The sequence below is a fragment of the Pseudomonas sp. A125 genome (assembly GCF_055409485.1).
Map to the genome: position 1 here is coordinate 1 of NZ_JBUZVP010000009.1, position 55108 is coordinate 55108.

59 protein-coding genes, 1 tRNA gene and 1 pseudogene (1 of these 61 cut by a window edge) are annotated in these 55108 nt (G+C 59.7%); 20 read left to right on the top strand and 41 right to left on the bottom strand.

Annotation, left to right across the window (positions count from 1 at the left end):
- Positions 1–72: 72 nt before the first annotated feature.
- Positions 73–768 (top strand): Bpu10I family restriction endonuclease, encoded by a 696-nt coding sequence (locus tag ACZRN6_RS13865; RefSeq protein ID WP_464008209.1) that lies wholly within the window; start codon positions 73–75, stop codon positions 766–768.
- A 341-nt stretch (positions 769–1109) separates the two neighbouring features.
- Here ACZRN6_RS13865 and guaA read toward each other — a convergent pair whose 3' ends face one another.
- The 4 genes from guaA to ACZRN6_RS13885 form a co-directional block, all read right to left on the bottom strand.
- Positions 1110–2687: a glutamine-hydrolyzing GMP synthase gene (gene guaA, locus ACZRN6_RS13870; RefSeq protein ID WP_322143396.1), complete on the bottom strand. Its 1578-nt coding sequence runs from the start codon at positions 2685–2687 to the stop codon at positions 1110–1112.
- Positions 2688–2782: 95 nt separating this feature from the next.
- Positions 2783–4252, bottom strand: coding sequence for an IMP dehydrogenase (guaB, locus tag ACZRN6_RS13875; RefSeq protein ID WP_322143395.1), 1470 nt, complete (start codon positions 4250–4252; stop codon positions 2783–2785).
- A 104-nt stretch (positions 4253–4356) separates the two neighbouring features.
- Positions 4357–4905, bottom strand: coding sequence for a hypothetical protein (locus ACZRN6_RS13880; protein ID WP_003209647.1), 549 nt, complete (start codon positions 4903–4905; stop codon positions 4357–4359).
- Positions 4906–5067: 162 nt separating this feature from the next.
- Positions 5068–5835 (bottom strand): sulfite exporter TauE/SafE family protein, encoded by a 768-nt coding sequence (locus tag ACZRN6_RS13885; RefSeq protein WP_464008210.1) that lies wholly within the window; start codon positions 5833–5835, stop codon positions 5068–5070.
- Positions 5836–5934: 99 nt separating this feature from the next.
- Between ACZRN6_RS13885 and ACZRN6_RS13890 the strand changes: the two genes are divergently transcribed.
- The 4 genes from ACZRN6_RS13890 to leuA all read left to right on the top strand — a co-directional run bounded on the left by ACZRN6_RS13890 (position 5935) and on the right by leuA (position 11040).
- A complete protein-coding gene (locus tag ACZRN6_RS13890; protein ID WP_464008211.1) occupies positions 5935–6825 on the top strand; it encodes a LysR family transcriptional regulator in 891 nt (296 codons plus the stop codon).
- 10 nt (positions 6826–6835) lie between these two features.
- Positions 6836–8215, top strand: coding sequence for an exodeoxyribonuclease VII large subunit (xseA, locus tag ACZRN6_RS13895; RefSeq protein ID WP_464008212.1), 1380 nt, complete (start codon positions 6836–6838; stop codon positions 8213–8215).
- A 3-nt stretch (positions 8216–8218) separates the two neighbouring features.
- Positions 8219–9040, top strand: coding sequence for a peptidoglycan DD-metalloendopeptidase family protein (locus tag ACZRN6_RS13900; RefSeq protein ID WP_322143391.1), 822 nt, complete (start codon positions 8219–8221; stop codon positions 9038–9040).
- Positions 9041–9360: 320 nt separating this feature from the next.
- On the top strand, positions 9361–11040 hold the full coding sequence (gene leuA / locus ACZRN6_RS13905) for a 2-isopropylmalate synthase (protein WP_322143390.1): 1680 nt from the start codon (positions 9361–9363) through the stop codon (positions 11038–11040).
- Positions 11041–11242: 202 nt separating this feature from the next.
- On the opposite strand, the gene ACZRN6_RS13910 is transcribed toward leuA, so the two are convergent.
- From ACZRN6_RS13910 to trmJ, 22 genes and pseudogenes are all read right to left on the bottom strand, one after another.
- Entirely contained in the window at positions 11243–12034 is a 792-nt protein-coding gene (locus ACZRN6_RS13910; RefSeq protein ID WP_322143389.1) for an amidohydrolase, read from the bottom strand.
- Positions 12022–13170: a pyridoxal phosphate-dependent aminotransferase gene (locus ACZRN6_RS13915; RefSeq protein WP_464008213.1), complete on the bottom strand. Its 1149-nt coding sequence runs from the start codon at positions 13168–13170 to the stop codon at positions 12022–12024. Before ACZRN6_RS13915 ends, ACZRN6_RS13910 begins: the two co-directional genes overlap by 13 nt.
- Positions 13171–13279: 109 nt before the next feature.
- The gene (der, locus tag ACZRN6_RS13920; RefSeq protein ID WP_088423691.1) at positions 13280–14749 is read right to left on the bottom strand and encodes a ribosome biogenesis GTPase Der; all 1470 of its coding nucleotides are present in this window, start codon (positions 14747–14749) and stop codon (positions 13280–13282) included.
- 63 nt (positions 14750–14812) lie between these two features.
- Positions 14813–14902: pseudogene (locus tag ACZRN6_RS13925) on the bottom strand (outer membrane lipoprotein carrier protein LolA); the annotation flags it as partial.
- A gap of 52 nt (positions 14903–14954) precedes the next feature.
- On the bottom strand, positions 14955–16106 hold the full coding sequence (gene bamB, locus ACZRN6_RS13930) for an outer membrane protein assembly factor BamB (RefSeq protein WP_322143387.1): 1152 nt from the start codon (positions 16104–16106) through the stop codon (positions 14955–14957).
- Positions 16099–16740: a YfgM family protein gene (locus tag ACZRN6_RS13935; RefSeq protein ID WP_322143386.1), complete on the bottom strand. Its 642-nt coding sequence runs from the start codon at positions 16738–16740 to the stop codon at positions 16099–16101. The genes bamB and ACZRN6_RS13935 overlap by 8 nt, the downstream gene beginning before the upstream one ends.
- A gap of 40 nt (positions 16741–16780) precedes the next feature.
- Positions 16781–18070: a histidine--tRNA ligase gene (hisS, locus tag ACZRN6_RS13940; RefSeq protein WP_322143385.1), complete on the bottom strand. Its 1290-nt coding sequence runs from the start codon at positions 18068–18070 to the stop codon at positions 16781–16783.
- A gap of 21 nt (positions 18071–18091) precedes the next feature.
- A complete protein-coding gene (ispG, locus tag ACZRN6_RS13945) occupies positions 18092–19201 on the bottom strand; it encodes a flavodoxin-dependent (E)-4-hydroxy-3-methylbut-2-enyl-diphosphate synthase (protein WP_322143384.1) in 1110 nt (369 codons plus the stop codon).
- Between the two features lie 4 nt (positions 19202–19205).
- A complete protein-coding gene (locus ACZRN6_RS13950) occupies positions 19206–20189 on the bottom strand; it encodes a RodZ domain-containing protein (protein ID WP_464008214.1) in 984 nt (327 codons plus the stop codon).
- Positions 20189–20947, bottom strand: a complete 759-nt coding sequence (gene pilW, locus ACZRN6_RS13955; protein ID WP_464008215.1) for a type IV pilus biogenesis/stability protein PilW — start codon at positions 20945–20947, stop codon at positions 20189–20191. Before pilW ends, ACZRN6_RS13950 begins: the two co-directional genes overlap by 1 nt.
- A 12-nt stretch (positions 20948–20959) precedes the next feature.
- Complete coding sequence (gene rlmN / locus ACZRN6_RS13960; RefSeq protein ID WP_464008216.1) at positions 20960–22108, bottom strand: dual-specificity RNA methyltransferase RlmN; 1149 nt, start codon at positions 22106–22108, stop codon at positions 20960–20962.
- A gap of 30 nt (positions 22109–22138) precedes the next feature.
- Positions 22139–22564, bottom strand: coding sequence for a nucleoside-diphosphate kinase (ndk, locus tag ACZRN6_RS13965; RefSeq protein ID WP_003175956.1), 426 nt, complete (start codon positions 22562–22564; stop codon positions 22139–22141).
- Between the two features lie 91 nt (positions 22565–22655).
- On the bottom strand, positions 22656–22856 hold the full coding sequence (gene iscX, locus ACZRN6_RS13970) for a Fe-S cluster assembly protein IscX (RefSeq protein WP_177047060.1): 201 nt from the start codon (positions 22854–22856) through the stop codon (positions 22656–22658).
- Positions 22857–22870: 14 nt separating this feature from the next.
- Positions 22871–23212, bottom strand: coding sequence for an ISC system 2Fe-2S type ferredoxin (gene fdx / locus ACZRN6_RS13975; RefSeq protein ID WP_322143381.1), 342 nt, complete (start codon positions 23210–23212; stop codon positions 22871–22873).
- A 3-nt stretch (positions 23213–23215) separates the two neighbouring features.
- Positions 23216–25078 carry a Fe-S protein assembly chaperone HscA gene (gene hscA, locus ACZRN6_RS13980; RefSeq protein WP_322143380.1) on the bottom strand — a complete coding sequence of 621 codons (1863 nt, stop codon included), beginning with the start codon at positions 25076–25078 and terminating at the stop codon, positions 23216–23218.
- Positions 25079–25129: 51 nt separating this feature from the next.
- Positions 25130–25651 (bottom strand): co-chaperone HscB, encoded by a 522-nt coding sequence (hscB, locus tag ACZRN6_RS13985; RefSeq protein WP_464008316.1) that lies wholly within the window; start codon positions 25649–25651, stop codon positions 25130–25132.
- An 8-nt stretch (positions 25652–25659) separates the two neighbouring features.
- Positions 25660–25983 (bottom strand): iron-sulfur cluster assembly protein IscA, encoded by a 324-nt coding sequence (gene iscA / locus ACZRN6_RS13990; protein WP_003209680.1) that lies wholly within the window; start codon positions 25981–25983, stop codon positions 25660–25662.
- Between the two features lie 28 nt (positions 25984–26011).
- Positions 26012–26398 carry a Fe-S cluster assembly scaffold IscU gene (gene iscU / locus ACZRN6_RS13995; protein WP_003209682.1) on the bottom strand — a complete coding sequence of 129 codons (387 nt, stop codon included), beginning with the start codon at positions 26396–26398 and terminating at the stop codon, positions 26012–26014.
- Between the two features lie 102 nt (positions 26399–26500).
- Positions 26501–27715, bottom strand: a complete 1215-nt coding sequence (locus tag ACZRN6_RS14000) for an IscS subfamily cysteine desulfurase (RefSeq protein WP_322143379.1) — start codon at positions 27713–27715, stop codon at positions 26501–26503.
- Between the two features lie 50 nt (positions 27716–27765).
- Positions 27766–28257: a Fe-S cluster assembly transcriptional regulator IscR gene (gene iscR / locus ACZRN6_RS14005; protein WP_003210305.1), complete on the bottom strand. Its 492-nt coding sequence runs from the start codon at positions 28255–28257 to the stop codon at positions 27766–27768.
- 299 nt (positions 28258–28556) lie between these two features.
- Positions 28557–29339, bottom strand: coding sequence for a serine O-acetyltransferase (cysE, locus tag ACZRN6_RS14010; protein ID WP_464008217.1), 783 nt, complete (start codon positions 29337–29339; stop codon positions 28557–28559).
- A 2-nt stretch (positions 29340–29341) separates the two neighbouring features.
- A complete protein-coding gene (trmJ, locus tag ACZRN6_RS14015) occupies positions 29342–30112 on the bottom strand; it encodes a tRNA (cytosine(32)/uridine(32)-2'-O)-methyltransferase TrmJ (protein ID WP_464008218.1) in 771 nt (256 codons plus the stop codon).
- A gap of 145 nt (positions 30113–30257) precedes the next feature.
- On the opposite strand from trmJ, the gene suhB reads away from it, so the two are divergent.
- Positions 30258–31073: a type III secretion system regulator SuhB gene (gene suhB, locus ACZRN6_RS14020; RefSeq protein ID WP_003175971.1), complete on the top strand. Its 816-nt coding sequence runs from the start codon at positions 30258–30260 to the stop codon at positions 31071–31073.
- Positions 31074–31124: 51 nt separating this feature from the next.
- Here the strand turns inward: suhB and ACZRN6_RS14025 are convergent, their stop codons facing one another.
- The 6 genes from ACZRN6_RS14025 to queA form a co-directional block, all read right to left on the bottom strand.
- On the bottom strand, positions 31125–31673 hold the full coding sequence (locus ACZRN6_RS14025) for a glycine zipper 2TM domain-containing protein (protein WP_003210309.1): 549 nt from the start codon (positions 31671–31673) through the stop codon (positions 31125–31127).
- 123 nt (positions 31674–31796) lie between these two features.
- Positions 31797–32711: a protein translocase subunit SecF gene (gene secF / locus ACZRN6_RS14030; RefSeq protein WP_322143376.1), complete on the bottom strand. Its 915-nt coding sequence runs from the start codon at positions 32709–32711 to the stop codon at positions 31797–31799.
- Between the two features lie 9 nt (positions 32712–32720).
- Positions 32721–34592 (bottom strand): protein translocase subunit SecD, encoded by a 1872-nt coding sequence (secD, locus tag ACZRN6_RS14035; RefSeq protein WP_322143375.1) that lies wholly within the window; start codon positions 34590–34592, stop codon positions 32721–32723.
- Between the two features lie 62 nt (positions 34593–34654).
- On the bottom strand, positions 34655–34993 hold the full coding sequence (gene yajC / locus ACZRN6_RS14040) for a preprotein translocase subunit YajC (protein WP_322143374.1): 339 nt from the start codon (positions 34991–34993) through the stop codon (positions 34655–34657).
- Positions 34994–35036: 43 nt separating this feature from the next.
- On the bottom strand, positions 35037–36152 hold the full coding sequence (gene tgt / locus ACZRN6_RS14045; protein ID WP_322148621.1) for a tRNA guanosine(34) transglycosylase Tgt: 1116 nt from the start codon (positions 36150–36152) through the stop codon (positions 35037–35039).
- A gap of 5 nt (positions 36153–36157) precedes the next feature.
- Positions 36158–37207 (bottom strand): tRNA preQ1(34) S-adenosylmethionine ribosyltransferase-isomerase QueA, encoded by a 1050-nt coding sequence (gene queA, locus ACZRN6_RS14050; RefSeq protein ID WP_322143373.1) that lies wholly within the window; start codon positions 37205–37207, stop codon positions 36158–36160.
- Positions 37208–37315: 108 nt separating this feature from the next.
- Here queA and ACZRN6_RS14055 point away from each other — a divergent pair.
- Both ACZRN6_RS14055 and ACZRN6_RS14060 read left to right on the top strand, forming a co-directional pair.
- A tRNA-Leu gene (locus ACZRN6_RS14055) sits at positions 37316–37400 on the top strand.
- Between the two features lie 94 nt (positions 37401–37494).
- A complete protein-coding gene (locus tag ACZRN6_RS14060) occupies positions 37495–37824 on the top strand; it encodes a hypothetical protein (RefSeq protein ID WP_322143372.1) in 330 nt (109 codons plus the stop codon).
- Positions 37825–37832: 8 nt separating this feature from the next.
- Here ACZRN6_RS14060 and ACZRN6_RS14065 read toward each other — a convergent pair whose 3' ends face one another.
- Positions 37833–38468, bottom strand: a complete 636-nt coding sequence (locus ACZRN6_RS14065; protein WP_464008219.1) for a LysE family translocator — start codon at positions 38466–38468, stop codon at positions 37833–37835.
- A gap of 157 nt (positions 38469–38625) precedes the next feature.
- Between ACZRN6_RS14065 and ACZRN6_RS14070 the strand changes: the two genes are divergently transcribed.
- Positions 38626–38994, top strand: coding sequence for a PH domain-containing protein (locus tag ACZRN6_RS14070; protein ID WP_088427021.1), 369 nt, complete (start codon positions 38626–38628; stop codon positions 38992–38994).
- A gap of 150 nt (positions 38995–39144) precedes the next feature.
- On the opposite strand, the gene ACZRN6_RS14075 is transcribed toward ACZRN6_RS14070, so the two are convergent.
- Together ACZRN6_RS14075 and ACZRN6_RS14080 are read right to left on the bottom strand one after the other, a co-directional pair.
- Positions 39145–39432, bottom strand: a complete 288-nt coding sequence (locus ACZRN6_RS14075) for a DUF3077 domain-containing protein (protein WP_464008220.1) — start codon at positions 39430–39432, stop codon at positions 39145–39147.
- 273 nt (positions 39433–39705) lie between these two features.
- Positions 39706–39852, bottom strand: coding sequence for a hypothetical protein (locus tag ACZRN6_RS14080; RefSeq protein ID WP_464008317.1), 147 nt, complete (start codon positions 39850–39852; stop codon positions 39706–39708).
- A gap of 191 nt (positions 39853–40043) precedes the next feature.
- Here ACZRN6_RS14080 and ACZRN6_RS14085 point away from each other — a divergent pair, with 191 nt between their 5' ends.
- Genes ACZRN6_RS14085 through ACZRN6_RS14095 form a run of 3 tightly spaced genes read left to right on the top strand, consistent with a single transcriptional unit; the run spans position 40044 to position 41980 of the window.
- The gene (locus ACZRN6_RS14085) at positions 40044–41207 is read left to right on the top strand and encodes an S-type pyocin domain-containing protein (RefSeq protein ID WP_464008221.1); all 1164 of its coding nucleotides are present in this window, start codon (positions 40044–40046) and stop codon (positions 41205–41207) included.
- 15 nt (positions 41208–41222) lie between these two features.
- On the top strand, positions 41223–41513 hold the full coding sequence (locus ACZRN6_RS14090; protein WP_464008222.1) for a colicin E3-like toxin immunity protein: 291 nt from the start codon (positions 41223–41225) through the stop codon (positions 41511–41513).
- Positions 41510–41980 (top strand): hypothetical protein, encoded by a 471-nt coding sequence (locus tag ACZRN6_RS14095; RefSeq protein ID WP_464008223.1) that lies wholly within the window; start codon positions 41510–41512, stop codon positions 41978–41980. Before ACZRN6_RS14090 ends, ACZRN6_RS14095 begins: the two co-directional genes overlap by 4 nt.
- Here ACZRN6_RS14095 and ACZRN6_RS14100 read toward each other — a convergent pair.
- Positions 41937–43334, bottom strand: coding sequence for an ATP-binding protein (locus tag ACZRN6_RS14100; RefSeq protein ID WP_464008224.1), 1398 nt, complete (start codon positions 43332–43334; stop codon positions 41937–41939). The genes ACZRN6_RS14095 and ACZRN6_RS14100 overlap by 44 nt on opposite strands.
- The gene (locus ACZRN6_RS14105; RefSeq protein ID WP_464008225.1) at positions 43331–43993 is read right to left on the bottom strand and encodes a response regulator; all 663 of its coding nucleotides are present in this window, start codon (positions 43991–43993) and stop codon (positions 43331–43333) included. The genes ACZRN6_RS14100 and ACZRN6_RS14105 overlap by 4 nt, the downstream gene beginning before the upstream one ends.
- A 180-nt stretch (positions 43994–44173) precedes the next feature.
- On the opposite strand from ACZRN6_RS14105, the gene ACZRN6_RS14110 reads away from it, so the two are divergent.
- Genes ACZRN6_RS14110 through ACZRN6_RS14120 form a run of 3 tightly spaced genes read left to right on the top strand, consistent with a single transcriptional unit; the run spans position 44174 to position 48059 of the window.
- Complete coding sequence (locus tag ACZRN6_RS14110; protein WP_322148620.1) at positions 44174–45442, top strand: sialidase family protein; 1269 nt, start codon at positions 44174–44176, stop codon at positions 45440–45442.
- Positions 45442–46041 (top strand): hypothetical protein, encoded by a 600-nt coding sequence (locus tag ACZRN6_RS14115; RefSeq protein ID WP_322143365.1) that lies wholly within the window; start codon positions 45442–45444, stop codon positions 46039–46041. Before ACZRN6_RS14110 ends, ACZRN6_RS14115 begins: the two co-directional genes overlap by 1 nt.
- Positions 46041–48059, top strand: coding sequence for an LTA synthase family protein (locus ACZRN6_RS14120; protein WP_464008226.1), 2019 nt, complete (start codon positions 46041–46043; stop codon positions 48057–48059). Before ACZRN6_RS14115 ends, ACZRN6_RS14120 begins: the two co-directional genes overlap by 1 nt.
- A gap of 98 nt (positions 48060–48157) precedes the next feature.
- On the opposite strand, the gene ACZRN6_RS14125 is transcribed toward ACZRN6_RS14120, so the two are convergent.
- Complete coding sequence (locus ACZRN6_RS14125; RefSeq protein WP_464008227.1) at positions 48158–49123, bottom strand: oxidoreductase; 966 nt, start codon at positions 49121–49123, stop codon at positions 48158–48160.
- 98 nt (positions 49124–49221) lie between these two features.
- On the opposite strand from ACZRN6_RS14125, the gene ACZRN6_RS14130 reads away from it, so the two are divergent.
- Positions 49222–50142: an AraC family transcriptional regulator gene (locus ACZRN6_RS14130; protein WP_464008228.1), complete on the top strand. Its 921-nt coding sequence runs from the start codon at positions 49222–49224 to the stop codon at positions 50140–50142.
- 1 nt (position 50143) lies between these two features.
- On the opposite strand, the gene ACZRN6_RS14135 is transcribed toward ACZRN6_RS14130, so the two are convergent.
- Entirely contained in the window at positions 50144–50527 is a 384-nt protein-coding gene (locus ACZRN6_RS14135) for a c-type cytochrome (protein ID WP_322143361.1), read from the bottom strand.
- Positions 50524–50682, bottom strand: coding sequence for a hypothetical protein (locus ACZRN6_RS14140; RefSeq protein WP_464008229.1), 159 nt, complete (start codon positions 50680–50682; stop codon positions 50524–50526). Before ACZRN6_RS14140 ends, ACZRN6_RS14135 begins: the two co-directional genes overlap by 4 nt.
- 170 nt (positions 50683–50852) lie before the next feature.
- Here ACZRN6_RS14140 and ACZRN6_RS14145 point away from each other — a divergent pair, with 170 nt between their 5' ends.
- The 4 genes from ACZRN6_RS14145 to ACZRN6_RS14160 all read left to right on the top strand — a co-directional run bounded on the left by ACZRN6_RS14145 (position 50853) and on the right by ACZRN6_RS14160 (position 54488).
- On the top strand, positions 50853–51230 hold the full coding sequence (locus ACZRN6_RS14145; RefSeq protein WP_322143359.1) for a response regulator: 378 nt from the start codon (positions 50853–50855) through the stop codon (positions 51228–51230).
- Between the two features lie 101 nt (positions 51231–51331).
- Positions 51332–51946, top strand: coding sequence for a biliverdin-producing heme oxygenase (locus tag ACZRN6_RS14150; protein ID WP_322143358.1), 615 nt, complete (start codon positions 51332–51334; stop codon positions 51944–51946).
- Entirely contained in the window at positions 51943–54171 is a 2229-nt protein-coding gene (locus tag ACZRN6_RS14155) for an ATP-binding protein (RefSeq protein ID WP_464008230.1), read from the top strand. The genes ACZRN6_RS14150 and ACZRN6_RS14155 overlap by 4 nt, the downstream gene beginning before the upstream one ends.
- A gap of 140 nt (positions 54172–54311) precedes the next feature.
- Entirely contained in the window at positions 54312–54488 is a 177-nt protein-coding gene (locus ACZRN6_RS14160; protein ID WP_322143356.1) for a hypothetical protein, read from the top strand.
- A gap of 14 nt (positions 54489–54502) precedes the next feature.
- Here the strand turns inward: ACZRN6_RS14160 and ACZRN6_RS14165 are convergent, their stop codons facing one another.
- Positions 54503–55108: the end of an ATP-binding protein gene (locus tag ACZRN6_RS14165; protein WP_322143355.1), read on the bottom strand. Its footprint extends 714 nt past the window's final position; only the last 606 of its 1320 coding nucleotides appear in the window; the start codon falls outside the window, past its right edge; the stop codon is at positions 54503–54505.

The window sequence follows — 55108 nt, forward strand, 5'->3', positions numbered from 1 at the left end:
TGAATGGTGGCGCGCTCTTCAACGCTGAGTTCGGTATAAGACATAGGGGCAGCACCGTACCGGAAAGGTCAGGTGTTGCACTCAGTTTTTGCCGCCGCCGATTATAAAGAGTTTTTGGATGACCGCAGATTTGCGGAAAAATTCGACTCTAGATCTAATTTGCATTCCTCAGTTTTGGAGGAATTTATGTACTACCTTTTCAAGGACATGGTTGAAGCGATTTCAGACTCTGCTTTAATTGGGAAATCTCACTCTTTTAAAGATCTTTTTTTTAGAGCGCCTTCTTACCTAGACATGGTTAAAAGACCCCATGCGTTAATTGAAATAAAAGACCATGACTTTGCGATCGGCGCCCGCGTAAGTGCGAATTTACAATGCGCCGGATCGAATTTGATTGAAGAACATAAATGGGATATTCCGGCAGTAGCTATTGAATGTAAAACGTACTTAGATAAAACCATGCTTCAAGATGTTTCTACTGCGGCAGAGCAGCTAAAACAAAAAAATCCAAACGCTATGTATATAGTGGTAGCCGAATGGCTGAAGCTAACAGAAAATGTGAATTTGAAAAAATATAAAATTGACCAGATTTATATTCTGCGCAAGCAGAAAAATACTGATCGCGAATTTAGATACAATGACGGGTACCAGAAGAACCCAATATACCCTGATGTCATAGAACACTTATTTAATTCAGTAAGAACATTTCTAACGTCTGATTGGGAAGGAGGTATTGCTCATGGAATGGACCGTGGCTATCTAATGTAATACAAACTCTGCGCAGGTAAGCGCGCGACCCGCTGCACATGTCGGTGTTCCGCGTGCCAGTAATAGCAGAGCGCGATCACGTCGAACAGCGTCGCTATCCGCTTATCAGCGCGACCGGAGGTATGCATTAGAGTATGAGGTTTTAATGGAAAATAACTGGTATCGAGGACCGAACATGGCATTTGGCTAAGTCAACGCCCCGTACCATGCCATACAAACACGGTGCTTGGCGATGCACAAAGCTGCCAGAATATGCCAGACCTAAAAAGCCAAAAGCCCGCAATTACGCGGGCTCCAGAGCATTTCTTGCTAGTGGGTGCCGGACAATGCCGGACGTCCCATCATTCCCACTCAATGGTCGCCGGCGGCTTGCTCGAGACGTCATACGTCACGCGCGAGATGCCTTCGATTTCATTGATGATACGCCCGCTGACAGTTTCCAGCAGTTCGTACGGCAGGTGTGCCCAGCGGGCGGTCATGAAGTCGATGGTTTCCACCGCACGCAGGGCCACGACCCACGCGTAACGACGGCCATCGCCGACCACGCCAACCGATTTCACCGGCTGGAACACCACGAAGGCCTGGCTGACCTTGTGGTACCAGTCGGCCTTGCGCAGCTCTTCGATGAAGATGTGGTCGGCGCGACGCAGCAGGTCGGCGTATTCCTTCTTCACTTCACCAAGGATCCGCACGCCCAGGCCCGGGCCCGGGAATGGGTGACGGTAGACCATGTCGTACGGCAGGCCGAGTTCCAGGCCCAGACGGCGGACTTCGTCCTTGAACAGTTCGCGCAGCGGTTCTACCAGCTTGAGGTTCATTTCCTCAGGCAGGCCACCTACGTTGTGGTGGGACTTGATCACGTGGGCCTTGCCGCTCTTGGCGCCAGCCGACTCGATCACGTCCGGGTAGATGGTGCCCTGGGCGAGGTACTTGATGTTGTCCAGGCTGTTGGACTGGGCATCGAATACGTCGATGAAGGTGCGACCGATGATTTTGCGCTTCTTCTCCGGGTCGGACTCGCCAGCCAGGTTGTTGAGGAACTGTTCCTCAGCGTTGGCGCGAATCACCTTGACGCCCATGTTCTCGGCGAACATGGCCATCACTTGCTCACCTTCGTGCAGGCGCAGCAGGCCGTTGTCGACGAAGACGCAGGTCAGTTGGTCGCCGATGGCCTTGTGCAGCAGTGCTGCGACCACGGAGGAGTCAACGCCGCCGGACAGGCCCAGCAGGACGTTATCGGTGCCGACCTGGGCACGGATGTTGGCGATGGCGTCTTCAGCGATCTTCGACGGGGTCCACAGTGCTTCACAGCCGCAGATCTCGAGGATGAAGCGCGACAGGATGCGGCCGCCTTGCTTGGTGTGGGTCACTTCCGGGTGGAACTGCACGCCGTAGTAGCCGCGCTCGTCGTTGAACATACCGGCGATCGGGCAGCTCGGGGTGCTGGCCAGGATGTGGAAGTCTTGCGGCATCTTGGTGACCTTGTCACCGTGGCTCATCCACACGTCGAGGCCGAACAGGCCGTCGGCGTCGATGTGGTCTTCGATGCCGTCCAGCAGGCGGCTCTTGCCGACTACGTCGACACGGGCGTAACCGAACTCACGCAGCTCGGAACCTTCAACCTTGCCGCCCAGTTGCTCGGCCATGGTCTGCATGCCGTAGCAGATACCGAAGACCGGCACGCCCAGGTCAAATACTGCCTGTGGGCAACGCGGGCTGTTGGCTTCGTGCACGGACTCGGGGCCGCCGGCGAGAATGACGCCTTTTGGAGCGAATTCGCGAATCGCTTCGTCGTCCATGTCGAACGGATGCAGTTCGCAGTACACGCCGATTTCACGCACGCGGCGGGCGATCAGCTGAGTGTACTGGGAACCGAAGTCGAGGATCAGGATGCGGTGGGCGTGAATGTCGAGGGCCATGGAGTCAGTCTCGTCTATGCAATTCGAATAAAGAGAATCAGAAACAACTCGGGGCTGAAGAACAGCCCCGGTTACTTAACGTTTTGCTGGAAGCATCAACCTACACGGTAGTTTGGCGCTTCCTTGGTGATCTGTACGTCGTGGACGTGGGACTCGGCCATGCCGGCACCGGTGATCCGCACGAACTCAGGCTTGGTGCGCATTTCTTCGATGTCGGCGCTGCCGGTGTAGCCCATCGAGGAACGCAGGCCGCCCATCAATTGATGAATGATGGCGCTCAGGGTGCCCTTGTACGGAACACGCCCTTCAATGCCTTCCGGTACCAGCTTCTCGGCGCCCGCGGAGGAGTCCTGGAAGTAACGGTCGGAAGAACCTTGAGCCTGGGACATGGCGCCCAGGGAACCCATGCCACGGTAAGCCTTGTACGAACGACCCTGGAACAGTTCGATCTCGCCTGGCGCTTCTTCGGTACCTGCGAACATCGAGCCCATCATCACGCAGGAAGCACCGGCAACGATGGCCTTGGACAGGTCACCGGAGAAACGGATGCCGCCGTCGGCGATCAACGGTACGCCCGTGCCTTCAAGGGCCGCGGCGACGTTGGCGATGGCGCTGATTTGCGGCACGCCTACACCGGCAACGATACGGGTGGTGCAGATCGAGCCAGGGCCGATACCGACCTTGACCGCGTCTGCGCCCGCAGCAACCAGTGCCTTGGCGGCAGCGCCGGTGGCGATGTTGCCGCCGATCACTTGCACGTCAGGGAAATTCTCTTTGACCCAACGCACGCGGTCGATCACGCCTTTGGAGTGACCGTGGGCGGTGTCGACCACCACTACGTCAACGCCGGCCGCTACCAGGGCCGAGACGCGCTCGCCGGTATCCTTGCCGGTGCCGACCGCAGCGCCAACGCGCAGGCGACCTTGGTCGTCCTTACTGGCCAGCGGGTAAGCCTTGGCTTTTTCGATGTCGTTGACGGTCATCATGCCTTTGAGGGCGAATTTGTCGTCGACGATCAGTACGCGTTCGATGCGGTGCTTGTGCAACAGCTCGCGAGCGTCGTCCTTGTCGGCGCCTTCCATGACAGTGACCAGGCGCTCTTTAGGCGTCATCACTTCGCGGACGGTGACTTCAAGACGGTTCTCGAAACGCACGTCACGGGAAGTGACGATGCCGACCAGGTCGCCATCGTGCAGTACCGGGACGCCGGAGATGTTGTGCAGGCGGGTCAGGTCGAACAGGTCACGAACGGTGGCATCGGCCTCGATGGTGATCGGGTCCTTGACCACACCGGCTTCGTAACGCTTGACCTTGCGCACTTCGGCAGCTTGCTGCTCGATGGTCATGTTCTTGTGGATGATGCCGATGCCGCCTTCCTGAGCCATGGCAATTGCCAAACGGGCTTCGGTGACGGTGTCCATGGCAGCGGAAACCAGAGGAATATTCAGCTCGATGCCACGGGTTAGGCGGGTCTTGAGACTGACTTCGTTAGGAAGCACCTCGGAATAACCGGGCACTAGGAGAATGTCGTCGAATGTCAGAGCTTCTTGGCTGATACGCAGCATCGCGGGGGCTCCCGAGCGGGAAAATGGAAGCGCGCCATTATAGTCAGACACCCCCTCGGGTTCAATGTAAAACTCTGACAAACTTGGTAATACTGATAGATGGATTAAAGTTCGACTTTGACCCAACTCATCTTCTGGTCCAGCCAGTCGGCAAATTCGTCGATAAAGCTCTGCTTGAACCCCGCCTCCGCCCAGTTGTTGAAGATGAATCCGAGGTTGGAGAAGCCGCATTCCTGCAGGAACAGGAAGCCGTTGATGTCATCTTCATGCCCACACAACGGGCAGGTGAAGTTGTCGGTGTGGCCGGGCATCCAGTCTTCCAGGCTTTCGAACAGTGCTTCGCCGACTTCCTTGAGGCATTCCGGGCAGCCGGCTTCTTCGAGAAAGCCCTTGGCCGGGGTGTAGATGCAGCGCTTGTAGATGATCTCCAGGCCGTTGATCGGCTCGTTGAACGGCAGCGCGTCGGGGTGCAGCACCACGGCGCGGGCACCGTCGGCCAGGGCGTAGCCCATGCGGTTGCCGGTGCGCCCGCAGGTGGTGAGCTCTTCCTTGACGATGTTCTTGCGCACCAGCCAGCGCACGATCGCCCGGGCGCGGGGTTCGTGGACGGGCAAGGTGGAGATTTTAGGGACAAGGATGCTTTGGGAATTCATGGTGCCTGGGTGTCCTGCGGTGTGGCTTCTGGCCTCATCGCGGGCAAGCCCGGCTCCCACAAGGGACTGCATTCATCCAAGCAATGCAGATCAACTGTGGGAGCCGGGCTTGCCCGCGATAAGGCCCTAGAGCCCGGCAGCTTAATCCCTGACACCCACAGGTCAAGTACTCAAGTACCGCGCAATCAGTGCAATGCCGCTGGCCAGCACCAGCCAGGTCACCAACCGCACGAACGCCTCGCGGGACATGCGCAGGGTCAGCCGCCGCCCCGCCCACAGCCCGAGCGCCATGGCCGGCAACAGGCACACCGCCAACATCAATAAGGGTAGCTCGGCGTACACGCCCGCGATCAAAAACAGGCTCAGGCGCACCACCGTGCTGCAACTGATCAACGCGCTCTGGGTCGCCCGCGCGCCGTCCTTGGGCAAGCGGCTGTTGAGGTAGATCGCATATAAAAAGCCGCCACTGCCGAACAACGCCCCAAACAGCCCGCCGATAACCCCCATGGGAATTGCCCAACCGGTCGCCATCTGCGTGGGTTTGACCTTTACCGCCAGGCTGTATAGCGCGTAGGCGCTGATAAACAGGCCCATCAGTAGCAGCAATAAATTGGAGTGCAGGTTGAGCAGGAAGATCACCCCAAGGGTGCAACCAATCGCCATGCACGGCAGCAACCTCAGCAATTCCGGTTTCACTACGTCCCGGCGTGATTGTAGGAGGTTGCCGAAAGCGGCGACAAAATCCAGCAGCACCAGCAACGGGATGAGCTTGGACAGCGGCATGAACAGAATCAGGATCGGTCCCGCCACCAGCGCGGTGCCAAAACCGGCGATGCCAAACACGATATAGGCCAGCGCAATCGCCACGCCAATCACCAGCCAGTCAACACCGCTGAACGACCAATGACTTAACAGTTCGACCGGGCTCATGAGGTATTCCTTATTGGAGATAGCCATCACTTTAGCCATTGACGAGCGTTGCGACTAATATCTTCCAAGCCCACCACTCATCTCAAAAAGGCATGACTTGTGATTTCTACCCGGCAGTTGCGTTACTTCGTCGAAATCGCCGAGAGCAGCAGCTTCAGCGCGGCGGCCGAGCGGCTGTTTGTCGCGCAATCGGCCCTAAGCCGGCAGATCAAGGCGCTGGAGAACCTGCTGCAAACTCCGCTGTTTGAGCGCACCGCACGCCAGCCACGGCTGACGGCTGCGGGCGAGGCGTTTTACCCACGGGCACGCAACCTGCTGGGCGAGTTGCTCAAGGCCAGTGAGATGGCGACGCAAGTAGGCAATGGCCAACTCGGCACGTTACGGATGAGCCATTCGAGCACGGTGCCAATGGGCGGCCGTTTGCTGCGTGGCATCGGGGCCTGGCTGGAAGGGTGCCCGGGCGTGTCGATGGACATCGCCAAACTGTCCTCCGAAGCACAGCTGGAAGAAATCGCCGACGGGCGCCTGGAGGTCGGGCTGTTGCGCTTGCCGGTATTGCGCCAACGCGAAGGCGTGCGCATCGTGCCTTTATATAGCGAACGATTGTTGCTGGCCGTGCCACCGAATCACCCATTGGCCGGGCACACATCCGGTATCGATTTGGCGCAACTGAAGAACGAAGCATTTATCTCGATCCCTCACCCGCAACGCGGAGGGCTGAGTTACCTGTCAGCCGAGTTATGCATGCGTGCCGGATTTTTCCCCAAGGCCGCCCGGGTCATGTCACGCAAGACCACACAATTGCAGCTGATCCAGGCCGGATTCGGGATTGCCCTGCTGCCGGAGTCGATGCAGGACATTGCACCAGCCAACATTCATTTTTTGCCCCTGGCCGATCCCAATTGCCAAAGCACCGTCGCCCTCGCCTGCCAGCAAACGCCGAGCGCGCTGGTGGAGCAGTTCTGTCAAACCCTGCACGAATGCCTATAAACTGCCGCCCATGATTAAAGATCCCTTTGCCCGTCTGGGCCTGGACCGCGAAGTCCTGACTGTCAGCCAACTCAACGGCCGCGCGCGGGTGTTGCTGGAAGACGTGTTCACCAATATCTGGGTCGAAGGCGAGATCTCCAACCTCGCCCGCCCGGCCTCCGGCCACGTGTATTTCACCCTGAAAGACAGCGGCGCCCAGGTGCGTTGCGCGCTGTTCCGGCAGAACGCCGCACGGGTGCGCCAGGCGTTGAAAGACGGCCTGGCGGTGAAGGTGCGGGGCAAGGTCTCGCTGTTTGAAGGCCGTGGCGACTATCAACTGATACTCGACACGGTGGAACCGGCCGGTGACGGCGCGTTGCGCCTGGCCTTCGATGCGCTGAAGGAAAAACTCAGCGCCGAAGGCCTGTTCAGCGCCGAGCGCAAGGTGCCGCTGCCCGCCCACCCGCGGCGTATCGGAATTATCAGCTCGCCCACCGGCGCGGTAATCCGCGACATCATCAGCGTATTCCGCCGCCGCGCGCCCAACGTAGAGCTGACGTTGATCCCGACGGCCGTACAAGGCCGTGAAGCCGTAGCGCAAATCGTCCGCGCGCTGAAGCTGGCCGACGCACGCGGCTTTGACGCGCTGATCCTGGCCCGTGGCGGCGGCTCGCTGGAAGACCTCTGGTGTTTCAACGAAGAAGCCGTAGCGCGAGCGGTGGACGCCTGCGTGACGCCAATCGTCAGCGCCGTCGGCCACGAAACCGATGTATCCATCAGTGACTTTGTCGCCGACGTGCGCGCTCCAACGCCTTCTGCCGCTGCCGAACTGTTAGCGCCGGATTCCAGCCACCTGACTCGCCAGGTAGAAAATCTGCACCGCCGCCTGTTGATGCTGATGCGCAACCGCCTGACCCACGACCGCCTGCGCCTGGAAGGCATGGCCCGTCGCCTGCGTCACCCCGGCGAACGCCTGCGCCAACAGGCCCAGCGCCTCGATGACCTGGACATGCGCCTGCGCCGGGCCTTCGAGCGAAGCCTGAATACTCGACGCGAACGCTTGATCCGCCTCGAAACCCGTCTCGCCGGCCAACACCCCGGCCGCCAATTGGCCCTGCTGCGCCAGCGCCTGGACAGCCTCGCCGAACGCCTGCCTCGTGCCATGCGTGAAGGCCTCAAGGCACGCCGCCTGCAACTGCAAAGCCAGGTGCAGACGCTGCAAGTGGTCAGCCCACTCGCCACGCTCGGCCGTGGCTACAGCATCTTGCTCGACGAACGCGGCCAGGCAATTCGCAATGCCGCGCAAACCCACACCGGCCAGCGCCTGACCGCGCGCCTCGGTGAAGGCCAATTGCAGGTGCGGGTGGAAGACAACCACCTGACGCCCGTCACCCTCTCGTTACTGGATTGATTGATGCCTCGTTTTTTAAGTGTGTTGATGCTGCTGTGCCTGACCTTCAATGCCCACGCTGACAGCTACATCACCCGGCTGCTGAACAAGCCGGTGCCGGGTGGCGTCGCGGTGGTCGACCTCGGCACTTCGGCGACAGCGCCCAAAGCCACTTACCTGAACCGGCCAGTGCTGGTGGTGAAGGAGCAGAACAACTGGCTGGCGATTGTGGGCATTCCATTGACGGTCAAACCCGGCACCCAGCGAATCACCAGCGGCAGCCAGAACCTGCCGTTTATCGTGGGATTCAAGAAATACCCCGAGCAGCACATCACTCTGAAGAACAAAAGCCAGGTGAATCCAGACCCGGCGCAACTCAAGCGCATCGAAGGCGAGCTGGCGGTCCAGCTCAAGGCGTACCGCAGTTTCAGCCCGAACACGCCGAGCAACCTGCTGCTGGACAAACCGGTCAACGGGCCACTGTCGAGCAAGTTCGGCGTGCGACGTTTCTTCAATGGCGAGGAGCGTAATCCGCATTCGGGCCTGGACTTTGCCGTGGGCGCCGGTACGCCAATCAAGACCCCGGCGGCAGGCAAGGTGATTCTCACCGGCAACTACTTCTTCAACGGCAACACCGTGTTTGTCGACCATGGCCAGGGCTTCATCAGCATGTTCTGCCATATGTCGAAGATTGACGTGAGCGTGGGCCAGCAACTGGCACGCGGCGCGGTGGTGGGCAAGGTCGGTTCTACCGGCCGGGCGACCGGGCCGCATATGCATTGGAACATCAGCCTGAACGACGCACGGGTTGATCCGGCGATCTTTATCGGGGCGTTTCAGCCTTGACGCTCAATTGCGCACCCGGCAGCGGGTGCGCAAATAAAACAACCCTGCGTTCATTTATTAACTATAAAATCTCGTTTCATACGCCAATAGCAGAACTTCTCTCAATTTTTTCCGACTGCTTGCCATCTTTCACCCCGGCGGTTAGGGTTGGACCTATGAAAACCTCTCACACCCTCATTCAGCTTCGCCAGCACCGCAGCCTGTGCCTAGTCAGCGCACGACTGCCAGGCTGAATCGATCTGCCTCGTCCCAAGCTTTATCCCCAATAACAGTTTTACGGCAGGCCGCCTCTTCTCGGCCCCTAAACAAAGGATTTCCCGATGAGCATGCTCAAAGACCCGTCTTCGAAGTACCGCGCGTTCCCGACCATTGATATCCCAGACCGCACCTGGCCGTCGAAGACCATCACCGCCGCGCCGATCTGGTGCAGTTCCGACTTGCGCGATGGCAACCAGTCGCTGATCGAGCCGATGGACGCGGTGAAAAAGCTGCGTTTCTGGAAGACCCTGGTCGCCGTCGGCGTGAAGGAAATCGAGGCCTCGTTCCCGGCCGCGTCGCAAACCGACTTCGACTTCGTGCGCACCCTGATCGAAGACAACCACATCCCCGAGGACACCACCATCCAGGTGCTGACCCAGGGCCGTGAAGACTTGATCGCACGCACCTTCGAATCCCTGCGCGGCGCGAAGAAAGCCATCGTCCACTTGTACAACGCCACCTCGCCGTCGTTCCGCCGCATCGTGTTCAACCAGGACAAGGACGGGATCAAGGCCATCGCGGTCAACGCGGCCAAGCTGTTCGTCAAATACGCCGCCCAGCAGCCGCAAACCCAGTGGACCTTCGAGTACTCGCCAGAGACCTTCAGCGCCACTGAGCTGGAGTTCGCCAAGGAAGTCTGTGACGCGGTGATCGAGGTGTGGAACCCGACGCCTGAGCACAAGGTGATCCTCAACCTGCCAGCCACCGTCGAGTGCGCCACCCCGAACATCTATGCCGACCAGATCGAGTGGTTCGGTCGCCATATCAACCGTCGTGACAGCGTGATCATCAGCCTGCACACCCACAACGACCGTGGCACTGGCGTGGCCGCTACCGAGCTGGGCCTGATGGCCGGCGCCGACCGTGTCGAAGGCTGCCTGTTCGGCAACGGCGAGCGTACCGGCAACGTCGACCTGGTGACCGTGGCGTTGAACATGTACACCCAGGGCCTCGACCCTCAGCTGGACTTCTCCGACATCGACGGCGTGCGCAAAGTGGTTGAAGAGTGCAACCAGATCCCGGTGCACCCGCGTCACCCGTACGTCGGCGACCTGGTTCACACCGCCTTCTCCGGCTCCCACCAGGACGCGATCCGCAAAGGCTTCACCCAACAGAAACCGGACGCATTGTGGGAAGTGCCGTACTTGCCGATCGACCCGGCCGACATTGGCCGCAGCTACGAGGCGGTAATCCGCGTCAACAGCCAGTCGGGCAAAGGCGGCATCGCCTACCTGCTGGAGCAGGAGTACGGCATCAGCTTGCCGCGCCGCATGCAGATCGAGTTCAGCCAGGTGGTACAGGCCGAAACCGACCGTGTGGGCCTGGAGATGACAGCCTCGCAGATCTACAGCTTGTTGCAGCGTGAATACCTGCAAGCCAACATTCCATACGCGCTGGTCAGCCATCGCTTGCAGGAAGAGAACGGCAACAGCTCGGTAGAAGTTGAGGTCTCGGGCAAGGGCCAGGGCGAAACCAACCTGCGCTGGCACGGTAAAGGCAACGGCGCCCTGGAAGCGCTGGTGGCCGGGCTGCCGATTGGTGTAGAGATCATGGATTACAACGAACATGCGATTGGCGCGGGCACCAATGCCAAGGCAGCGGCCTACATTGAGCTGAGGGTAAATGGCGAGCGTCCGGTGCATGGCGTGGGCATTGATGAAAACATCACCACGGCGAGCTTCAAGGCGGTGTTCAGCGCGCTGAACCGCTCATTGAGCCAGCAGGAAGCGAAAGCGGCGTAAGTACTGACCGCTGAAATACAGAAGGCCCCTGGATGCTCATCCCGGGGCCTTTTTTGTGCAGTTCGAAATTTGTGGTGACTGCCAGGGCCTCATCGCGGGCAAGCCCGGCTCCCACAGGGGAATGCATTCCTCCAGACAACTCAGGCCAAATGTGGGAGCCGGGCTTGCCCGCGATAGCGATCTCCCAGGCGATGGAAACCCTTCAGACAAACTCGAAGCTGTCAGCATCCAGGTTCGCCGGGAAGCGTGTGCGGTACGCCGCCAACTCCGATGCATCCAGGCACACCTGGAACACCCCATCCGCCTCCCCTGCACTCAGCAGGCTTTCTCCCTGGAAGTCCAGGACTTGGCTGTCGCCGGTGTAGGCAAAGCCCTTGCCGTCCGTACCCACCCGGTTCACCGCCGCCACGTAGCACAGGTTTTCGATGGCCCGCGCCGGTAGCAGGCGGTTCCAGTGCTGGCGCCGGGCGCCCGGCCAGTTCGCGGTATACAACAACAGGTCGGTGTCCTGGGCGTCACGGCTCCACGCCGGGAAGCGCAGGTCGTAGCAAATCAACGGGCGGATCCGCCAGCCCTTGAGTTCGAACTGCACCTGGCGCTCGCCCGGGGTGTAGTGGTCGTGCTCACCGGCCATGCGGAACAGGTGGCGTTTGTCGTAGTGCAACACCTCGCCATCCGGGCGCGCCCAGAGCAGGCGGTTGCGGTGGCTGCGGTCCGCGGCCTGGATGATCACGCTGCCGGTGATCACCGCGTTGTACTTCTTCGCCTGGGCCTGCAGCCAGTGATGCGTGGGGCCGCTTTCAGGCTCGGCAAGGGTTTCCGATTCCATCGAGAAACCGGTGGTAAACATCTCCGGCAGCACGATCAGGTCGGCGCCCCTGGCTTGTTCCAGCAGCAGTTCGAAATGCTCAAGGTTGGCCTGGCGGTCGTGCCAGGCCAGGGTCGTTTGCACCAGGGCAATGTTCAGGTTGGGCAGTGCACTCAGATCACGCATAGTTTCTCGGCTGCTTGGCGCAGCGTCTCCTCGCGTTTGGCAAAGCACAGGCGCACCAGGCGCTGGCCTTGCGGTGGGTTCTGGTAGAACACCGAGACCGGGATGGTGGCCACGCCATGTTCGCGGGTCATCCACAATGACATGGCGACGTCATCCAGGTCCGGGCGAATCTGTGAGTAATCCACCAGTTGGAAGTAGGTACCGGCCACCCGGCTAAAGCTGAAACGCGACGGTTCCAGCAGGTCGCAGAACAGGTCGCGCTTGGCTTGATAGAACGCCGGCAATTGCTCGACATGTTCCGGGTGTTCGGCCATGAAGTCCGCCAAAGCGTACTGCAACGGGGTCACGCCGCAAAAGTTGACATATTGATGCACCTTGCGCAGTTCGGCGCTGAGGGCCGGAGGTGCGATCACGTAGCCGGTTTTCCAGCCGGTGACGTGGTAGGTCTTGCCAAACGAGCTGACCACAAAGGCGCGCCGGTACAGCTCTTCATGGGCCAGCACGCTGACGTGGGGCACGCCGTCGAATACCAGGTGCTCGTAGACCTCATCGCTGACCAGGTAGATGTCACGGTCGCGGATCAACTCGGCCAACTGGTCCAGCTCGGCACGGCTGATCAGGGCGCCGGTAGGGTTGTGTGGGCTGTTGAGGATGATCATGCGGGTACGCGGTGACAGCGCCGCCTTGATCTGTTCGAAGTCCAGGGAGAAGTCATCCAGCCGCAGTTGTACATGCACGCAGCGACCGCCCGCCAGCTCTACCGACGGCTCGTAGCTGTCATATGCCGGATCGAACACGATCACTTCATCACCGCTGCGGATCACCGCCTGGATCGCACAGAAAATCGCCTCGGTGGCGCCCGGGGTAATCGTTACTTCGCTGTCGGCATCCACCGTGGCGCCATAGCTGCGGGCGATCTTGGCCGCCACTTGCTGGCGCAGTACCGGCAGGCCAGTCATGGGAGCGTATTGGTTATGGCCGAGGGCAATGTGCTTGCCCACCCCATCCAGCAAACCCTGAGGCCCATTGAAGTCGGGAAACCCCTGGGACAGGTTGAGCGCACCGGTTTCGGCAGCGAGTTGCGACATGGTGGTGAAGATGGTGGTGCCGACATTCGGCAGCTTGCTGGTGATCATCGGTGCGCCCCTTGCGGTGAGCCCCAAGTTTTAAGCTGCATGCCGCGAAGGGTCAACCGCCAGGCACAAAAAAAGGGCCCTGAAAGAGCCCTTTTTCAACCGATCAGCATCAGCGCTTGTCGCGGCGCTTTTTGTCGGCTTTCTTGTGGTGCGTCATCATCCGGCGCTTTTTGTTTACCTGGCGGTCGGTGAGGCTGTTCTTATTGCCTTCGTACGGGTTCTCGCCACCCTTGAACTCGATACGGATCGGCGTACCGACCAGTTTCAAGACACGGCGATAGGTGTTTTCAAGGTAACGCACGTAGGACTTCGGCACCTTCTCCAGCTGGTTACCGTGAATCACGATAATCGGCGGGTTGGCACCCCCCAAGTGAGCGTAGCGCAGCTTGATCCGACGGTTGTTGACCATCGGTGGCGCGTGCTCGCTGACCGCATCTTCCAGGATCTGGGTGAGGCGGTTGGTCGGCCAGCGGGTGACCGCAGACTTGAACGAGTTCTGCACCGACGCGTAGAGGTTGCCCACGCCGGTACCGTGCAGTGCCGAGATAAAGTGGATATCGGCGAACTCGACGAAGAACAGCCGACGCTGCAGTTCGATCTTGACGAAATCGCGCTCGCTCGGCGTCATGCCGTCCCACTTGTTGATCGCGATCACCAGGGCGCGACCGGCTTCCAGGGCAAAGCCCAGCAAGTTCAGGTCGTGGTCTACCACGCCTTCGCGGGCGTCCATGACGAAGATCACCACGTTGGCGTCTTTGATCGCCTGCAGGGTTTTCACCACGGAGAACTTTTCAACTTCCTCGTGGATCTTGCCGCGCTTGCGCACACCGGCGGTGTCGATCAGCGTGTACTTCTCGTCGTTACGCTCGAACGGGATGTAGATACTGTCGCGGGTGGTGCCGGGTTCGTCGTAGACGATTACCCGGTCTTCACCGAGCATACGGTTGACCAGCGTCGACTTGCCGACGTTCGGGCGACCGATGATCGCGATCTTGATACCGTCTTTTTCGCTTGGGCCAGGAATGCGCTTGGCTTCCTCGCCTTCGGCAACGATCTCTTCTTCGCCTTCGACTTCATCCACGTCATCACGCGGGAAGTCGCGCAGGGCGATTTCCAGCATCTGGGTGATGCCGCGACCGTGGGCACCGGCGATCGGGATCGCGTCGCCCAGGCCCATCGGGCTGAACTCGGCGCGGGCCATTTCAGGATCGATGTTGTCGATCTTGTTGGCCACCACGTAGGAACGCTTGTTGCGCTTGCGCAGGTGCTCGCCAATCATCTGGTCAGCAGCGGTGTAGCCCGCGCGGGCGTCCACCAGGAACAACACGACATCAGCTTCTTCAATGGCCAGCAGCGACTGCTCGGCCATCTTTTCGTCCATGCCATGCTCGTCACCGGAGATACCACCGGTGTCGACAATAATGTAGGAGCGCCCTTGCCACTTTGCCTCACCGTATTGGCGATCACGGGTCAGACCGGACAAGTCGCCGACGATGGCGTCGCGAGTCCTGGTCAGGCGGTTGAACAAGGTGGACTTGCCGACGTTCGGTCGGCCCACCAGGGCGATTACGGGAACCATGCGGCTCTCCACTTCGTTATTTCAGAAAATACAAAAGCCGCTGCAAGGCAGCGGCTGGTGCTCGACTGTAGGAGCGAGCTTGCTCGCGAAAAACGCAAAGGCACCGCGTTTATCCAGGCTGCACGCGTTATCGTTGACGATTTTCGCGAGCAAGCTTGCTCCTACAGGTGAAGCTGCGTGAGGGTTAGCCCCCCAAGCATAGTTCTTACTTGATGGTCAGCGCTTCCAGTTTGCCGCTGTTGCCATACACGTAAAGCATGTTACCGACCACCAGCGGACGGGCACGCAGGCCGTCGCTGTCGATGCGTTCGCGACCGACAAAGCGACCGTCCACCTGGCTCAGCAGGTGCAGGTAACCTTCAAAGTCGCCTACCGCTACGTAGCTGGAGAATACTTCCGGTGCCGACAACTGACGGCGAGCCAGGGAGTCGTTGCTCCACAATGCAGTGGTGGAACGCTCGTCGACACTTTCAACCGTGCCGGACGCCAGGCTTACGTAGACGCTGCCAAATCCTTGGGCGACACCTGCGTAGCTGGAAGCATCACGCTGCCAGTTGATCCGGCCGCTCTGTACGTCCAGCGCCGCAACGCGGCCCTGATAAGTCGCGACGTAAAGGGTATCACCCGACAGCAGCAAGCCACCGTCGATGTCCACTACGCGGTCCAGTTCCGAACGACCTTGTGGAATAGCGACCCGGGTTTCCCAGGCCGGCACGCCGTTCTGGGTGTCCAGGGCGACCACTTTACCGGTCGACAGGCCTGCCAGTGCGAGGTTGCTGGTCACAACCGGACCGCTGGTACCGCGCAAGGTCAGGACCGCCGGCGTGCTGTCGTACAACCAGCGCTGGTTACCGGTGGCGGCGTCGAGGCCGATCACACGGTCATCCTGGGTCTGCACCACAACGATGTCACCGTTGGTAGCCGGTGGCGAGAGCACTTCACTGGTCACGCGAGCGCGCCATTTCTCTTCACCTGTGCTCGAATCCAGCGCCACGACATCGCCTTTCAGCGTGCCGAGCAGCACCATGCCGGAACCCACGCCAACGGCGCCGGACACAGGCAATTCAAGGTCTTTCTTCCATTTGACGTCGCCGTTCATGCGATCCATGGAGACCACAACGCCGGTGGAATCAGCGGCGAAGATGGTGTCACCGTCGATCGCCGGGACCATCAGGTTGTACAGATCGCCCTGACCGTCACCAATGGAGCGGCTCCACTGCTTTTGCAGGACCACTTCTTCCTTGAAGCTGGTCAGCTCGGCCGGAGGCAGTTCTTTTTTGCTGTTGCTGCTGCAACCCGCGGCCAAAACGGCCAGAGCCAGCAATGCTGCATGTTTCCAACGGATCACGTCACGCATCCCCTTTGGCCAAGTCGTCGAGCTTGATTTGTAAGCCACCGACCGCTGCTTCATCAGACAGCGCCGCCTTGGCTTTTTGGTACGCAGCATTGGCTTCGTCGGTACGACCCAATTGGACCAGGAGGTCGCCCTTGAGCTCTTCACGAGTAGCCAGGAATGCCTTGTCAGCATCGCCGTCGAGCAGTTTCAGTGCATCGTCAGCCTTGTTCTGTGCCGCGAGTACCTGAGCCAGACGCTGACGTGCGATTTCACCCAGGGTCGGGTTGGCCGGCTTGTCGGTGATGGCTTTCAGCTCGGAGGCTGCGTCATCCAGCTTGCCGTTGTCGACCGCCACTTTTGCGACGAACAGGCTGCCGTATTGCGCGTAGGTGCTACCGCCGAATTCGCTTTTCAGCTTGCCGGCCAGGTCTGCAACCTGGGCGAGGTCTGGCTTGCCGTTTGGCGTCAGCGAGGTTTCCAGCAATTGCTGATAGATAATCGAGGCGCCTTGCGACTGGTTAGCCTGATACTTGTGCCAGGCTTGCCAGCCGAACACCACTACTAAAGCCAGCAAACCGCCAGTGACCAGGGGCTTGCCGTTGCGCTGCCACCAGTCTTTGAACTCGGCCAGCTGGTCATCATCAGTACTCGACACCCCAATACTCCTTAATCGCTAAATCGGCTGTTTGACAGCTTCAACCCTGCACGATGCAGGTGGCCAGGTGCGCTGCAAGCGCATCAAAGGCAATGCTTTGTTGTTCACCCTGACCACGCAGGGGTTTGAAACTTACCACTTGCTGGGCCAACTCATCATCACCCAGGATCAGTGCATACAGCGCACCGCTCTTGTCGGCTTTCTTGAACTGGCTTTTGAAGCTGCCGGCGCCGGCATTGACTTGCAGGCGCAGGTTCGGCAGTGGGTCGCGCAACTTCTCGCTCAGGGCCAGGGCAGCCAGTTCGGCCGCCTCGCCAAAGGCGCAGAAGTACACATCCACCTGACGGGAGATTTCTTCGGGGACCTGCTCCAGGGTTTCGAGCAGCAGGATCAGCCGCTCGATACCCATGGCAAAACCTACGCCGGTGGTCGGCTTGCCGCCCATCTGCTCGACCAGGCCGTCGTAACGGCCACCGGCACACACGGTGCCCTGGGCGCCGAGCTTGTCGGTGACCCACTCGAACACGGTCTTGCTGTAGTAATCGAGGCCACGCACCAACTTTGGGTTGATGACGTAAGGAATGCCGGCCGCGTCCAGGCGAGCCTTGAGGCCCTCGAAGTGGATACGCGACTCGTCGTCCAGGTAGTCGGCCATTTTTGGCGCGTCCACGAGTACGGCCTGGGTCTCGGCGTTCTTGGTGTCCAGTACCCGCAGCGGGTTGGTTTTCAGACGGCGCTGGCTGTCTTCGTCCAGCTTGTCCAGGTGGCCCGACAGGAATTCCACCAGGGCTTCGCGGTAGCGGCCCCGGGACTCACTGGTGCCCAGGCTGTTGAGCTCAAGCTTGACCGCATCACGGATGCCCAGCATGCCCCACAGGCGCCAGGTCAGCACGATCAGCTCGGCGTCGATGTCCGGACCGTCGAGGTTGAACACTTCCAGGCCGATCTGGTGAAACTGGCGATAACGGCCTTTTTGCGGGCGCTCGTGACGAAACATCGGGCCGATGTACCAGAGTTTCTGCGGCTGGCCACCGCCGGTAAGGCCATGCTCAAGCACCGCACGCACGCACGCGGCAGTACCTTCCGGACGCAGGGTCAGGGAGTCGCCGTTGCGGTCTTCGAAGGTATACATCTCTTTTTCGACGATGTCGGTCACTTCACCGATGGAGCGCTTGAACAGCTCCGTGAACTCGACGATCGGCATGCGGATCTGCTTGTAACCGTAGTTATCCAGCAGGCGCGCGACAGTGCCCTCGAAGTAGCGCCACAGGGGCGTCTGCTCAGGCAGGATGTCGTTCATGCCACGAATGGCTTGCAGAGACTTGCTCACATCAAATCCTTAAATTCGTTCTTAGCCGCGCGCGATCAGCGCTGCGTCAGCCGCGACCTTTTCGGCCGCTTTCTGGCGGATCAGCCGTTCCAGCTCATCCACCAGATTGTCATTCGTCAATTTCTGCGACGGCTTGCCGTCGATGTAAATCAGGTTTGGCGTACCACCGGTGAGGCCCACATGGGCCTCTTTGGCCTCACCCGGCCCGTTGACCACGCAGCCGATCACCGCAACATCCAGCGGCACCAGCAGGTCTTCGAGGCGTACTTCCAGTTCGTTCATGGTTTTCACCACGTCGAAGTTCTGCCGCGAGCAGCTCGGGCAGGCAATGAAGTTGATGCCACGGGAACGCAAATGCAGGGATTTGAGAATGTCGTAGCCGACTTTCACTTCCTCTACCGGGTCTGCCGCGAGCGAGATGCGAATAGTATCGCCAATCCCGTCGGCCAGCAGCATACCGAGACCCACCGCAGATTTCACTGTGCCTGAGCGTAAACCGCCGGCTTCAGTGATACCCAAGTGCAGTGGCTGGACGATTTCCTTGGCCAGCAGGCGATACGCTTCTACCGCCATGAACACGTCGGAAGCCTTTACGCTGACCTTGAAGTCCTGGAAATTCAGGCGTTCAAGGTGTTCAACGTGACGCAAAGCAGACTCTACCAGCGCTGCCGGAGTCGGCTCGCCGTATTTCTTTTGCAGGTCTTTTTCCAGGGAACCGGCGTTGACGCCGATGCGGATCGGAATCCCGCGATCACGGGCGGCATCGACCACGGCGCGAACCCGGTCTTCACGACCGATGTTGCCCGGGTTGATGCGCAGGCAATCGACGCCAAGTTCGGCCACGCGCAGAGCGATCTTGTAGTCGAAGTGAATATCGGCGACCAGCGGCACCTTGACCAGTTGCTTGATGCGGCCAAAGGCTTCGGCAGCGTCCATATCCGGAACAGATATACGCACGATGTCGACGCCCGCCGCTTCCAGGCGGTTGATCTGGGCGACCGTGGCGGCCACATCATTGGTGTCGCTGTTGGTCATGCTCTGTACTGCGATGGGGGCATCGCCGCCCACCGGCACCGAGCCGACCCAGATCTTGCGCGATACGCGACGTTTGATTGGAGATTCGCCGTGCATGACTTTATTGTCCCAACTTCAGGCGAGCAGTCTCGCCACTGGTGAACGGCGCCACGTCCACAGGCTGGCCGTTATAGGCCACTTGCGCGCCACGGGCAAAGCCCAGACGCAGCGTCAGAGGAGGCTTGCCGCCCTGGTCAAGTGTATCTCCCTTACGCTTCAGACCGCTGAACAGCACTTTGCCGTTGCCATCGGAGACTTGCGTCCAGCAGTCAGCGACGTAGGTAATTTGTACACGGCCATCACCGGCGATAAGCACTGGAGTGGTTGGCGCGGAAATCGCCGGGGCTGCCGGGGCCGTTGGCGCTGGCGCTGGCGCCTGAACCGCCGGGGTGTGAAGCGGGGCAGCAGGCGTCGCAGCAACGGCTGGAGCGGGCGCAACGGGGGCCACTGCAGGCGCAGTACCCACTTGCGGTGCAGGCTGCTCGGCGCCCGGCTCTACCTCAGGCGCCGCCTGGCCTTGGGCCACGGCCTGGTCTTCCGGCTCGTCCAATGGATGAATCTGGGTGGTTCCGTCGGCGCTTTCGACTTCGACGTGCTCCATGGCGTTGGTGGACAAGTCCTTGCCACGCTGGGCGGTCTGGTCCTGCCACCATACAAAGCCACCGCCGATTACGGCGATCAACAGCAACAGGCTGACAATGCGCAAGATAGTGTGGGAAACCCGCACAGGCTCTTCAATACGGCCCAAGCCATGGACATTGCTGCCCTGGGAATCGGTACCGGTGATCTGGTCGAATTCCTGGACCAGTGCGGCCTGGTCGATACCCAGCAACTTGGCGTAGGCGCGGATATAGCCGCGGGCAAAGGTATGCCCTGGCAGCTTGTCGAACGCGCCAGCTTCAAGGTTGCCCAATGAAGTCGTGGTCAAATTGAGCTTGAGGGCCACTTCTGCCAGCGACCAACCATTGCTTTCGCGGGCCTGACGCAAGGTCTCGCCTGGGTTTCCACGATTAGCTGCTACAACTTCCGGGTGCGCCGCTTTCATCATTGCTCCGACAGGTATTGCTGATATTCCGGCGTACCGGGATAGAGTCGTTCGAGTTGCTGGCCAAAACGTGCGGCCTTATCGCGTTCTTCATGAACCGTCGCCAGGCGCACACCGAGCAATAGACTACGTGCATTTTGCCCGCTCAGCAGGCTAAAACGCTCGTAATAGTCACGTGCCGGCACATAATGCCTGTCTTCGAAGGACAACTCAGCCATTTCGAGCAACGCCCGTGGCTGACGCTGGTTCAGGTGCAGGGCTTTTTCCAGTTGCTGGCGGGCGGTGTCGCGCTGGCCGAGAAGCATCGAGGTCACCCCAAGGTTCTCGAAAACCCGCGAGCGCTCAGGATAGAGGGTATCGGCCGCAGCCTGCTGGAAATATTCGGACGCCTGGCCATAACGTTTCTGCGCAAACAAAAAACTGCCGTAGTTATTCAGCAGTCTTGGGTCGCCAGGACGTGTGGCCAGGGCCTTGTGAAAATATCGATCGGCTAATTCAGGCTCGGCCTGGGCCTGGAACACCAGAGCCAGCGCAGCATTCGCGTCGGCGTCGCTGGCATCCAGCTCAAGGGCCTTCTTCAGCGGCACCTTGGCTTGCTCGGCCATCCCTTGCTGCAAGTACCCCAAGCCCAACTGCACATAGGCAGCACGCGCTTCGTCACGGCCCTTGCCGGTTTGCAGCGGGCTCTCATGGCCCGATGAAACACAGCCAGCTGCGAGGCTGGCAACAAGCAAAAGCAGCGCAAGGCGCAAGGGCATAGAGATCCTCTCTCAGGTTCGAGTCGCGGCGCTTTGCGGTATATCGTCGGCGGCACTCAATTCACGCACGGCGATATAACGTTCGCTGCGACGGGTGCGATCCAGCACCTGTCCTACCAATTGGCCACATGCCGCATCGATGTCTTCGCCGCGAGTAGTGCGCACGGTGACGTTGAAGCCTGCATGGTGCAGTTGATCCTGGAAACGGCGAATGGCGTTGTTGCTCGGCCGCTCGTAGCCAGAATGGGGAAACGGGTTAAACGGAATCAGGTTGATCTTGCACGGTACGTTCTTGAGCAGCTCGATCATCTCGACCGCGTGCTCGACCTTGTCGTTGATGTCCTTGAGCATGGTGTACTCAATGGTCAGCACACGTTTTTCGCCCAGGGTCGCCATGTAGCGCTGGCAAGATTCGAGCAGCATCTTAAGCGGATACTTCTTGTTGATCGGCACCAATTGGTTACGCAATGCGTCATTCGGTGCGTGCAGCGACAACGCCAGGGAGACATCGATGTGCTTGGCCAGCTCATCGATCATCGGAACCACGCCGGAGGTCGACAGGGTCACTCGGCGCTTGGAGATGCCGTAGCCCAGGTCGTCCATCATCAGGTGCATGGCCGCAACAACGTTGTCGAAGTTCAGCAGCGGCTCGCCCATGCCCATCATCACCACGTTGGTGATGGCACGGTCGGCGGTCGCCGGGATGCTGCCGAACGATTTATTGGCAATCCACACCTGGCCGATTACTTCGGCGGCGGTGAGGTTGCTGTTGAAACCTTGCTTGCCGGTGGAGCAGAAACTGCAGTCCAGGGCACAGCCTGCCTGGGACGAAACGCACAGAGTGCCGCGTTTGCCCTGGGGAATGTACACGGTCTCGACGCAGCTGCCGGACGCCACGCGCACCACCCACTTACGGGTGCCGTCGGTGGAAATGTCCTCGCTGACAACCTCGGGGCCGCGAACTTCGGCAATGACCTTGAGCTTGTCGCGCAGGGCCTTGCTGACGTTCGTCATGGCGTCGAAATCATCGACGCCAAGATGGTGAATCCACTTCATTACCTGAGCGGCACGAAAACGCTTCTCCCCGATTGAGTCGAAGAATTTTTCCATTTCCTGTTGAGTCAGACCCAGCAGGTTGGTTTTTGCAGTCAATGTAGTCATGGATTCACCTTCGCTCTTTTAAGCCAATGCTTAGCGAGCGGTTACTTCAGTAGCAGCGAAAAAGTACGAGATTTCGCGGGCAGCAGCGGCTTCGGAGTCCGAACCGTGAACGGCGTTGGCGTCGATCGACTCAGCGAAGTCAGCACGGATGGTGCCGGCAGCAGCTTCTTTAGGGTTGGTAGCGCCCATCAGCTCACGGTTCAGAGCGATAGCGTTTTCGCCTTCCAGAACCTGAACAACAACAGGACCGGAGATCATGAAGGCAACCAGGTCGCCGAAGAAGCCACGAGCGCTGTGTTCAGCGTAGAAGCCTTCAGCTTCAGCTTTGGACAGTTGCTTGAGTTTCGAAGCTACAACCTTCAGGCCGGCTTTTTCGAAACGAGTGGTGATCTCGCCGATGACGTTTTTTGCAACAGCGTCAGGCTTGATGATGGAGAAAGTACGTTGAACAGCCATGGTGTAACTCCAGAAACGGTAATTTGCGAAAAATTAAACCCGCGAATTATACGCGGGTTCTTGGGTATTGCCTAACTGCGTAAGGGAGGCTTCAGTCCTGCTCTTCTTTCCAGGCAGTCTGAATCGCTTCAAGAACCTTTTCACCGCCGCGTTCCCGATCATCTTCGAACCCTGGCAAGGCCATGACCATGTCACGCAAAGCTACAAAGTTCAGCGAATAAGGGTTCACATCCGGGTGACCATCGGCCAGCAGGATAGCGATATCTTGTACATCAACCCATTTAAGACTCATGACACTTCCTTGAATCAGTGCGGCGCTTCAGCGGCATGGTTAAGCGAATACTTCGGAATTTCGACGGTAAGGTCTTCTGTTCCCACCTTTGCCTGACAGCTCAAGCGCGACGTCGGCTCCAGCCCCCACGCCCTATCAAGATAGTCCTCTTCCAGGTCGTCAGCCTCTTCAAGACTATCGAAACCTTCACGGATCACACAGTGACAGGTGGTACAGGCGTTGACGCCGCCGCAGGCGCTTTCGATCTCGATGTGGTTGTCATGCGCGACTTCGAGAATGGACTTGCCGGTCTCAGCCTCCACAACCATACCGTCCGGGCAATGCTCGGCGTGTGGCAGAAAAATGATCTGCGGCATCAGTTAATCCTCAAGTTCATTCAAGTTGCGGCCCGCCAGGGCGGCTTTCACCGACTGGTCCATACGACGGGCGGCAAAGGCATCGGTCACTTGCGACAGGCGCTTGGTCTGTTGCTCGATGGCGTAACCATCGGTGCCTTTCATCAATTCGGCCAGTTCCTGCATCTGCAGGTCGATGACCATGCGCTCTTCGGCATCCAGCAAGCGCTCGCCGTCAGCCTCAAGGGCGCCCTGCACCGCTTCGAGCAGGCGCTGGGCGTCAACTTGCTGCTCGCGCAACACGCGGGCGACCTTGTCGTCACCGGCGTATTGGAACGAGTCCTTGAGCATCTTGGCGATTTCGCCGTCGGTCAGGCCGTAGGACGGCTTGACCTGGATGCTGGCTTCAACGCCGGAGGCCAATTCGCGAGCCGCAACGCTGAGCAAGCCGTCGGCGTCGACCTGGAAGGTCACGCGAATCTTCGCTGCACCGGCCACCATCGCCGGAATACCACGCAATTCGAAGCGCGCCAGGGAACGGCAGTCGCTGATCAACTCACGCTCGCCTTGCAACACATGAATCATCATGGCCGTCTGGCCGTCTTTGTAGGTGGTGAAGTCCTGGGCGCGGGCAACGGGGATGGTGGTGTTGCGTGGAATCACCTTCTCCATCAGGCCGCCCATGGTTTCCAGCCCCAGGGACAACGGAATCACGTCGAGCAGAAGCAGTTCGCCACCATCACGCTTGTTACCAGCGAGGGTGTCGGCCTGGATCGCGGCACCAATGGCCACCACTTGATCCGGGTCGATTTCAGTCAGCGGCTGGCGGCCAAAGGCCTCGGCAACGGCTTCGCGGACACGTGGCACGCGGGTCGACCCGCCAACCATCACCACGGCCGCCACGTCTTCCAGCTCGATACCGGAGTCACGCACGGCACGGCGGCAGGCTTTCAAGCTGCGGGCGACCATCGGCTCGATCAAAGAATCGAAGGCCTCACGGGTCAGTTGGGCCGACCAGCTACCGTAGGAAACTTCAACCGATGCAGCATCAGTCAGCGCTTCTTTAGCGGCACAGGCAGTTTGCAACAGCTTACGTTGCGCGCCCGGATCCAGGTCGGCAGACAAGCCGGCGCTGGTGATGATCCAGCCAGCAATGGCGTGATCGAAGTCATCGCCGCCCAGGGCCGTGTCGCCACCGGTGGCCAGCACTTCGAAGACACCGCCGGTCAGGCGCAGAATCGAAATATCAAACGTACCGCCGCCCAGGTCGTAAATAGCCACCAGGCCTTCGGCGTGTTGGTCCAGGCCGTATGCCACAGCCGCCGCGGTCGGCTCGTTGAGCAGGCGCAGCACGTTCAGGCCGGCAAGCTTTGCCGCATCCTTGGTGGCCTGGCGTTGAGCGTCATCGAAATACGCAGGAACAGTAATCACCGCACCCACCAGTTCGCCGCCCAGGGTGGTTTCTGCACGCTGGCGCAGCACCTTGAGGATATCGGCCGACACTTCCACCGGGCTTTTCGGGCCCTGGACGGTGTCGATGAACGGCATATGGGACTCGCCGCCGACAAAGCGGTACGGCAGCTGGTCGCCCAGTTGCTTGACGTCGGACAGACCACGACCCATCAAGCGCTTGACCGACAGCACGGTGTTCAAAGGATCGGTAGACGCCGCCAGCTTGGCCGACTCGCCCACTTCAGTGCGGTCAGCGTGATAGCGCACGGCAGACGGCAGGATGACCTGGCCATCGGCGTCGGGCAGCGGCTCGGAAAGGCCGCTGCGCAACGCAGCGACCAGCGAATTGGTAGTGCCCAAGTCAATCCCGACCGCCAGACGACGCTGGTGCGGTTGAGGACTTTGGCCGGGTTCGGCGATCTGCAGTAGGGCCATGGTAATCAGGACTTATCTGTATATCAGGCGTGCAACCTGGGCGGCACTGGGTTAATCGTCGAGGCGCTCTTCTAACTGGCGCACTTCGTAGGTGAGCTTGTCGAGGAACTGCATGCGCCGCATCAGGCGTTCGGCCTGTTCACGTTGCGCCGCATCATCCCAACAGGCTGCGAAGCTTTCGTTGAGTTCATCCTGGGCCACTTTCAGACGGCGCTTGAACGCTGCGATTCCGGCCAGATCGGCCTCGTCCTGCAGCTCTTCGAGCTCTTCGCGCCATTGCATCTGCTGCATCAGGAAATCAGGATCCTGGACCGTGACTTCAAGTGGCAGCTCGCGACCGCCCATGGCGAGCAGGTAACGCGCGCGCTTGGGAGGGTTCTTGAGCGTCTGATAGGCTTCGTTGAGGCTGGCTGATTGCTCCAGCGCCAAGCGTTGCTCACGCTCGGAAGCGTCAGCAAAGCGGTCCGGATGCACCCCACGCGCCAGTTCACGGTAGCGCGTGGCAAGCTGTTCAAGGTCCAGTCTAAAACTCGGCTGCAGCTCAAACAAAGCGAAATGACAAGGAGTACCCACAATCAGCCTCAGATGTTGAAGCTTTCGCCGCAGCCACATTCACCGCGTACGTTGGGGTTGTTGAACTTGAAGCCTTCGTTCAACCCTTCCTTGACGAAATCGAGCTCGGTGCCGTCCAGGTAGGTCAGGCTTTTCGGGTCGATAATCACTTTCTCGCCGTGACTTTCGAACACCTGATCTTCCTCGACCACCTCGTCGACGAACTCCAGCACGTAGGCAAGGCCGGAACAGCCCGTGGTGCGAACACCCAGACGAATCCCCTCACCTTTACCGCGCCCATTCAGGGAGCGGCGAATGTGCTGCGCAGCCGCTTCTGTCATGCTGATAGCCATCGTGACTCCTTACTCGTCGCCAAATTGCTTAGATCAAGCCTTTCTTCTGCTTGTAGTCGCGAACAGCCGCCTTGATGGCGTCTTCTGCGAGTACCGAGCAGTGGATTTTCACTGGCGGCAAGGCCAGTTCTTCAGCCAGTTGGGTGTTGCTGATCGTCACAGCCTCATCCAGGGTCTTGCCTTTCATCCATTCGGTCGCCAGGGAGCTTGAGGCGATGGCCGAACCGCAACCGTAAGTCTTGAACTTGGCGTCTTCGATAACGCCAGCTTCGTTGACCTTGATCTGCAGGCGCATCACATCGCCGCACGCCGGGGCGCCGACCATGCCTGTGCCGACATCAGGGTCTTCCGCGTTCATCTTGCCGACGTTGCGCGGGTTTTCGTAGTGGTCGATGACCTTTTCGCTGTAAGCCATGGTACTGAATCCTCACTCATCAGGGCCGCTCTGGAACCCTGTAAACACGCCTGCGTTTTCCGCCACGTCTTTACAGAGCCTTTTGGGTGGCGGCTTCTATAGTTAGTGTGCCGCCCACTCGATCTTGGAAATATCGACACCGTCTTTGTACATGTCCCACAGAGGCGACAAGGTACGCAGCTTGGTGACGGCCTCGCAGACTTTCTGCGCGGCGTAGTCGACTTCTTCTTCGGTGGTGAAACGGCCGAACGTAAAGCGGATCGAGCTGTGAGCCAGTTCGTCGTTGCGGCCAAGGGCGCGCAATACGTAGGACGGCTCAAGGGAAGCCGAGGTGCAGGCCGAACCGGACGAAACCGCCAGGTCCTTGAGCGCCATGATCAGCGACTCGCCTTCGACGTAGTTGAAGCTCAAATTCAGGTTGTGCGGTACACGGGCGGTCATGCTGCCGTTGATGTACAGCTCTTCAAGGTGCTCGACCTGCTTGTAGAAGCGATCGCTCAGGGCCTTGATGCGCACGTTTTCGGCAGCCATGTCTTCCTTGGCCACGCGGAACGCTTCGCCGATGCCGACGATCTGGTGGGTCGCCAGGGTGCCCGAACGCATGCCGCGCTCGTGACCGCCGCCGTGCATGGTGGCTTCGATACGCACGCGAGGCTTGCGGCTCACGTAGAGCGCGCCGATGCCTTTAGGGCCGTAGGTCTTGTGGGCAGAGAACGACATCAGGTCGACTTTAAGTGCAGACAGGTCGATATCGACCTTGCCGGTGGACTGAGCAGCGTCGACGTGCAGCAACACGCCCTTGGAGCGGGTCAGCTCGCCGATGGCGGCGATGTCGTTGATGGTGCCGATTTCGTTGTTCACGTGGATCACGGAAACCAGGATGGTGTCTTCACGCATCGCCGCTTCGATCATCGCCGGGGTCACGATACCGTCGGTGGTTGGCTCGAGGTAGGTGATCTCAAAACCTTCACGTTCCAGTTGGCGCATGGTGTCGAGGACAGCCTTGTGCTCAATCTTGGTGGTGATCAGGTGTTTGCCCTTGGTCGCGTAGAAATGCGCCGCACCCTTGATAGCCAGGTTGTCGGACTCGGTGGCACCGGAGGTCCAGACGATTTCACGCGGGTCGGCATTCACCAGGTCAGCGACCTGGCGACGAGCGTTTTCCACGGCTTCTTCAGCTTTCCAGCCGAAAACGTGGGAACGGGACGCCGGGTTGCCGAAGTTTCCGTCAACCAGCAGGCATTCGCTCATCTTTTGCGCGACACGCGGATCAACCGGGGTGGTCGCTGAGTAATCAAGGTAAATCGGCAATTTCATGGACTTTCTCCTAAATCAGGCTGGCTGGCGTGCCGTTAGCTCTTCGGCTGTCACTCGACGGCGGACGCTTCAATCTTGTCCAGACGCGGCGCCTTGGTGTTGCAACGGCGCTGGTCCTGACGCTGGGCTACTTCTTGCACCTCACGGCGAGTCACAAGATCAGCCAAGCTGATACCACTCAAAAACTCATGGATCTGCAGGCTCAGGTCACACCACAAGTGGTGCGTAAGGCAGGTGTCGCCGGCATGGCAATCACCCAGGCCCTGGCATTTGGTGGCATCGACGGATTCGTTGACCGCGTCGATCACCTGAGCGACCTGGATGCCCTGCATATCGCGGGACAGTTGATAGCCGCCGCCTGGACCACGAACGCTGGAAACCAGATTGCTGCGGCGCAATTTGGCGAACAGTTGCTCGAGGTAGGACAGGGAAATGCCTTGGCGCTCGGAGATATCGGCCAGGGACACCGGCCCATTTTGCGCGTGCAAGGCCAGGTCAAGCATGGCGGTTACCGCGTATCGGCCTTTTGTAGTCAGTCTCATGGACAAGTACCAAGGTGTTTCAGAATGGGAGCAAGTATGCGATTCCCGAGTATTTAAGTCAACTATAAGACCTAGTACTTTAGTCAGGAATAGCCGCAAAAAGGGCGCGCGAATAATAGCAGGGCGGGGGCGGATGGAACAGCGGGAACAGGGTCAAGCCCCCAACCTCAAGACCAATGGAGATCAAATGTGGGAGCTGGCTTGCCTGCGATAGCGGTTTGCCAGCCAGCCTTTCCGGCACTGACTCGCCGCCATCGCAGGCAAGCCAGCTCCCACAGGGATCGCGACCGGCTCAAGAGTCAGCCAGCCTTGTTAGCGCTTTCGTCCTTGATCTCGGCGAAGTCTTCCTTGCGCAGCTCAGGCAAATCCTTGGCGCAGTAGTTGCTGCCCAGGTCCTTCAAGGCACCGCACATGCCGTCCAGCTTGCCGTCCACGGCTTGCAGGTGGTCGAGCAACTGCCCGATGGCACGCGCCACCGGGTCGGGCATGTCTTCGCTGACACCATACGCATCGAAACCAATCTTCTCGGCCATGGCCTTGCGCTTGGCTTCCTGCTCATCACCGACTTCAGGCTTGACGATGATCCGCCCGGGAATGCCGACCACGGTCGCACCAGGCGGCACTGCCTTGGTCACCACGGCGTTGGAACCGACCTTGGCGCCGGCGCCCACCGTAAACGGACCGAGCACCTTGGCACCCGCCCCCACCACAACGCCGTCTTCCAGCGTCGGGTGGCGCTTGCCCTTGTTCCAGGTCGTGCCGCCCAGCGTCACGCCCTGATACAAGGTCACGTCATCACCAATCTCGGCGGTCTCGCCAATGACGATGCCCATGCCGTGGTCGATAAAGAAGCGACGACCAACCTTGGCGCCCGGATGGATCTCGATCCCGGTCAGCCAGCGACCGAAGTTCGACACCAGCCGCGCCAGCCACTTCCAGCCCATGTTCCACAAGGCGCCGGACAGGCGGTGGATCCAGATGGCGTGCATGCCCGGGTAGCAGGTCAGCACTTCAAAGGCGTTGCGCGCCGCCGGGTCACGGTGGAAAACACTCTGGATATCTTCTCGCAAACGCTCGAACATTTTTAATCCTTCCGCTTAAGAAGCTCGCCACGGGCCGCTTTCTGGGTTTCCGTGAGGATGCCACGCAATATATTCATTTCTGCCCGGCTGACCGAGCTGCGTCCGTACAACCGGCGCAGGCGCGCCATCAAGTGGCGTGGTTTTTCCGGATCGAGGAATTCGATGGCCACCAGGGTTTGCTCCAGGTGCTCATAAAATCGCTCCAGCTCGTCCATGGTGGCCAGTTCGCCACTCTTGGTCGATGCGACCTCGTCCTTCTCTACCTTGCTTGGCTGACCTTCTGCGGCCAGCCAGGCCATGCGCACTTCATAACTCAACACCTGCACCGCGGCCCCAAGGTTCAGCGAACTGAAGTCAGGGTCTGATGGAATGTGCACGTGATAATGACATCGCTGCAGCTCTTCATTGGTCAGGCCGGAGTCTTCACGGCCAAATACCAAGGCGATTTCGGCGCCACCGGCGGCCTCCTCCACGACTTTGGTCCCACATTCGCGGGGATCCAACAGCGGCCAGGGGATACGGCGGTCGCGGGCGCTGGTGCCGAGCACCAGGTTGCAGCCGACCAGGGCGTCTTCCAGGGTGGCGACGACCTGGGCTTTTTCGAGGATGTCATTGGCACCAGACGCGCGGGCATCGGCCTCGTGGTGCGGGAACACACGCGGCTCGACCAGCACCAGGCGCGTCAGCCCCATGTTTTTCATGGCTCGCGCCACCCCGCCGATATTGCCGGGATGACTGGTATTGACGAGGACGACACGGATGTTTTGCAGCAAGGGAGGCGCTCTCGGACACGGGAAAGGGGAGCAAATCTTACAGAACAGCCTAAGGTTATGCCATGAAAGGTAACGTCGTCCTTCACCTGAAGAAAGTTTCTGCTAGAATGCTCGGCTTTCTTTAACAACCTTAGGTGACACATCCATGCAGCCCATGCTGAATATCGCGCTGCGCGCCGCCCGCAGCGCCAGTGAATTGATCTTCCGCTCCATCGAGCGCCTGGATACCATCAAGGTCGACGAAAAAGACGCCAAGGATTACGTATCCGAGGTGGATCGCGCCGCCGAGCAGAAAATCATCGACGCGCTGCGCAAGGCCTACCCTACCCACGGCATCCTCGGTGAAGAAACCGGCCTGCACAAAGGTAGCGGCGAGGGCGAAGACTACCTGTGGATCATCGACCCACTGGATGGCACGACCAACTTCCTGCGCGGCATCCCGCACTTTGCCGTGAGCATTGCCTGCAAATACCGTGGCCGCCTGGAACACGCTGTTGTCCTGGACCCGGTTCGCCAGGAAGAATTCACCGCCAGCCGTGGCCGTGGCGCCCAGCTGAACGGTCGCCGCCTGCGTGTCAGCGGTCGCACCAGCCTGGACGGCGCCCTGCTGGGTACTGGCTTCCCGTTCCGTGACGACCAGATGGACAACCTGGAAAACTACCTGGGCATGTTCCGCGCCCTGGTTGGCCAGACCGCCGGCATCCGTCGCGCCGGCGCCGCCAGCCTGGACCTGGCGTATGTCGCTGCCGGTCGTTTTGACGCCTTCTGGGAGTCGGGCCTGTCCGAGTGGGACATGGCTGCAGGCGCACTGCTGATTCAAGAAGCAGGCGGCCTGGTGAGCGACTTCACCGGCGGCCACGACTTCCTGGAGAAGGGCCACGTCGTTGCCGGCAACACCAAATGCTTCAAGGCAGTACTGACGGCGATCCAGCCGCACCTGCCGGCCTCGCTGAAGCGATAAGCGAGCGGGCACAAAAAAGCACCCCTCGGGGTGCTTTTTTTATGCCTGGGATTACTGCTGCGGCTGGTTCTGACCGATAACCAGACGCCCTTCCTTGTCGACCGGAATCTGGTTGCCTGGATCACGATCCATGCGCACCGAGCCTTCCTTGCCATCCAGGGTGTAACGCACGTCGTACCCGACAACCTTGTCGCTGATGTCGTTAACGGTGTTACAACGGGTTTGCGTAGTGGTGTAGGTGTCGCGGTTCTGCATGCCTTCCTGAACCTTGTTACCGGCATAACCGCCACCCACCGCACCGGCCACCGTGGCCAGCTTCTTGCCATTACCGCCGCCGACCTGATTACCCAACAGGCCGCCCGCCAGCGCACCGACCACCGTACCGACGATCTGGTGCTGGTCCTGCACAGGCTTCTGCCGGGTTACGGCAACGTCCTTGCAGACTTCACGCGGGGTTTTAATCTGGGTTTTCACCGGCTGTACCGCCAGCACTTGCGCATACTCAGGGCCGCTTTTTACCAGGCTGTAGGTGGCAACAGCACCCCCGGCAGTCACACCGACAGCACCCAATACCGCACCAACCAGCAACGACTTGTTCACGTGAACCTCCTGACCATCACAAACGGATCGAAAGATCCGCGCTATACCCAGCCTTGGAGCCAAAAAAAAGGCGCGAGTTCAATACTCGCGCCTTCTTTGTAACAGCGGGTTAACAATCGCCGATCAAGGGCGGTCGTCAACCTCCTTGCCGGTGCTGGCAGGAGGGATCAAGTCTTCGCTGTTGAGGTTCAGCCAGATCAGTACCACGTTGGCGATATAGATCGACGAGTAGGTACCCGCCAGTACGCCGATGAACAGCGACAGCGAGAAGCCCCACAGGTTGTCACCACCGAACACCATCAGTGCGGCAATCGCCAGCAAGGTGGAGATCGAGGTCGCCATGGTGCGCAGCAGGGTCTGGGTAGTGGAGATATTGATGTTCTCGATCAACGTCGCCTTGCGCAGCACCCGGAAGTTCTCACGAACCCGGTCGAATACCACGATGGTGTCGTTAAGGGAGTAACCAATGATCGCCAACACCGCCGCAAGCACGGTCAGGTCGAAGGTGATCTGGAAGTAGGCCAGGATACCCACGGTCACGATCACGTCGTGGATCAGCGACACAATGGCGCCGACACCGAACTTCCACTGAAAGCGGAAAGCCAGGTAGATCATGATGCCGACCAGCGCCATCAGCATGCCGAGGCCGCCCTGGTCGCGCAGCTCTTCACCCACTTGCGGGCCCACGAACTCGACGCGCTTGACCGACGCCGGGTTGTCGCCGCCCACCTTCTGCAAGGCCTCGGCTACCTGGTGGCCCAATTGCGGGTCTTCGCCAGGCATACGCACAAGCAGGTCGGTGGTTGCACCGAAGCTCTGCACGATGGCTTCGTGATAGCCGGCCTTGACCAGCTCGCTGCGCACCAGGCTGACATCGGCCGGCTTCTCGTAGGTCAGCTCGATGAGCGTACCGCCGGTGAAGTCCAGGCCGTAGTTAAGGCCCTTATGGAACCAGCTGAACAACGCCAGAACGGTAAGCACCATGGTGAAGCCGAACGCAACGTTGCGAACGCCCATGAAGTTGATTGTACGTAACATGGCAGCCCCTTAAATCCACAACTTCTTGAAGTCACGCCCGCCAAAGATCAGGTTGACCATTGCGCGGGTCACCATGATGGCCGTGAACATCGAGGTAAAGATACCGAGGGACATGGTTACCGCAAAACCCTTGACCGGGCCGGTGCCCATGGCAAAGAGAATCCCGCCGACCAACAGAGTGGTCAGGTTGGAGTCGAGAATCGCGGTAAATGCCCGGCCGAAGCCTTCGTTGATTGCCCGTTGCACGGTCATGCCCGCAGCGATTTCTTCACGAATCCGCGAGAAGATCAGTACGTTGGCGTCTACCGCCATACCCATGGTGAGTACGATACCGGCGATACCTGGCAGGGTCAGCGTTGCACCCAGCAGCGACATCAGGGCCAGCAGCATCACCATGTTGCCCGCCAGTGCGACGGTAGCGATGATGCCGAAGAAGCGGTAGATGGCGATGATGAACAGGGAAACGAACAGCATGCCCCACAGTGCAGCGTCGATACCCTTGGTGATGTTGTCAGCACCCAGGCTCGGGCCGATGGTACGTTCTTCAGCGAAGTACATCGGGGCCGCCAGGCCACCGGCACGCAGCAGCAGCGCCAGTTCGGACGACTCACCCTGGCCGTTCAGGCCAGTGATGCGGAATTGAGCACCCAGCGGCGACTGGATGGTCGCCAGGCTGATGATCTTCTTCTCTTCCTTAAAGGTTTGTACCGGCACGTCTTTCTCGACGCCGTCGACCAGTTGCTTGGTGTAGGTGGTGACAGGACGCTGCTCGATGAAGATCACCGCCATGCTGCGACCGACGTTGCTGCGGGTTGCGCGGCTCATCAGTTCGCCACCGTGGCCATCCAGACGGATGTTCACTTCAGGGCTACCGTGCTGCGAGTCGAAACCAGCCTTCGCGTCAGTCACCTGGTCACCGGTGATGATCAAGCCACGCTCGATCAATGCAGGTGGACGACCACCTTCACGGAACTCGAACTCCTCGGCAGTGGCACGGGTAGCACCCGGTTCAGCGGCCAGACGGAACTCCAGGTTGGCAGTTTTACCCAGGATACGCTTGGCTTCAGCGGTGTCCTGCACGCCCGGCAGCTCAACCACGATGCGGTTGGCACCCTGGCGCTGCACGATCGGCTCGGCCACACCCAGTTCGTTGACGCGGTTACGTACCGTGGTCAAGTTCTGCTTGATGGAATATTCACGGATTTCCGCCAGCTTGGCCGGGGTCATCGCCAGACGCAGTACCGCCTGACCATTGAGGTCGGCCGGAACAATGTCGAAATCGTTGAAGTTCTTGCGGATCAGTGCACGGGCCTGTTCGCGGGTTGCTTCGTCAGCAAAACCCAGCTGGATGGCGCCGTTGAGCTGCGGCAGGCTGCGATAACGCAGTTTTTCTTTACGCAGCAGGCTCTTCACATCGCCTTCGTAGACTTTCAGGCGAGCGTCGAGGGCTTTGTCCATGTCCACTTCAAGCAGGAAGTGCACACCACCAGACAAGTCCAGACCCAGCTTCATCGGGTGTGCGCCAATCGCGCGCAGCCATTTTGGCGTGGTCTGTGCCAGGTTCAGCGCGACGACGTAGTCATCACCCATGACCTTGCGCACAACGTCTTTGGCCGGCAATTGGTCTTCTTGCTTGGTCAGGCGCAACAAGCCGCCCTTCGCATCAGCCGCCAACGTTGCCGCCTTAACCTGGATACCCGCGTCGGTGAGCGCTTTGCTCGCACGGTCCAGGTCAGCCTGATTGACCTGCAGCGCAGTGCTGGCGCCAGTGATCTGGATTGCCGGGTCATCAGGATAGAGATTGGGAGCGGAATAAATAAAACCGATCGCCAGCACCGCCAGGATCAGTACGTATTTCCACAGAGGGTATTTGTTCAGCATCACGCCGCCCGCTTATAACGCGGGGCGCCTTGCGCGCCCCGTCGATTGGTAAAGGTTGGAACTTAGATCGCTTTGAGCGTGCCTTTTGGCAGCGTGGCGGCGATGGCGCCCTTCTGGAACTTCATTTCTACGGTGTCGGAGACTTCCAGAATCACGAAGGCGTCGGACACTTTAGTGATCTTGCCGGCGATGCCGCCAGTGGTCACGACTTCGTCGCCTTTCTGCAAGCTGCCCAGCAGGTTCTTCTGCTCTTTGGCGCGCTTGGCCTGTGGACGCCAGATCATCAGGTAGAAGATGACCAGGAAGCCGACCAGGAAAATCCACTCAAAACCACCGCCCAACGGGCCGGCAGCGGCCGGTGCAGCGGCATCAGCCATGGCATTAGAGATAAAAAAGCTCATTTAGCACTCCAGTTGCAAATAGTGAATCTTAGGGTCGGAAAACTCAGTCCAAGGGCGGCACAGGCAGCCCGCGCTTGGCATAGAAGGCATCGACGAAGGCGGCCAATGTACCCTGTTGAATAGCCTCGCGCAAACCAGCCATCAGGACTTGGTAGTGACGCAAATTGTGGATGGTATTCAACATGCTACCCAGCATTTCCCCACACTTGTCCAGATGGTGCAGATAAGCGCGCGAGAAGTTCTGGCATGTGTAGCAGTCACAGGTAGGATCCAGCGGCGATTCATCATGGCGATGGAACGCGTTACGGATCTTCAGCACGCCTGTATCGATGAACAGATGCCCATTGCGGGCATTACGGGTTGGCATCACGCAATCGAACATGTCCACACCGCGGCGCACACCCTCTACGAGATCTTCCGGTTTGCCAACGCCCATAAGGTAACGAGGTTTGTCAGCCGGCATCAGGCCCGGCAGGTAGTCCAGCACCTTGATCATCTCGTGCTTGGGCTCGCCCACCGACAGCCCGCCGATGGCCAGGCCGTCAAAGCCGATCTTGTCCAGGCCTTCGAGCGAGCGCTTGCGCAAGCTTTCATGCATGCCGCCCTGCACGATACCGAACAGTGCAGCGGTGTTATCGCCATGGGCATTCTTCGAACGCTGGGCCCAACGCAACGACAGCTCCATCGAGACCCGCGCCACCTCTTCATCGGCCGGGTACGGCGTGCACTCGTCAAAAATCATCACGATGTCGGAGCCCAGGTCACGCTGCACCTGCATCGATTCTTCCGGGCCCATGAACACCTTGGCACCGTCGACCGGCGAGGCGAATGTCACGCCCTCCTCCTTGATCTTGCGCATGGCGCCCAGGCTGAACACCTGGAAACCACCGGAGTCGGTCAGGATCGGGCCTTTCCACTGCATGAAGTCATGCAGGTCGCCGTGTTTCTTGATCACTTCGGTGCCCGGGCGCAGCCACAGGTGGAAGGTGTTGCCCAGGATGATCTCGGCGCCGGTGGCGACGATATCCCGTGGCAGCATGCCTTTTACGGTGCCGTAGGTACCGACCGGCATGAAGGCCGGGGTTTCAACGGTGCCACGCGGGAACGTCAGGCGACCACGACGGGCCTTGCCATCGGTGGCCAATAATTCAAACGACATACGACTCATAAGTTTTCCTCTGGGCCGCGTGGCGCCGGATTGCGGGTGATAAACATCGCATCACCGTAGCTGAAAAAACGGTATCCATGCTCAATGGCTGCCTGATAGGCGGCCATGGCTTCGGGATAACCTGCGAACGCCGACACCAGCATCAACAGCGTGGATTCCGGCAAATGGAAATTGGTCACCAGGGCATCGACCACGTGAAACGGCCGACCCGGGTAGATAAAGATATCGGTGTCGCCACTGAACGGCTTGAGCACGCCATCGCGTGCCGCACTCTCCAGCGAACGCACGCTGGTGGTACCGACCGCCACCACACGCCCGCCGCGCGCCTTGCACGCAGTGACCGCATCCACCACTGCCTGGCTGACTTCCAGCCATTCGCTGTGCATGTGATGGTCTTCGATGTTATCCACACGCACCGGCTGAAACGTGCCGGCCCCCACGTGCAGGGTCACAAAAGCCGACTCGATGCCCTTGGCGGCAATCGCCTCCAGCAGCGGCTGATCGAAATGCAGCCCCGCCGTTGGTGCAGCCACCGCGCCCAGGCGCTCGGAGTACACCGTCTGATAACGCTCGCGGTCCGAGTCTTCGTCAGGGCGGTCTATATAAGGTGGCAACGGCATATGGCCGACGCGCTCCAGAAGTGGCAACACTTCTTCGGCAAAGCCCAGTTCGAACAACGCATCGTGACGGGCCAGCATTTCAGCCTCACCACCGCCATCGATAAGGATCTTCGAACCCGGTTTCGGCGACTTGCTGGAGCGCACATGGGCCAGCACGCGATGGCTGTCCAGCACCCGTTCCACCAGAATCTCCAGCTTGCCGCCGGACGCTTTCTGGCCAAACAGCCGTGCCGGAATCACCCGGGTATTGTTGAACACCATCAAATCGCCTGGGCGCAAATGCTCAAGCAAATCAGTGAATTGACGGTGTGCGAGGGCACCGCTGACCCCGTCCAGGGTCAGCAGTCGACTGGCGCGACGCTCGGCCAAAGGGTGGCGAGCGATCAGCGAATCAGGGAGCTCAAAAGTAAAGTCAGCAACGCGCATGATGGGGTTCGTCTAGCAGGGCCGGGAAGTCTAGCGGAAATAGTGAAAATTGACCATGAAACGTGATTGACCAACGGTAATCTCATCTCTATACTTCGCCGCCATTGAGCCCTGATGGCGGAATTGGTAGACGCGGCGGATTCAAAATCCGTTTTCGAAAGGAGTGGGAGTTCGAGTCTCCCTCGGGGCACCATCTTAAAAAAAGACCTTGAAATTCAAGGTCTTTTTTTTCGCCTGCAGGAAAGTGATGATGGGCAGGCGAACGCGGGCGAAGAGGAAGCTTGACCATGGAACTGACGCTGGAAGCTGTGGCGCTTTTTGCGCTCAAGCTGGTGCATGAGACTGAAGGCGCGAGCCCGATCCTGCGGGACGACCTGGTCATGGACGGCTATGAGCGCGAAGTGTTTGGCTTGCTGGTGCGCCAGGGCGATATCAACGCCATCCAGCAAAAAATCGACGAGTGCCTGGTAGTGGCGCTCCAATCCCTGGGCGGTGCAAACACCGTGATGGGCCGCGAACTGCAACGGCTTGCGGTGGATGTGCGTCAAGCGACGACCCTGGAAGAGCTCAACGCCCCACTCAACGCACTCAAGGATTACCTGAAAGCCATCCTGTAACGCGTGAGTTACCGCCGCCCTTCTACCGCCATGCGCACGGCCAAGCCCATCAGCACCGAGCCCATCACCCAGCGCTGTACCGTTTGCCAAAGGGGTTTGCGGATAAAAAATCCCGCAATCGAGCCCGCCATGAGCGCGATCAACGCGTTGATGCTCACGCTGATCATGATCTGCGTAAAGCCCAGCACCAGGGATTGCGAGAGCACACTGGCGTGCCCGTTAGGGTCGATGAACTGAGGCAGCAACGACAGATACATCACTGCCACTTTGGGATTCAGCAGGTTGGTGACAAAGCCCATCATGAACAGCTTGCGCGGGCTGTCCTTGGGCAAGTCCCGCACCTGGAACGGCGACCGGCCACCGGGTTTGACCGCCTGCCAGGCCAGGTACACCAGATACAACGCCCCGCCGAGTCGCAGCGCGTCGTAGGCATAGGGAACCGCCATCACCAACGCCGTTATGCCCGCTGCCGCGCAGAACATATAGACGACAAAACCCAACGCAACGCCGCCCAGGGAAATCAGCCCGGCCATTCGCCCCTGGCAGATCGACCGCGAAATGAGGTAAATCATGTTCGGACCGGGCGTCAGCACCATGCCGAGCGAGATCAGGCCGTAGGCAAACAGGCTGGAGAGTTCGGGCATGGTGTGGTTCCTTGACGAGGTAAAACTTTGTAATGGCCGGCGGGTTGTTGGCGCCATGGTAGGGCGATAAAAAGGAGCCCGTTAGATACAGATCTGCGAGCAAAACGTCATACACCGACGCGGGCGTTTACCGCACCGCTCACCCAAGGAAAGGCACATGATCGACTTCAACAACAAAGGCTTCTTCAAGCTCAAGCAAAACAACGAATACGCCGAGCGCGTATCGTCGCTGCTGCTGGATGATGAACAGGTGATCGATTCCTACAAGGCCATGCGTGATGGGGTGGTGTTCACCACCAAGCGCATCATCGCGGTGAACGTGCAAGGGATTACCGGCAGCAAGAAAGACTTCACGTCCCTGCCGTACAAAAACATCGTCGCGTATTCGGTGGAAACGTCCGGGACGTTTGATCTGGATTCGGAACTGGAAATTTACTTTTCGGCGGTGGGGAAAGTGAAGTTTGAGTTCACGGGGAAGACGTCGATTGTTGAGATATCGAAGCTCATCTCCAAACACGTCCTCTGACCTGCCGAGGCCATCAAATGCCTAACAAAAGACCTCGAAGAACGAGGTCTTTTTTTCGCATACAGGTAAATATTCCCGGATGGACCCAATCAAATGTGGGAGCTGGCTTGCCTGCGATGGCGTGCTCCCACACCCCGCAAAACCACTTACTTACTCAACAGCCCCATTCGGCAACATCCCATTCGCCAAATCATCCACCACCGCTTTTGCCATCTCCCCCAAATAATGCGACGCCCACGCATAGCGATCGGCGCCCTTCTCCATGGCTGCATCCAACGCCAACATCTTTGAACAGTGGAGCAAGACAGACGCGTGCTCCAAGGCATCGCGAATCGGCACACCGGAGTTGACGCGAAAAAGATGGTGGAAATCCGGCGAAGCGCCGCAGGTGGAAAAGGTGATGACACCGAGGGTTTTGTTGAGAGGCGGGTTGATCATTGGCCACCCCCGGTACGACGCGACGTGGTGCTTGCAGAACCGCAGATGTACAAACAGACAAAAACGCTCATTGGCTTTGCTCCCATTTTTAAGAAGAGCTGCCTCATTCGTTTCCAGGCAAATGGGTGGCAGCTGTACGCAGGCTGGAAACCGGGGGTAATAGGCAAACCCGGCAGACCCGAAGGTCTCCCACGCACAGCCGCCATAGCACGGGTATGCTGGCATATGCCAAGAAGCATCTGACCGGCAGATGCAGTCCATCTGACACTATCTCTACAACATCACCTCATAAGGCCCAAGAAACTTAGTAGTCTGCACCAACCCCTGCCGCATCAACATCTCCAGGTAATTGCCCGCATCCATCGGCGGCCCCTTCAGCGATCGCCGCTGTTCGTCAGTAAATGAGGACAGTGGACGAATTTACTTACTCGTCGTACTCCGGGGCACGGAGGCCATGATTGGGAATATCGTAAATTTGCTGCTCGCAACGTGCAGCGCGATTGTCGCTGTTGATCTGATGACTTTTCCCACACTTCCTATCGAACAACGAGAATTTCAGGTTCTTCTCCGCTCTCATAGGCTCACTTCCTTGCACAGGGAAGTGAGTCGTCATGACAGAGCGCGCGTATCCAATTACCGAAGAAGAGCAGCTGAAGCGACGAATTCTGACGCCGCAACCTAAGCAGATTCCGTATTCACCGTTCATTGATTTGTATGAAGCGCCTCCCGTCACCATGGCTGAACCCACGAAAGTTCCAGGCCATGTATTCGCCAAGTCCTGCCAACTGCCCGACGGGATCATCAGCTACAACAACCCCACCGGCTATGTGCCGCTTGAGCTGATTAAAGACTACGGCCACTTCACGCTCTTAGGCGGGCGGGAGGTCGACAGCCAAGGCGGCGTGTCCCTCAGGAAGATCAGTGGCAGTGCCCTGCCCGCTGGGCTTGGCCAGCTTGTATTGCGCACAGCGGTATTGGAATCCGCGGCTGCGGCAGTCGGCGCCGCAGCCGGGAGTTTGCTTGCAGGGCTGGTGGCGTTGGCCTGGCCGTCGGAGCTTGGCGACAGTGCGCTCTATAGCGAAGAGCAGCTTCGTAACCTGCAAAAAGCCCGCTCGCGGATGCGGTTGCATATCGAGCAACGCGCCGACGGGACGCTGAAGGGGTATGGGTTTTACACCGGTAAAAATGCCGACTGGCAGATGATCGATGTGGTGCAGTTTCAGAGTCGTCACAGTCAGTTCGTGGCAGATCTTGGCGAGGGTGTAGAACTGATTTGGACGCCGGCCATTGATCCTGGCGACACCCTTGGCATTCCGGCATTGGAGGCTGCACCGCAAGCGCCGGTGATGTGGATTTATCCGCCGACGGAGGCTGCCGAGCAGATTTTGGTTAACCCGATTTATCCGCCGGAGTATCGGGATTTTATTCTGGTGTTCCCGGTGGAGTCGGGGGTTCGGCCGCTGTATGTGGTGGTTAACGAGCCACGAAAGGGGCTTAAAAACCCGTACCATGATTATTTCCCGGCCCCCAACGCTGCAGACATAACAGGCTTTCCAGGTCTGATAGACCAAAGACCCGTGACACCGAGGAAAGGCGGTAGCGGCTTACGCGAGCGCTGGATAGATGCCAAAGGGAGGAAAATATTTGAGTGGGATTCCAAGAAAGGCGAATTAGAAGTCTACCGGAACAGTGACCTTGTCCACCTCGGCGCCTTCGATCCATACACCGGCGAACGTCGAGGTCGAGCAAAACCCGAACGCCGCATATATAGATAGAGTGGAAAACACATCATGGTTATGAAAGTCAGATTGCGTTGGTACGACAAGCAAAGCAATTACGTGAAGGCAGATGAATACTCGGCAGATATTGATGACGCGGAAAGCTTTTTTGAAACACTAGGGTTGAGTCAAGAAACGGCGATATATGCGGACGTGTTCAACGTTCGCCCAAGCTGGATAGCGACTATCCAACCGCATTTCCAGCACGTAATTGAACCCGTGAACTTCGATTACCAAATCTCTTTCAGCTACCAAGGCACATGGCCGCCCCAGCCTCCAAGGAACGATAAAGGAACCCAATGAAAAAGCCCCCGCTCTACCGCTCAGTCAACACCCGGACGCACAACGTTCGTCACGGAAGTTGCCGCACCTATAGGCAACAACGCCATAGCAAAGGCGAAAAGAATTCCACACAAAGCCGTGGCTCGATGCACAGCCATCACCGGCACGGCTTCGATTACACGCCTCTATTCAGGTTTCTACTGTCAAAGGTCGGTCACCCATGGGATGCGATTTTCAGCGAAGCCAATGCCCGCCTGGACAGCCCGGATCCTGTGTTCTGGATGGTGGCCCTGCATGAAAGCGAAAAAAGCGAGTACGTACGAACGGACGACTCTACCTATTACAGCGGCTTGTACGTCGACGAGACTGGCCTGCTGCAAAAGGTCAACCCGCAACTGACACCCGCATTCATGAAGCCGTTTTGCAACTGCTGCACCCACACCTTCAACGGTGTGGTATTCCCACCGATCCCACCCCACCGTCGCTAAAACTCAACCGCGCACACAACCCACCCACCTCCCGGTTATACAACTCCAACCGCCCCCCAATCTTCCCCACGATCATCTGCACAATCGCCAACCCCAACCCCGCCCCATTCGCGTTCCCGCGGCTATAAAACCGCTCGAACAACCGCCCGATCTCCCCTTCATCAATCCCCGGCCCCGCATCCTCCACACACAGCTGCACCACTCCCGCTTCCGTTCCCCGCACCAACACCCGCACCTCACTCCCCGCCGGCGAGAAGTTCAGCGCATTGGTCACCAGATTTTGCAGCGCAATCGCCAACGCCACCGGGTCCGTTTCTATCCAGCATTCCTCATCCCCTTCCAGCACTAACTCAACGCCTTTCTCCATCGCCAGGGGCGTCAGTTCCGCAAGCTCTTCGCGCACCAACTCCGTCAGCGCCACGCGCACGCGAACGGTGTTGTTCAACTGCGGCTCGATGCGCGCCATGGTCAGCAGTTGGCTGCCAATGCGCGTCGCCCGGTCCACGGCATTGACCAGAAAATCCAGCGCCTCTCGTCGTTCGTCCTCAGTCCCGGCGCTCTGGGCGTTCTGTGCATGAATGCGCAATATCGCCAACGGCGTGCGCAACTCATGCGCCGCATCCGCAATAAACCGTCGCTCGCGCTCCAGCAGGTCGTCCACCTGCACCAGCAGGCGGTTCAGCGCGGTGTGCATCGGTTCCAGGTCCGTGGGCAATGGCTCAAGCTGCAGCGGTCGCAAGGTCTCGCTGTCCCGCCCGCGTATGGCCTGGGCCATGGCGCGCAAGGGTTTGAGGCCCCAGCCAATGGTCAGCCAGATCAACAGCGCCAGCAGGGGCACGCCAATCAGGATCGGCCAGAGGGTGTGGCGGATGATGCGCTGGATCACGTCCTGGCGAATGTCATCGCGTTCGCCCACCCAGATCAGCAGGCCTTGTTGCATGTCGGCAAGCATGAACGCGCACCAGTCGTTGCCGTTTTCCATCAGGTCGTGGGGCCCGAGTGCGGTGGGCGGTGATTTGAGGATTGGTGCGTCGGTGGAGCGCACCAGCAGTTGGCCGTCGGTGCGCCATACCTGGAAGGTCAGGCGGGTTTCGTAAGGATGCGCGACGCCGTCCTCGCCGACGCGGCTCATGGCTTGGTCGAAGGCTTGGTAGAGGCGGTCCCAGTCGGCATCGCCGGGGTCGCGCTGGCGCAGTACGCCTTGCAGCAGACGGGCGCTTTGGGCGAGTTGGGCGTCGTAGACTTGTTCGATTTCGTGGTGGCTGTCTCGCAGCACAAGCCAGCTGATCAGGCCATCCCCCAGCAGGATCAGCACCAACACCGGGATGAGGATGCGTGCGCGGACCGAGTTCATGGCTTGAGTTCCACCACGTAGCCCACGCCGCGCACGGTGCGGATCAGTTCGGTGGAGAGTTTTTTGCGCAGGTTGTGGATAAGTACTTCGAGGGTGTTGCTTTCGACGCGGTCCTGCCAGCCATAAAGCGCGCGCGACAGGCGTTCACGGGTGACGACTTTGCCGGGGCGCACCATCAGTTGATGGAGCAGTTGGTATTCCATCGGCGTAACCACAATGTCCTGGCCCTGATAGCTGACCTGTTGGGTCGCCGGGTCCAGGCTCACGCCCGCGTGCTCCAGCAATGGTTGCGCCCGGCCCTGGCTGCGGCGCAACAGGGCGCGTACGCGGGCCTTGAACTCTTCGACGTCGAAGGGTTTGACCAGGTAATCATCGGCGCCGGCATCCAGGCCGGCGATGCGCTCGGCGGTGCCGTCGCGGGCGGTGAGGATCAGCACCGGCAGGTCGTATTGCTCGGCACGCAGGGTTTGCAAAAGCGTCAGGCCGTCAAGGCGCGGCAGGCCGAGGTCAAGCAGCAGCAGGTCGAAGCTTTCGCTGCGCAACGCGTGCAAGGCGCTGACACCATCCTGCAACCAGTCCAAGGTGTAGCCTTCGGCGCCCAAGGCCACGCGAATCCCTTGGCCGAGGGCACGATCATCTTCGACTAGGAGCAAGCGCATAGCGGACTCTCTGTGGGAAACATCGGCATCATGACGGGTTCTTGTAAACGCCATTTCGGGAAAGATGTTACGGGCCGTTGCCAACTAAGCTTTCGCTAAGGTTGGTTTTGCACAGTGAAACTTCCTATGCCTGTTGAGAGAGTTTCTGTGCGCAACACGCCTTTTTTCGACAAATTTTCGATACGCGCGCTTTTAACGATCTGCAGCCTGCTACTGGTGTTTACTACTGCCTGGACCAGTCATCCACCCCATGTGTTGGCGCCATTTGCGCAATCGGTTCAGGACACGTCAAACGCCACGGCCGCCCCGCAATACAGCAGCCGCTTCGTCTCCTCGCAGCTCAATGACTTTGTGCATTCATCCTCTGTAACCGCCCTGCCCGGCGGCGACCTGATGGCCGTGTGGTTTGCCGGTTCGCGCGAAGGCGCCGCCGATGTGCAGGTGCGTACCGCGCGCTTTGACGCCAAAAGCGCCGAGTGGGGCCCGGAGCAAGTACTCGCCACCCGCGAAAGCACCCGTGACGGTACCCACCGTTACATCCGCAAGCTGGGCAACCCGGTCATCGCACTGGGCCCGGACAATCGCCTGTGGATGTTTTACGTCTCGGTGTCGGTAGGCGGCTGGGCCACCAGCGCGATCAATGTGATGGTCTCGGACGACCTGGGAACGAACTGGTCGGCCCCTCGGCAACTGATCACCTCGCCATTCTTCAACATCAGCACACTGGTGCGCGCCGCGCCGGTGTTCCATGCCGACGGTTCCATCGGCCTGCCGGTGTACCACGAGCTCATGGGAAAATTCGCCGAATACCTGTACTTGAGCCCCGACGGTGCGGTGGTCGACAAATTCCGTATCAGCCGTGGGAAGAATTCGCTGCAACCGACCATCGTCCCGCAGGACGGCCAGCGCGCCATCGCCATGCTGCGTTACGCCGGCGAGACCCATCACCGGGTCCTCGCCAGCCGCACCGAAGACGCCGGCCAAACCTGGAGCGAGCCTTACCCGCTGGAGCCATCCAACCCCAACTCCTCGCTGGCCGCCGTCAGCACCGAAGGCGACGGATTATTGGTAGCCCTCAACGACCTGCAGGACGGTCGCTTCAAGCTCAGCCTGTACGGCACCGATGCCAAGCTCAACCAATGGCGCACCGTAGCGGAGCTGGACCAATCCCCCGACCCGTTGGGCCAACCGTTCTCCCCCGAGGCCTACAAGGAAATCATCGGCGAAGGCTTCCGTGAATCGAGCGGGGCCCGGCGCCTGCCGCTGGAGCAACGCTTCCTCAGCAACCTGGATTACCGGGTATGCAAACCCCGTGGCTGCGATTTCGAATACGAGTACCCGTACTTCAGCCGCAGCCCGGACGGCATGTACCACTTGGTGTACTCATGGAATAACACCTTTATCAAACACGTCAGCTTCAACGAAGCCTGGCTGTCGGAGCGCCTGTGATGGTTTCTGTATGGCAAGCGCATTTGAGTTTTGTGCTGTTGGGTTTTGTGCTGTTGAGCCTGTTGCAAGTCACGGCGCGCTGGCGCCCATGGCTGCTGCCGGTGTTGGTGGTGGTGAGCTTTATCCCGGTCAACGAACTGCCGTTGGCGGCCTATGTGCGCAGCTTCACCGATGACTTGGCCATCAGCACCCTGATGCTGTTGGTGTGGGTCAGCCTGTGCCGATTGGGTGTGGTGCAGCCGCTCCAGCGCCCGCAGAAGGTCCAGGTACTGCTGCTGTTTGGCGCCCTGGGCCTGGTGCTGTACCCGGCGACGATGGGGCTGACGTATTTCGACCCCTACCGCTGGGGTTTCAACCCTCGGCCAATGATTGTGCTGATTGGCGCGGCAGCGCTGTTGATGCTCTGGCTGCGTAATACGTTGGCGGTGTGGATGCTCGCGGCGGGCACCCTGGCGTTCGCGCTGCGGTTCAAGGCATCGGAAAACTACTGGGACTATTTGATCGACCCACTGCTGACGGGCTACTGCCTGGTGGCCGGGTTGTGGATGCTGGCGATGGCTGCCTGGCGCCCTCTTTTAAAACAGCACAGAGGTCAATGATGGGATGGTTGCACTCGCGCCGCCTGCGCTACGGCGTGGGCGCGATCGGTTTGGTTTTTGCGTTGCTGGCGGCATTGCGGCTGGTGTTTGTAGTGGGATTTTCCGGGGTCGGTCTCAAGGAACCCGCACTGCTGGAAACCGTGGGCATCGGCCTGCGTTTCGACCTGCGCCTGGCCGTGCTGATCCTGTTGCCCCTGGCCTTGCTCGCCTGGCTGCCGCGCTGGAACCTGCTGACCGTTCCCGCGCTGCGCTGGCTGGCACGGGGTTATCTGCTACTGGCGCTGGCCGCCGTTGGGCTGGTGTACATCATCGATTTTGGCCACTACGCCTACCTCGGTGTGCGCATCAATGCCACGGTGCTGCGTTACCTGGAAGACGCGCAGATTTCCCAACAGATGGTGTGGGAAACCTACCCGGTGCTGTGGATAACCTTGAGTTGGCTTACGGCAGTCAGCCTGTGGACCTACGCTCTGGTTCGCCTCGAACACATCACCCTGGATGGCGAACGCAAACCCATCGGTAAATTGGCCATTGCCTCCGTGGCCACCGTCGGCGTGATCGCCGTCTTGCTCGCGCTGCTTGGCCGCGTCGCCAACCTCAATCTCGAAAACCCGGTGCCGCTGCGCTGGAGCGACGCGTTCTTTTCCGGCAATAACCAGATCGCCGCCGTGGGCCTCAACCCGGTGCTGTTTTTGTATGACACCCTCAAGGTCGGCCAGTCGCAGTTCGACGAGGCGCGGGTGCGCGAGCACTACCCGCAAGTCGCCCATTACCTGGGCGTCAGCCAACCCGATCGCGAGCAATTGAGCTTCGCCCGCGAACAAGCCGTGCAGCCTTACCGACTCAAGGGCGAGCGCCCGCCAAACGTGATTTTCGTCATGCTCGAATCCCTCGGCACCAGCGCCGTAGGTGCCTACGGCAACCCGCTGAACCCCACGCCGAACCTCGACAAACTGGCGAAGGAAAGCTGGTTCTTCAAACACTTCTACGTGCCCGTCACCGGCACCGCCAAAACCGTATGGGCGAGCATCACCGGCGTGCCCGACGTCACCCGCCAGGAGACCGCCACCCGCAACCCGCTGATCACCCGGCAACACACGTTGATCAATGCTTTCGAGGAGTACCAGAAGCTCTACATGATCGGCGGCAATGCGGGCTGGGCGAATATCAACGCGCTGATCCGCCAGAGCATCGACGGCGTGAAGCTGTATGACGAGAGCCACTGGCGCTCGCCACGGGTAGACGTGTGGGGCGTTTCCGACCTGGACCTGTTCAAGGAAGGCGACGAACTGCTGCGCGCCATTCCCAAGGACCAGCCGTTCTTCGCCTACCTGCAAACCTCCGGCAACCACCGCCCGTTCACCATCCCCAAGGACAACGACGGCTTCGTGGTGCATGACCTGACCGTGGAGCAAGTGCAGGCAGCAGGCAGCCGCAGCGTCGAGCAATACAACGCCGTGCGCCTGCTGGACTTCAACATCGGCCGCCTGATGGAAATCGCCAAGGCCGGCGGTTACTACGACAACACCATCTTCGTGTTCTTCGGCGACCACAACACCCGCATCAGCCAGATACCGCACATGGCGCCGGCGTTCGAGCAGCTTGGGCTGGAAAGCAACAACGTGCCGATGATGATCCATGCACCCGGCCTGCAACCCCGGGTGATCGAAGAAGCCGTGGGCCTGGCAGACCTGTTGCCGACCGTGGCCGGCATGGCGGGCATCCCGTTTCGCAATGGCGCGATGGGCCGCGATATACAGCAGCCTGCGCCGGAAGGTGAACGCGTGGTGCCGCTGGTATTGCGCGAGGGCACGTTCCCGCTGATCGGTGGTGTAACCAAAGACTTTTTGCTGCAAATGGAACACGACGGCAGCTCGCCCACCCTGCATGACCTGGCGTCACAAACGCCGAGGGAAGACGTGGCCCTGCAATACCCCGAAGAGTTTCAGCGGTTGCAGGGTTTGACGCGTGGGATGCATGAAAGTGCGCGGTTGATGTTGTTCCGCAACGTGCGCTGAAGCATGTTTGAAAGCGTGCGGGAGAAACGCCGCAGCGCTCTTGAGGAGTCGGTAGGGGCTGGTTCACGACACTGCGCGAGCTGGCCCCACACCTGCGCCTAGCGTCCTCCGACAAGTTGTTCGCTGAACGTCCACAGCCGTTGTGCCAACCCGGCATCCACCGCCCACGGCCGCACACCCAGCTGTTCTTCCGATTGCGCACTCACCGCGACCGCCACATCTGCGTTCTCACAATAAACCCCGCCCATACCCGCCAACTGCTCGCTCACCGCGCACCACACACTGGTGGCCGCGCCCTGCTCCGGGGTTTTCATGTTTCGTTCGGGGTCGATCACCGGTTGCCCGTGTTCGTCTACATAGCCGCAAGCCTGCAAGACCTCAGCCTTCATATGCCGCACCAGATCGGTAATGATCCCGCCGGGATGCACCGCAAACGCCCTGACCCCACTGGCCGCGCCGAGTGAATCCAGATGCACGGCGAACAGCGCATTGGCACTCTTGGACTGACCGTAGGCCTTCCATGGATCGTATGCCTGGCGCTCGAAATTCCAGTCGTCAAAGTCGACCGCGCCGTGCACATGCCCTCGCGATGACAACGCCACCACCCGCGCGCCTTCTGCACGTTGCAGGGCCGGCCACAGGCGCTGGGTAAGCAGGAAGTGCCCGAGATGGTTGGTGGCGAACTGAGACTCGTAGCCCTGGCCATTGCGGCTCAACGGCGGTGCCATGATGCCTGCGTTGTTGATCAGCAGGTGCAGCGGGCGGCCAGTCGCCAGAAAGCGCTCGGCAAACTGCTCGATGGAATGGGCATCCATCAGCTCGAGGGATTCGAGTTGCAGCTGTGGATAAGGTTTGAGCGCTGCGCGTGCCTTGGCCGGGTCACGGGCCGGGACGATCACGTGAGCGCCGGCAGCGGCCAGGGTGCGGGCGGTGACCAGGCCAATGCCCGAGTAACCACCCGTGACGATCGCCACCTTGCCGCGCAGCTCGATGCCTCGGATCACTTCGGCGGCGGTGGTCGCCGCGCCGTAGCCGCTATGGATCGGGTTTTGTGCTGTGGGCATGACAGAAGCCTCCATTGGACGTGTGGTTAACACGCTACGCTTGGAAAGCCGTACTCTGAATACTCAAAAAGCCCATTTACTTGCGTAAACGTACGAATATGCACAGCGACCCGTTTTCCGACATTCTCACCCTCGTAAACGCCCGATCGGTGATGACCGGTGGTTTCAGTGCAGGCGGCGCCTGGGCCCTGCGTTTTCCGGCGCCGGACAAGATCAAGTTTTTCGGGCTGGTTAAGGGGCAGTGCTGGCTATGGCTGGATGGCGAGCCGGCGCCGGTGTTGATCGAGGCGGGTGATGTGTTCCTGCTGTGTTCGCAACGCGCGTTCGTGCTGGCGGCAGATGTGTCGGTAGCGCCGTTGGACGCGCGGCAGTTGTTCGCGAACGCAGGCCGCTTCCCGCAAATCGGTGACGGCCAGGGTTGTGTGCAAATTGGCGGCTACGTGCAACTGGATCCGGAAAGTGGCGGCCTGCTGGCCAACGCACTGCCGCCTCTGATCCACGTGCGGGCCACGGCGCCGCAAGCGCCAATCGTGCAATGGCTGCTTGGCCAGTTGGCGCATGAGGGGCACGCCAATTTGCTGGGAGCGAGCCTGGCATCGGCGCAACTGGCGCAGTTGATGTTTATCCAGATCCTGCGGGCCTATGTCGAGACGTCGGGTGTATTAGCCGAAGGCTGGCTGCGCACGGTCAGCGACAAGCGCCTGGCACCCGCGCTGCGCTTGATGCACAACGAGCCTGGGAGTGCCTGGTCGCTGGACACCTTGGCGGCGGCAACCGCAATGTCGCGCACCACCTTTTCGCAGTACTTCAAGAGCGTCGCCGGGGTGCCACCGCTGGCGTACTTGACCGAGTGGCGCATGCGCCTTGCGCAACGGGCGTTGCGCGAAGGCAATCTGCCGGTTGGCGCGTTGGCGCAGTCGTTGGGGTACGGGTCTGAAAGTGCGTTCAGTAACGCCTTCAAGCGGGTGACAGGAAAGGCGCCGAGGCACTATCGGGATGCGTCCCGTCAATCAACCTGAATTACTGCGCCTGGAACGTCGCCAGGTACGCCAGCAAGTTGTCGATCTTTTCCTGGTCGCTGATCCCCCAGAAAATCATCCGGGTGCCGCTCACGACTTTTTTTGGCGCCTCGATATAGGCGGCCAGTTTGTCCCGGGTCCAGATCACGCCTGAATTCTTCATCGCATCCGAGTACTGGTAATCCGTGGTGGTGCCCGCCGGGCGGCCAATGATGCCGTTGAGCTGTGGCCCGAAACCGCCCCGGGCGTTTTCGCCGACACTGTGGCAACCGCCACAGGTTTTGCTGAACAACTTCCCCCCGGCTTCGGCATCGCCTTGCGCCGTGGCCTGGAGGCTGAAGACCCCACAGACGAAGGCAATGGTCAGTAAAGCGGCGTATTTCATGAATGGCTCCCCACAGGTCGTTCTCCCAACTGTCGCAGCAGATAGCCGTCCGGGTCTTGCACGATGTCGAACCCCAACTGGGTGACCCACAGGTCGAGGCTGCTCGTGAGGGCGGTCACGATGAGGTCGGGGATGAGCGGGTTACGGATAGACATGAGAATCCTTGGTTTGCCTTCTTGGCACGCTGCGACATGACACAGCGATTGCCCGGTGGCGCAACGCCAATACTACCAAATGACCACCCATCGCATAAAAAACATCCAATCGAACCTAATCAACCGCCCCCCACTCAACCCTACTTAACCCGGATGGTGGAGTAAGGATCATGGCTCAGCCATCGATATTGGTACTGGAAGACGACGAAATCATTCGTGCGTTGATGATTGATGTACTGGAAGATTTCGGTGCGCGGGTGACGTCGTTTCCCTCCGCCGACGAAGGGATGACGTTCCTTGAGCGCGCCGATGATCCGGTGGACCTGATTGTCAGCGATATCCAGATGCCTGGCCTGCTCAATGGTTACGACCTGAGCAAGGTGGTAGCCCACCGCTGGCCATTGCTGCCGGTGGTGCTGACCTCGGGCAACACCACCATCGCATCCGAATTGGGCGCCAGCGTGCGCTTTTTGCCCAAGCCATGGAGCGCCAGGGGTCTTTTGGATTGCGTGCAATCGGCTTTGGTACAGGCCCCACCCTTGCATTGATAGCGTCGCGATATCAGTTGTAGCGAACTTCGCGGCAGCTCCTGCGGTCAGTTAATACGCAACCCTATATGGCCAGCAGGCCCCCAGTTCGAGTTCACTGAATGCATTCACAGGCCCATGACGTTGGTGCGCCCCCCGTGCTTGAAGCGTTGCGCTCAGGCACCGCTTTATTGCACGTCGCCCTGGAAAAACGCCTGCCGTTTTTCTCCCCGCAACTGGATTACGACGGTTATCGACGCCTGGTCCAGGCCTATTTCGGGTTCTACAGTCCGCTGGAAGCAGCGCTGTACGAAAGCGCCCTGATCCCCGAAGGATTCGATCAGGTGCTGCGCCTGAAAACGCCCACTTTGCTGAAGGATCTCCACGCCCTGGGCTTGGATGACCCAGCCATCGCCGCCCTTCCCCGCTGCCTGTCGCTACCGCCCCTGGACACGCCCGCCGCTTGTCTGGGTGCGCTGTACGTGCTGGAAGGCGCCACCCTGGGCGGCCAGGTCCTGCGCCGTGAAATGGCCCATCGCCTGGGGCTGGATGCCGACAACGGCGGCGCGTTTCTCAATGTGTATGGCGCCGAAACCGGTCGGCGCTGGAAAGACTTTCTCGATTACCTGAGCCATGTGCCCCTCGACGCGCACGCCAAACTGCGCGCCGTGAACGCGGCCCGCTCGACATTCAGCTGCTTTGAGCAATGGCTCGACAGCCAGGAGGTATTGCTATGAACCCCGAAGATTTTGCAGAGCTGCTTGCCAACTGTGCAGACGAGCCGATCCGCTTTCCGGGAGCCATCCAGCCCCACGGTGCGCTGCTGACCCTGGCCGAGCCGGACCTGCACATCATGCAGGTCAGTGCCAACGTGGCCGAGTTGTTCAACCACTCTCCAGCATCGCTGCTGGGCCAACCGCTGCACACCTTGATCGGCACTGAACCGGCCGAAGCCGTCCAGGCCATGGTCACGCAGAACAGTTTCTTCGATGCGCCACCGCTGCATGTGACCCTCAACGGCGCCGAGTTCGAAGGCTTGCTGCACCGCCATCAGGACGTGCTGGTGCTGGAGTTCGAACCTCGGCTCAAGGATTTCCAGCCTCAGGCGCTCAATGGTCGAACCAGCAACCTGGGCAAGATGCTGCAACGCCTGCAATCGGCGAAATCCCTGCAGGCCTTGTACGAAATCAGCGTGAATGAAATCCAGGCCATGACCGGCTACGACCGCGTCTTGATTTATCGCTTCGAAGAGGAAGGCCACGGCCAGGTGATCGCCGAAGCGTCTGCACCGTCGATGGAATTGTTCAACGGCCTGTTCTTCCCCGCGTCCGACATCCCCGAACAGGCCCGCGAGCTGTACCGCACCAACTGGCTGCGGATCATCCCCAACGCCGATTATGAGGCGGTGCCGCTGGTGCCCCGGTTGCGCCCAGACACCGGCCAGCCCCTGGACCTGAGCTTCGCCACCCTGCGCAGCGTGTCGCCGATTCACTGCCAGTACATGAAGAATATGGGCGTGCTGTCGTCCATGAGCATCTCGCTGATGGCCGGCGATAAACTCTGGGGCCTGATCAGCTGCGGCAACCGCCAGCCGTTGCTGGTGCCTAATGACCTGCGCACCACCTGCCAGACCATCGGCCAGGTGCTGTCGTTGCAGATCAGCGCCATGCAAGCCCTGGACCTGAGCCGCCAGCGCGAAGAAAAGGTCGAGGCCCTGGCCTTGCTCAGTCAGGCCATGCAGGCGTCGCCCGCCAACGTCTTCGATGGCCTGGCGCAGCGTCCCGAACTGCTGATGGACCTGGCCCTGGCGGGCGGCGTGGCGATCATCGAAGACAAGCAACTGCACCGCTACGGCAACTGCCCGGAACCCGCTCAGATTCGCGCCCTGCACAAATGGCTGCAAGAGACCGGGCAGCCGGTATTTGCCAGCCATAACCTGGCCTCGATTTATCCGCCGGCGGTTGACTATCAGCAGGTCGCCAGTGGCGTGCTGGCCATGAGTTTGCCCAAGCCAGTGGACAATGGCGTGCTGTGGTTCCGCCCTGAAGTGAAGGAAAACATCAATTGGAGCGGCGACCCGAATAAACCACTGGGCCTGGAAAGCACCGACGCAGGCCTGCACCTGCGCCCACGCACCTCGTTTGAGATCTGGAAGGTGGAAATGGCCGGCATCTCCACCAAGTGGAGCCACGGCGACCGCTTCGCCGCCAACGACCTGCGCCGCTCGGCCCTGGAAAATGACCTGGCCCGCCAGGTGCTGCGCGAGCAACAGGCCGTGCGTGCGCGGGATGAACTGGTGGCGGTGGTTTCCCACGACTTGCGCAACCCGATGACCGTTATCTCGATGCTCTGCGGCATGATGCAAAAGACTTTCAGCTCCGAGGGCCCACACACCTCGCGACGGATTTCCTCGGCCATCGACACCATGCAACAAGCCGCCGGGCGCATGAATGTACTGCTGGAAGATTTGCTCGACACCTCGAAGATCGAAGCCGGGCGCTACACGGTCAAGCCGGTGGCGCTGGATGTAAGCCAGATGTTCGAAGAGGCCTATTCACTGCTGGCGCCGCTCGCGATGGAAAAGGCCATCGACCTGTCTTTCAATGCCGAGCCCGGGCTGCAAATCAACGCGGACCCGGAGCGACTGTTCCAGGTGCTGTCGAACCTGATCGGCAACGCCATCAAGTTCACACCACGCCAGGGCAATATTGGCATCAGCGCATTGAGCAACGGTGAAGATATCGTGTTTTCGGTGCGTGATTCCGGCGACGGGATTGCCCCTGAACAATTACCGCACGTGTTTGATCGCTACTGGACCCAAGCCGAAAACAACCCTACCGGCAGCGGCCTGGGGCTGTACATCACCCAAGGCATCGTGCAGGCCCATGGCGGGCGGATCGAGGCGCAGAGCGAATTGGGCCGGGGCAGCGAGTTTCGGTTTACGGTGCCCAAGCCAGCTTGAAACCGCCATTGGTTGAGACGGCGAAGCAAATGGAAACCCGATGACCCGGAACGCTGTACCGGGCCACCGCCACAGATCAGGACGTACTCAGAGGGAGCTGATGCGCAACGCAAACGTCCCGTTTAACAAGAGGTACACCCATGATCGTTGGTAACGTTTTCCATAACCAAAGCCTGATTCAACCTTATCAAGCCGTTCAGCCGGTTCAGCCGGTTCAACCCGTCGAGCCCGTCCAACCGTCCTCCCCATCCAAGGAAGAGCCGTCGGGCAAAAAACAAGGCGGTGCGTTAAGCGGCTTGGGCGGCAGCTTGCTCTGAGCGTACATGCCCTGCTAAACCGGTAACACCACCACGGCGGCCAACCCGCCACACGGGCGATTTTCGAGCGTCAGCGTCCCACCGTGTTCCAGCACGATCGCCCGTGCCGTGGAGAGCCCCAAACCGACACCGCCCGTACTTTTATTGCGGGAGCCCTCCAACCGAAAAAACGGCACGAACACCTGTTCGTGCTGCTCCTGCGGGATGCCCGGGCCACGGTCCAAAACCCGTACCGTCACTCTCCCTGCGCCCGCTTGCAGTTGAATCTTTGGCGCCAGCCCATAATGGATCGCATTGTCCATCAGGTTGGTCATCACCCGTTTCAGCCCCAGCGGCCGGCCGAAATAGACCAGCCGTGGCGGGCCGTTGAAGGTGATGTCGGTACCCTGGTCGCGGTAGTCATCGATCAGCGTCTGCAGCAGCTCGGCCAAGTCCAGTTGGGTGGCTTGTTCCAGGCGCGCATCATCGCGAAAGAACTCCAGGGCGGTGTTGATCATCGCCTGCATCTCGTCGACATCCCGGAACAGGCGATGCTGCTGGTCGGCATCCTCGATAAATTCGCCCCGCAGGCGCAGGCGGGTCAGTGGCGCACGCAGGTCATGGGAAATCGCCGCAAGCAT

Bases quoted from the DNA above. Each gene is read 5' to 3' on its own strand.
- ACZRN6_RS14150 (WP_322143358.1), top strand. From the start codon at position 51,332: ATGCATTCACAGGCCCATGACGTTGGTGCGCCCCCCGTGCTTGAAGCG.
- ACZRN6_RS14000 (WP_322143379.1), bottom strand. From the start codon at position 27,715: ATGAAATTGCCGATTTACCTTGATTACTCAGCGACCACCCCGGTTGAT.
- iscU (WP_003209682.1), bottom strand. From the start codon at position 26,398: ATGGCTTACAGCGAAAAGGTCATCGACCACTACGAAAACCCGCGCAAC.
- iscX (WP_177047060.1), bottom strand. From the start codon at position 22,856: ATGAGTCTTAAATGGGTTGATGTACAAGATATCGCTATCCTGCTGGCC.
- ndk (WP_003175956.1), bottom strand. From the start codon at position 22,564: ATGGCTGTTCAACGTACTTTCTCCATCATCAAGCCTGACGCTGTTGCA.
- secF (WP_322143376.1), bottom strand. From the start codon at position 32,711: ATGTTACGTACAATCAACTTCATGGGCGTTCGCAACGTTGCGTTCGGC.
- ACZRN6_RS13880 (WP_003209647.1), bottom strand. From the start codon at position 4,905: ATGAATTCCCAAAGCATCCTTGTCCCTAAAATCTCCACCTTGCCCGTC.
- ACZRN6_RS14125 (WP_464008227.1), bottom strand. From the start codon at position 49,123: ATGCCCACAGCACAAAACCCGATCCATAGCGGCTACGGCGCGGCGACC.
- iscR (WP_003210305.1), bottom strand. From the start codon at position 28,257: ATGAGACTGACTACAAAAGGCCGATACGCGGTAACCGCCATGCTTGAC.
- guaA (WP_322143396.1), bottom strand. From the start codon at position 2,687: ATGGCCCTCGACATTCACGCCCACCGCATCCTGATCCTCGACTTCGGT.
- yajC (WP_322143374.1), bottom strand. From the start codon at position 34,993: ATGAGCTTTTTTATCTCTAATGCCATGGCTGATGCCGCTGCACCGGCC.
- ACZRN6_RS13900 (WP_322143391.1), top strand. From the start codon at position 8,219: ATGCCTCGTTTTTTAAGTGTGTTGATGCTGCTGTGCCTGACCTTCAAT.
- ACZRN6_RS14145 (WP_322143359.1), top strand. From the start codon at position 50,853: ATGGCTCAGCCATCGATATTGGTACTGGAAGACGACGAAATCATTCGT.
- ispG (WP_322143384.1), bottom strand. From the start codon at position 19,201: ATGCACGGCGAATCTCCAATCAAACGTCGCGTATCGCGCAAGATCTGG.
- ACZRN6_RS14070 (WP_088427021.1), top strand. From the start codon at position 38,626: ATGATCGACTTCAACAACAAAGGCTTCTTCAAGCTCAAGCAAAACAAC.
- cysE (WP_464008217.1), bottom strand. From the start codon at position 29,339: ATGTTCGAGCGTTTGCGAGAAGATATCCAGAGTGTTTTCCACCGTGAC.
- ACZRN6_RS14135 (WP_322143361.1), bottom strand. From the start codon at position 50,527: ATGAAATACGCCGCTTTACTGACCATTGCCTTCGTCTGTGGGGTCTTC.
- ACZRN6_RS14060 (WP_322143372.1), top strand. From the start codon at position 37,495: ATGGAACTGACGCTGGAAGCTGTGGCGCTTTTTGCGCTCAAGCTGGTG.
- der (WP_088423691.1), bottom strand. From the start codon at position 14,749: ATGGTTCCCGTAATCGCCCTGGTGGGCCGACCGAACGTCGGCAAGTCC.
- ACZRN6_RS13915 (WP_464008213.1), bottom strand. From the start codon at position 13,170: ATGATCACCAGCAAGCTGCCGAATGTCGGCACCACCATCTTCACCACC.
- ACZRN6_RS14120 (WP_464008226.1), top strand. From the start codon at position 46,041: ATGGGATGGTTGCACTCGCGCCGCCTGCGCTACGGCGTGGGCGCGATC.
- ACZRN6_RS14065 (WP_464008219.1), bottom strand. From the start codon at position 38,468: ATGCCCGAACTCTCCAGCCTGTTTGCCTACGGCCTGATCTCGCTCGGC.
- xseA (WP_464008212.1), top strand. From the start codon at position 6,836: ATGATTAAAGATCCCTTTGCCCGTCTGGGCCTGGACCGCGAAGTCCTG.
- ACZRN6_RS14100 (WP_464008224.1), bottom strand. From the start codon at position 43,334: ATGAACTCGGTCCGCGCACGCATCCTCATCCCGGTGTTGGTGCTGATC.
- iscA (WP_003209680.1), bottom strand. From the start codon at position 25,983: ATGGCTATCAGCATGACAGAAGCGGCTGCGCAGCACATTCGCCGCTCC.
- leuA (WP_322143390.1), top strand. From the start codon at position 9,361: ATGAGCATGCTCAAAGACCCGTCTTCGAAGTACCGCGCGTTCCCGACC.
- ACZRN6_RS14075 (WP_464008220.1), bottom strand. From the start codon at position 39,432: ATGATCAACCCGCCTCTCAACAAAACCCTCGGTGTCATCACCTTTTCC.
- ACZRN6_RS13885 (WP_464008210.1), bottom strand. From the start codon at position 5,835: ATGAGCCCGGTCGAACTGTTAAGTCATTGGTCGTTCAGCGGTGTTGAC.
- bamB (WP_322143387.1), bottom strand. From the start codon at position 16,106: ATGCGTGACGTGATCCGTTGGAAACATGCAGCATTGCTGGCTCTGGCC.
- ACZRN6_RS14105 (WP_464008225.1), bottom strand. From the start codon at position 43,993: ATGCGCTTGCTCCTAGTCGAAGATGATCGTGCCCTCGGCCAAGGGATT.
- ACZRN6_RS13910 (WP_322143389.1), bottom strand. From the start codon at position 12,034: ATGCGTGATCTGAGTGCACTGCCCAACCTGAACATTGCCCTGGTGCAA.
- secD (WP_322143375.1), bottom strand. From the start codon at position 34,592: ATGCTGAACAAATACCCTCTGTGGAAATACGTACTGATCCTGGCGGTG.
- ACZRN6_RS14160 (WP_322143356.1), top strand. From the start codon at position 54,312: ATGATCGTTGGTAACGTTTTCCATAACCAAAGCCTGATTCAACCTTAT.
- fdx (WP_322143381.1), bottom strand. From the start codon at position 23,212: ATGCCGCAGATCATTTTTCTGCCACACGCCGAGCATTGCCCGGACGGT.
- ACZRN6_RS14115 (WP_322143365.1), top strand. From the start codon at position 45,442: ATGGTTTCTGTATGGCAAGCGCATTTGAGTTTTGTGCTGTTGGGTTTT.
- rlmN (WP_464008216.1), bottom strand. From the start codon at position 22,108: ATGACTACATTGACTGCAAAAACCAACCTGCTGGGTCTGACTCAACAG.
- tgt (WP_322148621.1), bottom strand. From the start codon at position 36,152: ATGTCGTTTGAATTATTGGCCACCGATGGCAAGGCCCGTCGTGGTCGC.
- suhB (WP_003175971.1), top strand. From the start codon at position 30,258: ATGCAGCCCATGCTGAATATCGCGCTGCGCGCCGCCCGCAGCGCCAGT.
- ACZRN6_RS14140 (WP_464008229.1), bottom strand. From the start codon at position 50,682: ATGTCTATCCGTAACCCGCTCATCCCCGACCTCATCGTGACCGCCCTC.
- ACZRN6_RS14155 (WP_464008230.1), top strand. From the start codon at position 51,943: ATGAACCCCGAAGATTTTGCAGAGCTGCTTGCCAACTGTGCAGACGAG.
- queA (WP_322143373.1), bottom strand. From the start codon at position 37,207: ATGCGCGTTGCTGACTTTACTTTTGAGCTCCCTGATTCGCTGATCGCT.
- ACZRN6_RS14090 (WP_464008222.1), top strand. From the start codon at position 41,223: ATGGTTATGAAAGTCAGATTGCGTTGGTACGACAAGCAAAGCAATTAC.
- ACZRN6_RS13950 (WP_464008214.1), bottom strand. From the start codon at position 20,189: ATGAAAGCGGCGCACCCGGAAGTTGTAGCAGCTAATCGTGGAAACCCA.
- ACZRN6_RS14085 (WP_464008221.1), top strand. From the start codon at position 40,044: ATGACAGAGCGCGCGTATCCAATTACCGAAGAAGAGCAGCTGAAGCGA.
- hscA (WP_322143380.1), bottom strand. From the start codon at position 25,078: ATGGCCCTACTGCAGATCGCCGAACCCGGCCAAAGTCCTCAACCGCAC.
- guaB (WP_322143395.1), bottom strand. From the start codon at position 4,252: ATGCTGCGTATCAGCCAAGAAGCTCTGACATTCGACGACATTCTCCTA.
- ACZRN6_RS14095 (WP_464008223.1), top strand. From the start codon at position 41,510: ATGAAAAAGCCCCCGCTCTACCGCTCAGTCAACACCCGGACGCACAAC.
- ACZRN6_RS14130 (WP_464008228.1), top strand. From the start codon at position 49,222: ATGCACAGCGACCCGTTTTCCGACATTCTCACCCTCGTAAACGCCCGA.
- pilW (WP_464008215.1), bottom strand. From the start codon at position 20,947: ATGCCCTTGCGCCTTGCGCTGCTTTTGCTTGTTGCCAGCCTCGCAGCT.